This is a genomic window from Streptomyces sp. NPDC007905, assembly GCF_042959345.1.
Taxonomy (GTDB): domain Bacteria; phylum Actinomycetota; class Actinomycetes; order Streptomycetales; family Streptomycetaceae; genus Streptomyces.
Genome location: NZ_JBIBKS010000006.1, coordinates 1 through 57,671 on the forward strand (window position 1 = coordinate 1; position 57,671 = coordinate 57,671).

Annotated in this window: 50 protein-coding genes (1 of these 50 running past the window's edge); 30 read left to right on the top strand and 20 right to left on the bottom strand. The window is 70.8% G+C overall.

Annotated elements, in window-relative coordinates; genetic code table 11:
- Positions 1 to 112: 112 nt before the first annotated feature.
- The 4 genes from ACFZDC_RS12275 to ACFZDC_RS12290 form a co-directional block, all read right to left on the bottom strand.
- Positions 113 to 460, bottom strand: coding sequence for a helix-turn-helix domain-containing protein (locus tag ACFZDC_RS12275; RefSeq protein ID WP_391322845.1), 348 nt, complete (start codon positions 458 to 460; stop codon positions 113 to 115).
- Positions 461 to 587: 127 nt separating this feature from the next.
- Positions 588 to 1,514: an alcohol dehydrogenase catalytic domain-containing protein gene (locus ACFZDC_RS12280; protein ID WP_391322846.1), complete on the bottom strand. Its 927-nt coding sequence runs from the start codon at positions 1,512 to 1,514 to the stop codon at positions 588 to 590.
- Positions 1,511 to 2,749, bottom strand: a complete 1,239-nt coding sequence (locus tag ACFZDC_RS12285) for an MFS transporter (RefSeq protein WP_391322848.1) — start codon at positions 2,747 to 2,749, stop codon at positions 1,511 to 1,513. Before ACFZDC_RS12285 ends, ACFZDC_RS12280 begins: the two co-directional genes overlap by 4 nt.
- A gap of 7 nt (positions 2,750 to 2,756) precedes the next feature.
- On the bottom strand, positions 2,757 to 3,437 hold the full coding sequence (locus ACFZDC_RS12290) for a prenyltransferase/squalene oxidase repeat-containing protein (RefSeq protein WP_391322850.1): 681 nt from the start codon (positions 3,435 to 3,437) through the stop codon (positions 2,757 to 2,759).
- Between the two features lie 537 nt (positions 3,438 to 3,974).
- On the opposite strand from ACFZDC_RS12290, the gene ACFZDC_RS12295 reads away from it, so the two are divergent.
- The 6 genes from ACFZDC_RS12295 (at position 3,975) to ACFZDC_RS12320 (ending at position 10,612) form a co-directional block, all read left to right on the top strand.
- Positions 3,975 to 5,195: a DUF4190 domain-containing protein gene (locus ACFZDC_RS12295; RefSeq protein ID WP_391322852.1), complete on the top strand. Its 1,221-nt coding sequence runs from the start codon at positions 3,975 to 3,977 to the stop codon at positions 5,193 to 5,195.
- A gap of 194 nt (positions 5,196 to 5,389) precedes the next feature.
- Positions 5,390 to 6,142 carry a GntR family transcriptional regulator gene (locus tag ACFZDC_RS12300; RefSeq protein WP_391322854.1) on the top strand — a complete coding sequence of 251 codons (753 nt, stop codon included), beginning with the start codon at positions 5,390 to 5,392 and terminating at the stop codon, positions 6,140 to 6,142.
- Positions 6,143 to 6,514: 372 nt separating this feature from the next.
- A complete protein-coding gene (locus tag ACFZDC_RS12305; protein ID WP_391322856.1) occupies positions 6,515 to 6,706 on the top strand; it encodes an SPOR domain-containing protein in 192 nt (63 codons plus the stop codon).
- Positions 6,707 to 6,735: 29 nt separating this feature from the next.
- Complete coding sequence (locus ACFZDC_RS12310; protein WP_391322858.1) at positions 6,736 to 7,224, top strand: NUDIX domain-containing protein; 489 nt, start codon at positions 6,736 to 6,738, stop codon at positions 7,222 to 7,224.
- A gap of 120 nt (positions 7,225 to 7,344) precedes the next feature.
- Positions 7,345 to 7,773, top strand: a complete 429-nt coding sequence (locus ACFZDC_RS12315) for an ATP-binding protein (RefSeq protein WP_391322861.1) — start codon at positions 7,345 to 7,347, stop codon at positions 7,771 to 7,773.
- Between the two features lie 250 nt (positions 7,774 to 8,023).
- A complete protein-coding gene (locus ACFZDC_RS12320) occupies positions 8,024 to 10,612 on the top strand; it encodes a SpoIIE family protein phosphatase (protein ID WP_391322863.1) in 2,589 nt (862 codons plus the stop codon).
- A 27-nt stretch (positions 10,613 to 10,639) separates the two neighbouring features.
- On the opposite strand, the gene ACFZDC_RS12325 is transcribed toward ACFZDC_RS12320, so the two are convergent.
- Positions 10,640 to 12,136 (bottom strand): hypothetical protein, encoded by a 1,497-nt coding sequence (locus ACFZDC_RS12325; protein WP_391322864.1) that lies wholly within the window; start codon positions 12,134 to 12,136, stop codon positions 10,640 to 10,642.
- Between the two features lie 188 nt (positions 12,137 to 12,324).
- Between ACFZDC_RS12325 and ACFZDC_RS12330 the strand changes: the two genes are divergently transcribed.
- On the top strand, positions 12,325 to 13,656 hold the full coding sequence (locus ACFZDC_RS12330; RefSeq protein ID WP_391322866.1) for a hypothetical protein: 1,332 nt from the start codon (positions 12,325 to 12,327) through the stop codon (positions 13,654 to 13,656).
- 55 nt (positions 13,657 to 13,711) lie between these two features.
- Here ACFZDC_RS12330 and ACFZDC_RS12335 read toward each other — a convergent pair whose 3' ends face one another.
- The 4 genes from ACFZDC_RS12335 to ACFZDC_RS12350 are packed head-to-tail and all read right to left on the bottom strand — an operon-like array spanning position 13,712 to position 17,604.
- On the bottom strand, positions 13,712 to 14,482 hold the full coding sequence (locus ACFZDC_RS12335; RefSeq protein WP_391322868.1) for a succinate dehydrogenase/fumarate reductase iron-sulfur subunit: 771 nt from the start codon (positions 14,480 to 14,482) through the stop codon (positions 13,712 to 13,714).
- Positions 14,479 to 16,449, bottom strand: coding sequence for a fumarate reductase/succinate dehydrogenase flavoprotein subunit (locus tag ACFZDC_RS12340; protein ID WP_391322870.1), 1,971 nt, complete (start codon positions 16,447 to 16,449; stop codon positions 14,479 to 14,481). The genes ACFZDC_RS12335 and ACFZDC_RS12340 overlap by 4 nt, the downstream gene beginning before the upstream one ends.
- Positions 16,450 to 16,466: 17 nt before the next feature.
- Positions 16,467 to 17,288, bottom strand: coding sequence for a hypothetical protein (locus tag ACFZDC_RS12345; protein ID WP_391322872.1), 822 nt, complete (start codon positions 17,286 to 17,288; stop codon positions 16,467 to 16,469).
- Positions 17,289 to 17,313: 25 nt separating this feature from the next.
- The gene (locus ACFZDC_RS12350) at positions 17,314 to 17,604 is read right to left on the bottom strand and encodes a hypothetical protein (RefSeq protein WP_391322874.1); all 291 of its coding nucleotides are present in this window, start codon (positions 17,602 to 17,604) and stop codon (positions 17,314 to 17,316) included.
- Between the two features lie 314 nt (positions 17,605 to 17,918).
- Here ACFZDC_RS12350 and ACFZDC_RS12355 point away from each other — a divergent pair, with 314 nt between their 5' ends.
- From ACFZDC_RS12355 to ACFZDC_RS12385, 7 genes are all read left to right on the top strand, one after another.
- Entirely contained in the window at positions 17,919 to 20,099 is a 2,181-nt protein-coding gene (locus tag ACFZDC_RS12355) for an ABC transporter substrate-binding protein (RefSeq protein ID WP_391322876.1), read from the top strand.
- 140 nt (positions 20,100 to 20,239) lie between these two features.
- Positions 20,240 to 22,147, top strand: a complete 1,908-nt coding sequence (gene typA / locus ACFZDC_RS12360) for a translational GTPase TypA (RefSeq protein ID WP_391322879.1) — start codon at positions 20,240 to 20,242, stop codon at positions 22,145 to 22,147.
- 571 nt (positions 22,148 to 22,718) lie between these two features.
- Positions 22,719 to 24,344 (top strand): ABC transporter substrate-binding protein, encoded by a 1,626-nt coding sequence (locus ACFZDC_RS12365; protein WP_391322880.1) that lies wholly within the window; start codon positions 22,719 to 22,721, stop codon positions 24,342 to 24,344.
- 145 nt (positions 24,345 to 24,489) lie between these two features.
- The gene (locus ACFZDC_RS12370) at positions 24,490 to 25,422 is read left to right on the top strand and encodes an ABC transporter permease subunit (protein WP_391322882.1); all 933 of its coding nucleotides are present in this window, start codon (positions 24,490 to 24,492) and stop codon (positions 25,420 to 25,422) included.
- Positions 25,415 to 26,365 carry an ABC transporter permease subunit gene (locus ACFZDC_RS12375; protein WP_391322884.1) on the top strand — a complete coding sequence of 317 codons (951 nt, stop codon included), beginning with the start codon at positions 25,415 to 25,417 and terminating at the stop codon, positions 26,363 to 26,365. The genes ACFZDC_RS12370 and ACFZDC_RS12375 overlap by 8 nt, the downstream gene beginning before the upstream one ends.
- Positions 26,366 to 26,376: 11 nt before the next feature.
- A complete protein-coding gene (locus ACFZDC_RS12380; RefSeq protein WP_391322886.1) occupies positions 26,377 to 27,429 on the top strand; it encodes an oligopeptide/dipeptide ABC transporter ATP-binding protein in 1,053 nt (350 codons plus the stop codon).
- A complete protein-coding gene (locus ACFZDC_RS12385; RefSeq protein ID WP_391322888.1) occupies positions 27,422 to 28,570 on the top strand; it encodes a dipeptide ABC transporter ATP-binding protein in 1,149 nt (382 codons plus the stop codon). Before ACFZDC_RS12380 ends, ACFZDC_RS12385 begins: the two co-directional genes overlap by 8 nt.
- A 111-nt stretch (positions 28,571 to 28,681) precedes the next feature.
- On the opposite strand, the gene ACFZDC_RS12390 is transcribed toward ACFZDC_RS12385, so the two are convergent.
- The 6 genes from ACFZDC_RS12390 to ACFZDC_RS12415 form a co-directional block, all read right to left on the bottom strand.
- A complete protein-coding gene (locus ACFZDC_RS12390) occupies positions 28,682 to 29,674 on the bottom strand; it encodes an oligopeptide/dipeptide ABC transporter ATP-binding protein (RefSeq protein ID WP_391322890.1) in 993 nt (330 codons plus the stop codon).
- A gap of 248 nt (positions 29,675 to 29,922) precedes the next feature.
- Positions 29,923 to 30,930, bottom strand: a complete 1,008-nt coding sequence (locus ACFZDC_RS12395; protein WP_391322892.1) for an oligopeptide/dipeptide ABC transporter ATP-binding protein — start codon at positions 30,928 to 30,930, stop codon at positions 29,923 to 29,925.
- Positions 30,927 to 31,850 carry an ABC transporter permease subunit gene (locus tag ACFZDC_RS12400; protein ID WP_391322894.1) on the bottom strand — a complete coding sequence of 308 codons (924 nt, stop codon included), beginning with the start codon at positions 31,848 to 31,850 and terminating at the stop codon, positions 30,927 to 30,929. Before ACFZDC_RS12400 ends, ACFZDC_RS12395 begins: the two co-directional genes overlap by 4 nt.
- Entirely contained in the window at positions 31,847 to 32,917 is a 1,071-nt protein-coding gene (locus tag ACFZDC_RS12405) for an ABC transporter permease subunit (protein WP_391322896.1), read from the bottom strand. Before ACFZDC_RS12405 ends, ACFZDC_RS12400 begins: the two co-directional genes overlap by 4 nt.
- 46 nt (positions 32,918 to 32,963) lie before the next feature.
- Positions 32,964 to 34,832: an ABC transporter substrate-binding protein gene (locus ACFZDC_RS12410; protein WP_391322898.1), complete on the bottom strand. Its 1,869-nt coding sequence runs from the start codon at positions 34,830 to 34,832 to the stop codon at positions 32,964 to 32,966.
- A gap of 228 nt (positions 34,833 to 35,060) precedes the next feature.
- The gene (locus ACFZDC_RS12415; RefSeq protein WP_391322900.1) at positions 35,061 to 35,801 is read right to left on the bottom strand and encodes a methyltransferase domain-containing protein; all 741 of its coding nucleotides are present in this window, start codon (positions 35,799 to 35,801) and stop codon (positions 35,061 to 35,063) included.
- A 197-nt stretch (positions 35,802 to 35,998) separates the two neighbouring features.
- Here ACFZDC_RS12415 and ACFZDC_RS12420 point away from each other — a divergent pair, with 197 nt between their 5' ends.
- From ACFZDC_RS12420 to ACFZDC_RS12440, 5 genes are read left to right on the top strand one after another with little or no spacing between them, the layout of a single operon-like run.
- Complete coding sequence (locus tag ACFZDC_RS12420; protein WP_391322902.1) at positions 35,999 to 37,627, top strand: ABC transporter substrate-binding protein; 1,629 nt, start codon at positions 35,999 to 36,001, stop codon at positions 37,625 to 37,627.
- Positions 37,628 to 37,633: 6 nt separating this feature from the next.
- Positions 37,634 to 38,557, top strand: coding sequence for an ABC transporter permease subunit (locus ACFZDC_RS12425; RefSeq protein WP_391322904.1), 924 nt, complete (start codon positions 37,634 to 37,636; stop codon positions 38,555 to 38,557).
- Positions 38,550 to 39,530 (top strand): ABC transporter permease subunit, encoded by a 981-nt coding sequence (locus ACFZDC_RS12430; RefSeq protein WP_391322906.1) that lies wholly within the window; start codon positions 38,550 to 38,552, stop codon positions 39,528 to 39,530. The genes ACFZDC_RS12425 and ACFZDC_RS12430 overlap by 8 nt, the downstream gene beginning before the upstream one ends.
- A 7-nt stretch (positions 39,531 to 39,537) precedes the next feature.
- Entirely contained in the window at positions 39,538 to 40,521 is a 984-nt protein-coding gene (locus ACFZDC_RS12435) for an oligopeptide/dipeptide ABC transporter ATP-binding protein (protein ID WP_391322908.1), read from the top strand.
- Positions 40,505 to 41,581 (top strand): dipeptide ABC transporter ATP-binding protein, encoded by a 1,077-nt coding sequence (locus ACFZDC_RS12440; protein WP_391322910.1) that lies wholly within the window; start codon positions 40,505 to 40,507, stop codon positions 41,579 to 41,581. The genes ACFZDC_RS12435 and ACFZDC_RS12440 overlap by 17 nt, the downstream gene beginning before the upstream one ends.
- Before the next feature lie 109 nt (positions 41,582 to 41,690).
- Here the strand turns inward: ACFZDC_RS12440 and ACFZDC_RS12445 are convergent, their stop codons facing one another.
- Positions 41,691 to 43,823, bottom strand: a complete 2,133-nt coding sequence (locus tag ACFZDC_RS12445; RefSeq protein ID WP_391322912.1) for a prolyl oligopeptidase family serine peptidase — start codon at positions 43,821 to 43,823, stop codon at positions 41,691 to 41,693.
- A gap of 202 nt (positions 43,824 to 44,025) precedes the next feature.
- Between ACFZDC_RS12445 and ACFZDC_RS12450 the strand changes: the two genes are divergently transcribed.
- From ACFZDC_RS12450 to ACFZDC_RS12485, 8 genes are all read left to right on the top strand, one after another.
- Entirely contained in the window at positions 44,026 to 44,220 is a 195-nt protein-coding gene (locus tag ACFZDC_RS12450; protein ID WP_020942059.1) for a hypothetical protein, read from the top strand.
- Positions 44,221 to 44,254: 34 nt separating this feature from the next.
- Positions 44,255 to 45,154, top strand: coding sequence for an N-acetyl-1-D-myo-inositol-2-amino-2-deoxy-alpha-D-glucopyranoside deacetylase (gene mshB, locus ACFZDC_RS12455; RefSeq protein ID WP_391322914.1), 900 nt, complete (start codon positions 44,255 to 44,257; stop codon positions 45,152 to 45,154).
- A complete protein-coding gene (locus ACFZDC_RS12460) occupies positions 45,151 to 45,567 on the top strand; it encodes a DUF6113 family protein (protein ID WP_391322916.1) in 417 nt (138 codons plus the stop codon). Before mshB ends, ACFZDC_RS12460 begins: the two co-directional genes overlap by 4 nt.
- Before the next feature lie 155 nt (positions 45,568 to 45,722).
- Complete coding sequence (locus tag ACFZDC_RS12465) at positions 45,723 to 48,026, top strand: hypothetical protein (RefSeq protein WP_391322918.1); 2,304 nt, start codon at positions 45,723 to 45,725, stop codon at positions 48,024 to 48,026.
- 134 nt (positions 48,027 to 48,160) lie between these two features.
- Positions 48,161 to 49,090 carry an ATP-binding cassette domain-containing protein gene (locus tag ACFZDC_RS12470; protein ID WP_391322920.1) on the top strand — a complete coding sequence of 310 codons (930 nt, stop codon included), beginning with the start codon at positions 48,161 to 48,163 and terminating at the stop codon, positions 49,088 to 49,090.
- Positions 49,087 to 49,827: an ABC transporter permease gene (locus ACFZDC_RS12475; RefSeq protein ID WP_391322922.1), complete on the top strand. Its 741-nt coding sequence runs from the start codon at positions 49,087 to 49,089 to the stop codon at positions 49,825 to 49,827. Before ACFZDC_RS12470 ends, ACFZDC_RS12475 begins: the two co-directional genes overlap by 4 nt.
- On the top strand, positions 49,824 to 51,017 hold the full coding sequence (locus tag ACFZDC_RS12480; protein ID WP_391322924.1) for a histidine kinase: 1,194 nt from the start codon (positions 49,824 to 49,826) through the stop codon (positions 51,015 to 51,017). Before ACFZDC_RS12475 ends, ACFZDC_RS12480 begins: the two co-directional genes overlap by 4 nt.
- Positions 51,014 to 51,628 (top strand): response regulator, encoded by a 615-nt coding sequence (locus ACFZDC_RS12485; RefSeq protein ID WP_391322926.1) that lies wholly within the window; start codon positions 51,014 to 51,016, stop codon positions 51,626 to 51,628. Before ACFZDC_RS12480 ends, ACFZDC_RS12485 begins: the two co-directional genes overlap by 4 nt.
- A gap of 4 nt (positions 51,629 to 51,632) precedes the next feature.
- On the opposite strand, the gene ACFZDC_RS12490 is transcribed toward ACFZDC_RS12485, so the two are convergent.
- Entirely contained in the window at positions 51,633 to 52,499 is an 867-nt protein-coding gene (locus tag ACFZDC_RS12490; RefSeq protein ID WP_391322928.1) for a tetratricopeptide repeat protein, read from the bottom strand.
- 38 nt (positions 52,500 to 52,537) lie between these two features.
- The gene (locus tag ACFZDC_RS12495; protein WP_391322929.1) at positions 52,538 to 53,584 is read right to left on the bottom strand and encodes a GNAT family N-acetyltransferase; all 1,047 of its coding nucleotides are present in this window, start codon (positions 53,582 to 53,584) and stop codon (positions 52,538 to 52,540) included.
- A gap of 140 nt (positions 53,585 to 53,724) precedes the next feature.
- On the opposite strand from ACFZDC_RS12495, the gene fdxA reads away from it, so the two are divergent.
- Together fdxA and ACFZDC_RS12505 are read left to right on the top strand one after the other, a co-directional pair.
- Positions 53,725 to 54,045, top strand: a complete 321-nt coding sequence (gene fdxA / locus ACFZDC_RS12500; protein ID WP_014674796.1) for a ferredoxin — start codon at positions 53,725 to 53,727, stop codon at positions 54,043 to 54,045.
- A 149-nt stretch (positions 54,046 to 54,194) separates the two neighbouring features.
- Positions 54,195 to 55,292, top strand: coding sequence for a bifunctional succinyldiaminopimelate transaminase/glutamate-prephenate aminotransferase (locus ACFZDC_RS12505; protein ID WP_391322932.1), 1,098 nt, complete (start codon positions 54,195 to 54,197; stop codon positions 55,290 to 55,292).
- 84 nt (positions 55,293 to 55,376) lie between these two features.
- Here the strand turns inward: ACFZDC_RS12505 and ACFZDC_RS12510 are convergent, their stop codons facing one another.
- On the bottom strand, positions 55,377 to 55,874 hold the full coding sequence (locus ACFZDC_RS12510; protein ID WP_391322934.1) for an ATP-binding protein: 498 nt from the start codon (positions 55,872 to 55,874) through the stop codon (positions 55,377 to 55,379).
- Positions 55,875 to 56,150: 276 nt separating this feature from the next.
- Entirely contained in the window at positions 56,151 to 57,140 is a 990-nt protein-coding gene (locus ACFZDC_RS12515; protein ID WP_391322936.1) for a heavy metal transporter, read from the bottom strand.
- 95 nt (positions 57,141 to 57,235) lie between these two features.
- Between ACFZDC_RS12515 and dapE the strand changes: the two genes are divergently transcribed.
- Positions 57,236 to 57,671 carry the beginning of a succinyl-diaminopimelate desuccinylase gene (gene dapE / locus ACFZDC_RS12520; RefSeq protein ID WP_391322938.1) on the top strand. 644 nt of this gene lie beyond the right edge of the window, so the window shows 436 of its 1,080 coding nt (coding positions 1–436); it begins with the start codon at positions 57,236 to 57,238; its stop codon lies off the right edge, out of view.

Below are 57,671 nucleotides of genomic sequence, written 5' to 3' on the forward strand. Positions count from 1 at the left end.
GACCACCCGCGCCATCCGCGACCAACCCGAACGGGCCCTCCCCATCCTGGGCATCACCTACAAGCCCGACCTCAACGGAACTTGATCAAGCCCTGGGGCCGGAGAGGTTCCCTCAGGCGGAGGCCGCGCCCGCGCCAACCGGTTCCGTCGCCGGCGCGGGACGGGTGATCTGCGTGGCGTCGAGAAGCCCGGGGAACCGGGCCTCGAGGTCGTCGCGGCGCAGGGTGATGATCCGGGTCGTGCCCCGGACCTCGGTGTGCATGACACCGGACTCGCGCAGCACCTTCAGGTGGTGCGAGAGCGTCGACTTGGCGATCGGGTAGACGAGTTGACCGCAGGAGCGGGAGCCTTCCAGGAACATCACGCGCGCGATGTCCCGGCGGATGGGGTCACTGAGCGCGTGCAGCACCCGATCCAGGGAGAACTCGGACCGGTCGGGGTGGTAGAGCGGGCTGCGCATGATGACCTCCTTCGCGTGGTCGGCACCAGGGCCGCGCCTTCCCGGCGAGTGCCTGCAGGCCCGACAGGCAGATTCAAAGTTCTACGATTATAGAAGAATCGAGGGGCCTCCTTGCCCGGATACGCGCTCACCCCCCGGGCACCAGCACAAGCTTCCCGCCGACGCTGCCCCGCAGGGAGTGCGCAAGTGCCTCGTCGGCCTGCGTCAGCGGGTAGCGGGCGGCCACAGGCAGCTCGAACGGGGCTGTGCCGATCAGGGCGAGGGTGCTCGCCAGCTCCAGCGGGAGATGCTCCAGGAAGGGGACCCCGCGCGCGTGGGCCGCGGGGTCCGGGACGATCGTGACCCGGCGGGTGGCGCCCGCGACGAGCCGGACAGCCGTCTCGGTGGGCTCCGGGCCGCCCGCGCAGTCGACCGAGGCATGGAACGGCGCGTGTTCCACAAGGCGTTGCGACAACCCCTCACCGTGCGCAACCGGGGTCGCCCCCGCGGCGCGCACCAGGCTGTGGCGGGAGGGCGACGCGGTGCCGACTACCTCGCCCGCGCCCAGCAGCAGGGCGAGTTGCACCACGGCCAGGCCCACGCCGCCGGAGGCGCCCTGCACCAGCAGCCGTTCCCCGGGCCGCAGCCCCACTCGGCGCAGGGCCGAGTATGCGGTGCCGGCGGCCACCGGCAGGACGGCGGCCTGTTCGTCGGGGAAGCGGTCGGGGCAGAGGGTGAGTTCGTCGGCCTCCTGCGAGGCCGCCACGGCTTCGTACTCCCGGAACGCGCCGGGCCGACCGTGCCGGATGACACGGTCGCCGGCCCGGAAGCGATGCACTCCGGCGCCGACCTCCACGACTACGCCCGCCGCCTCGACGCCGAGGCAGCCGCCGGGCAGGTCCATCGGGACGTGCTCGCGGACTTCGCCGGAGAGGATCTTCCAGTCGATCGGGTTGATCCCGATCGCGGTGTGCTGGACGACCACCTGGCCGGGCCCGGCGACGGGATCGGGCACCTCGGCCGGGTACAGGACCCCGGGGTCCCCGTACCGGTCGAAGAGGACGGCGGTGCTCACGCGTTCGCCTCCCGCTTGCCGAAGGCGCCGGCTGCCGCGTACACGCAGAGCGAGACCAGATAGGCGGCGACGGTGAACCCGGCCACCCCAAAGAACCCTGTGACGTCGCCGAGGAGCACCCCTCCGACGGCGCCGCCGACGGTGGTGCCCACGTACATCGCGGAGTTGGAGAGCGAGGAGACGGTGCCTCGGGCGGTTTCGGTCTGCGACTGCAGGATGCTCATGAAGACCGGGAAGACGCACCCGCCGACCATCATCACCAGTGCCAGCAGCGTCAGCGCGACCGCCAGGTTCGGGGCGAGCGGGACCAGACAGTACAGGACGGCCATGGTCAGCACACCGGTCAGCAGGGACCGGTACAGGCCCAGGCGTGCGACCAGGCGGCTGCCGAACAGGGAGCCGATCACGTTGCCCGCGCCCACCGCCATCATCGCGGTGCCGATGGAGGCGACGTTCAGCCCGAAGTCCTTGGTGAACCAGGATCCGAAGAAGGAGATCGCCTCGAAGTTGCCGGTCTGGAAGACGAGGTAGCCCAGCAGGTACCAGCGCAACCGGCCGGTTCCCAGCACCGTTTTGTACGTGCCGAGGATGGCCGTCGCTCCGCCGGCCGCGCCGGGTCGGCCGGGCACCGAGGGGAGGAGGCGGGCGAGCAGCAGCCACAGCGCCACCGAGAGACCGCCGATGGCCCAGAAGGGCAGGTGCCAGGAGCCTGCGGCGAGCCAGCTGCCGAGCGGGATGCCGGCGAACTGCGCGATCGACAGCCCTGCAGTGGCGAAGCCCATGGTCCGGACGATCTCCTGGGGTTTCACCAGCACCGGGATGGACGCCCAGATCTGCGGGGAGACGAACGCGGCGCTCACACCAGCGAGAAACCGGAAGAGGATCATCGTCCAGAACCCCTGCGCGCATCCGCACAGCGCGGTCATGACGATGAACCCGGTCAACCCGGTCAGCAGCACCTGGCGCCGGTCCCGCCCGTCCGAGATCGGCCCCGCGATCAGGGCGAAGACGGCGTAGCCCAAGGCGTAGGCGCTGACCATCCAGCCCGAGACGTCGGGGGTGACGTCGAAGGCCCGGGTCAGCGTCGGCAGCAGGGGAGCGACGAGGAAGGTGTCCGTCCCGATGACGAACATCGTGGCGAACGCGAGGAAGGCGACGGTCCGCGAGGAGCGGGCGGCCGGAGGCTGCGTCGGCGTCACGCCGACGGTGGAGGAATTGGGTGAGGTAGTGGTCATGCCATCATCACCGCCCAGGAGCGATTGAGCTTCCCTTCGAGCATGTGTAGTGCCTGTATTGCGATGAATCCTTCGTCGGTGGTCTCCGAGGGGGCGCCGGGTACGCGGGAGAACCCTCCGTCGACGCTCTGGCAGCCGGTGATGCAACCGGACGCAGGCCGCGGTGTCGGTCTTCTGCAGGCCGCGCAGCCACCGCACGGTCTCGTCGGAGTGCGGCGGGCGCAGGCCGAGCGCGATCAGGGCCGCCGGTCGCACGGAAGGCGGCGAAGGTGTCGGACGGGGAGCCGGGCCGGTTGCCGTAGCCGCCGTCCTGATTGCGGCAGGCGAGCAGGTAGGCCACCAGGTCGTCTTCCCGCTCGGGGCGGGCGCCCAGGGCGACGAGTGTCAGGGTGGCGAGGTGGGAGTGCCAGGTGTCGCAGGGGAAGCCGGGTGTGATGCCGAACCCGTGCCGATCGGGTGGGGTGCGCCGGTGACGTCGAGCAGCTCGCGGAAGCCCGGCAGGTCCGGCTCCGTGAACTCCTTGAGCGGGCCGAGAAGTTGGCGTGCCAGTTCGGTGTCGTCCGGTCGGAAAGTGCGGTCGGGGGGTGATCACATCGGTGGAGTCCCGGCCGAGCACGGCCAGGACGTGGGCCTCTTCGTCCAAGACGTGTTCCCGGACGAAGGTGCGGAGCGAAGGAGGACTGGTCACGGGGTTCCTTTTGGATCCGGAGCACGTGGGTCGGGCACCCGTTCCCCCAGATTCGTTGTTCGTAGAAATTCGAAGTATGGGGAGCGTAGCAGACGTCGCAGTGCAATGACGCTGACACGAAAGGGAGTTGGGGTGAACGGCGGCGTCAGGGGCCCGACGGGGCCTGGCGGGGGCCGCCTGGGGTGGAGATCACCCCCGCACTGAAACCGCCGACGGGCACATCGTCGGCGACGGCGGAGTCAGCGGCGACGACCGCGCGCGCGGCCCCCGTCTCCCGTCCGCGAGGAAAGCCGGCAACGGCAAGACGCCGGCCGCCGAGAAGACCGTGCCCTCGGGGACTGCCGCGCCCACCGTGCGGTGAGCCCGTTCACCTCCCCCCGTACGGCGGCGCTCCCCATCCGGCTTTCCGCCCGGGCTTCCGCCCTCATTCCGCCCCGACTCGGGCCCCGCTTACCATGCGCCCAGTCGTACGTCAGTCCAGCCCCCGGCGCTCGCCGGTTCCGCGTTGCCGCCGCCCGACCCAGGAGCACGCTACCGGTGTCCATACCCCCACCCGGCCCCCACCAGCCACAAGAGCCGTACCAGGCACCCCGGCAGTACCCGCAGGGGCCGTACGGACCGCCGGTGTACCCGCAGGGTCCGCAGACCCCTTACGAGCCGTACCAGCCGTGGACGCAGGGGTACAGCCCCCACAACCAGCCCGCGCCGGTCAACGGTCTCGCCATCACCTCCCTGGTGCTCGGCGTGCTGTGCTGCCTGCCGGGTGTGGGGCTGGTGCTCGGTCTGGTGGCGTTCGGGCAGATCCGCCGGCGGGGCGAGCGCGGCGCGGGACTGGCGGTCGGCGGCTCGGTGCTGTCCGGGATCGGGCTCGCGCTGTGGGCACTCGTGCTCGCCACGGGCGGCGCCTCGGACTTCTGGGAGGGCTTGAAGGAGGGCGCGCGCGACGGCGCGAGCATCTCGCTGGTCAAGGGCGAGTGCTTCGACGCGCCCGGCGGGAGGCTCAGCGGGGAGACGTACGACCTCGACGAGGTGCCCTGCTCGGGCGAGCACGACGGCGAGGTGTTCGCCTCGTTCCGGCTGAAGGGCGGGGCCTACCCCGGTGCCGCCTCGGTCGGCGGCCCCGCGGACGAGCGCTGCTACGGTCTCCAGGACGCCTACGCGATGGACAACTGGGCCGTGCCCGACGACGTCGACGTGTACTACCTCACGCCCACCGAGGACAGTTGGTCGGCCGGGGACCGGGAGGTCACCTGTGTGTTCGGCAATGTGACCGAGGGCGGCGACCTCACCGGCTCGCTGCGCAACGACGAGACTGTCCTCGACGCCGACCAGGTCGCGTATCTGAAGGCCGCTCATGTCCTCAACGCGGCTCTCGCCACCGCCCCGGACACGGAGTACGTCGAGGACGACCTGCCGGGGCACAAGGAGTGGGCGGGCCGGATGACGGCCGCGCTGGCCGAGCAGGCCCGGTTGCTGCGCGGCCACGAGTGGCCCGCCGGCGCCCGCAAGCCGGTCGCGGCCCTGGGGGCCGACCTGGACGGGGCACGCGCCGAGTGGGCGAAGGCCGCGAAGGCGAAGGACGCGGACGCCTTCTACGAGCACTACGACGTCGGCCTCGAACTGCTCGACCCGAGGGAGGCGGTCCCCATGCGCAAGGCCCTGGGCCTGGCGACCTCCCCGCCCGCCGACGACCGCGGCGCGGGTGGCGACGGCGGCACGGATGACACCGGCGGCAGCGGGAGCGGCATGGCGGTGTGATGCAAGAGGGGTGTGCACCCCAAAAGTGTGATCACGGCGAGGTGTGGCCGGGGCCGTAGCGGGGAGAAAGCGCCTGGGTAAAGCCCACCCCGGCCCCATGTCATCACATCGAGTGATTCTCTGGCCTTTGCTTGCACGGCACAACCCACGGTTGCCAGGCTGTTGCTGTCTGTACAACCTGATGGGAGCGGCCAGTGACTTTCGGTGAGCAGCCGGCGTACTTGCGTGTCGCGGGTGATCTCCGCAAGAAGATCGTCGACGGTTCACTGCCGCCCCACACCCGGCTGCCCTCCCAAGCCCGCATTCGCGAGGAGTACGGCGTCTCCGACACGGTCGCGCTGGAGGCCCGCAAGGTGCTCATGGCCGAGGGGCTGGTCGAGGGCCGCTCCGGATCGGGGACCTATGTGCGCGAGCGGCCGGTGCCCCGGCCCGTGGCCCGCTCCGGGTTCCGTCCGTCCGGTGGCGCCACGGCCTTCCGGCAGGAACAGGCCGACGCCTCGGTGCGCGGCACCTGGGAGTCCAGCAGCGAGCAGGCCGAGGCCGGCGCCGCCGTCGCCGAGCGGCTCGCCATCGAGCCGGGCGAACGGGTCATGCGCACCAAGTACCTGTTCCGGGAGGCGGGCGAGCCGATGATGCTCTCCACCTCCTGGGAACCCCTCGCCGTCACCGGCCGCACGCCCGTGATGCTGCCCGAGGAGGGCCCGCTCGGCGGCATGGGCGTCGTCGAGCGCATGCGGGCGATCGACGTCATCGTGGACAACGTCACCGAGGAGGTCGGCGCCCGCCCCGGCCTCGCCGAGGAACTGCATGTCTTGGGCGGCGTCCCCGGGCATGTGGTCATCGTCGTCCAGCGCACCTACTACGCCTCGGGCCGCCCGGTGGAGACCGCCGATGTCGTCATCCCGGCCGACCGCTACCGGGTCGCGTACCACCTGCCCGTGAAGTAGCGCACACCCCGGTACGCCGAGCGGGCGGGCGCTCGCGCCGCACGACCGGTGCCCAACCCCGGGCGGTCCGCTGCAATCCGGCCGTGTTCCCAGGTGGTCCCGGTTCTGCCCGGTGTGCCCCCGTCCCACGACATGGGCGCGTGGGACGGCGCGTTCGGCACCGTGCGCCCCCCGCGTTCTGGCTGGTTGCGTACCTCTTTGTGAAAAGGCGTATTCGCTCCGTGAAGGCAGGGCGTACGCTCGGGCATATGCGGATTGCGGTTTCCTCAGGCGGGGCACGGCGGGGACCCGAGGCGGGACGGGGGTCCCCCCGCGCGAGCGCAGTGGAACATGGGGGAGGGCGGGGCGGTGCGAGAAGGAACGGTGGGGGCGATGAGTGAGGGCACGGTCTCCCTGCCCTGGATCGTGATACGGCAGGACGACAACGGCAATCGCTACCGCGTGGGACGGTACGCGACCCGGGCCGAGGCCCAGAAGATCGCCGACAGCCTCGACGGCCCCGGCCACAGACAGCTCTACTGGGTCGAGCGCATCGGCCAGAACGGGGACGGCGCCCACAACTGACCCTCGGCGCCCTCACGTAGGCTCCGCCCATGACCGAACGGATCGTGGTGGTGGGGGCCGCTCTGCTCGACGCCGGCCGGCTGCTCGCCGCCCGCCGCAGCGCGCCTGCCGAGCTGGCCGGCCGCTGGGAGCTGCCCGGCGGCAAGGTCGAGACCGGCGAGCGGCCCGAGGACGCCCTGGTGCGCGAACTGCGCGAGGAACTCGGCATCGACGCCGAGCCGGTCGAGCGGGTGCCGGGGGAGTGGCCCCTGAGGTCCCCGTACGTCCTGCAGGTGTGGACCGCCCGCCTGCGCCCCGGCTCCGCCGCCCCCCAGGCCCTCCAGGACCACGACGAACTGCGCTGGCTGACCCCCGACCGGATCTGGGAGGTCGACTGGCTCGACCAAGATGTCCCGGCGGTCCGGGAAGTGGCTGCCCGATCGGGTGCGCGGCACAGCCCCGCAAGGGGCGCGGGGAACCGCGCGATCGACCGAGACGGACCCGCGGCCGCACGACACCCGCACCACCCGGGCTCTTAGACGGGCGGCTCCCCCCGCGGAGTGCGCCGTACGCCGTTCGTGCCACAGTGCGCCCTCCCACGCGGTAATGCCTCCCGGATACCGGGTATGTCCCCATTAACCCCATGAAACCGGACATGGGTGGGCTTGCTGGCCTGGGAAGTGATCGGCGTGATCGACACCGAAGGCGACTGCGCCGAGTGGACCTTTCCCGCGGAACCGGGAGCCGTGCGCAGCGCCCGCGCCGCGGTCCGCGGCCAGTTGCACGGCTGGCACCTCGACTGCCTCGCCGACCTCGCCGCGCTGCTGGTCAGCGAGTTGGTGACGAACTCCCTGCGGTACGCCCCCGGCCCCATCGGTGTACGGCTCGTACGCGCCGTCGGCATCGACGGCGCCCTGCTGGTCGAGGTCTCCGACCCGCTCCCGGACCCGCCGCGCGAACGCGTCGCCCAGGCCGAGGACGAGAACGGCCGCGGCCTGCAACTGGTCGCGGGCTCCTCGCTCCGCTGGGGCACCCGGACCGGCGGCACCGGAAAGACCGTCTGGTTCGAACTGGCGGTGCCCGGGTGAACCCGGTGTACATCCCCTCGCGCGCCGTCCACCGTGCGGTCCGGGTCCGCGATGGGGGCGACGGCGGGTGGTTCGAGGGCGTGTTCCCTGGTTAGAAGACAGGAAGTGTTGTCGCAGCCCGGTCCGAAAAACGCCTGGACCGAGCTGTGATCGTGAACACCGTGTCGTGCGGCGCCGTAGTGCTGGATACTGCGGGCAGCCGCCCCCGGTGACCGGTGCCGGGCGCGGTGAGCTGGAGGGGACGGTTCGCGTGAGCGAGATACCAGCGAAGGCCACGGAGTCCGAGGACCCGTCGGACGGCGCGAGGGGCCAGGCCGCGGAGGCTGCCGCGGCACCCGGCGACGCCCTGTGGCAGAGCAGCCCGCCCGGCTCGATGTACGACTACATCAAGGTCGCCTCCTTCGCCATCAACCCCGGTGGACTGGTGGACCAGTGGAGCCTGCGCGCCGAGCAGCTCTTCGGTATCCCCGCCGAACGCGCCGTCGGCATGGACCCCATCGAGGCCTTCGTCGACCCCGATCTCCGCGAGCGCGGCCAGCGCAAGATGGCCGAGATCCTCGACGGGCGGGAATGGACCGGGGTGGTTCCCTTCCGGATGCCCGACACGCCGGACGGGAGGCGCGGCGACGAGGGGCTCGCCGAGGTCTACGTCATGCCCACCCGGACCGCCGAGGGCGACAAGGCCGCCGTCTGTATCGTCGTGGACGTCCGCACCCTGCGCAGCATCGAGACCGACCTCGCCGCCTCGCAGGCGATATTCGGTCAATCCCCGTTCGGCTTCCTGCTGATCGACACCGACCTCAGAGTGCGCCGCGCCAACATGCGCTTCGCCTCCATCTTCGGCGGAACCCCGGACGACCACCGCGGCAAGGGAGTTCACGACTATCTGCCGCGCGGTGAGGCCGAGCGGGTTTCGGCCACCCTGCGCCGGGTGCTGGACAGCGGCGACTCCATCACCGACATGCATGTCACGGGCTTCGTCCCCGGCTCCGAGGAGCGCCGGCACTGGTCCGTCAACCTCTACCGTGTGCAGAGCGGCAGCGGCCGGCCCATCGGTATCGCCTGGCTCGGCACCGACATCACCGCCCGTCGCGCCGCCGCCCGCGAGGCGGCGGCCGCCCGGCGCAACCTCGCCCTGCTCAACGAGGCCGGCGCCCGCATAGGGAACTCCCTGGACCTGGAGACCACCGCGCGCGAACTCCTCGACGTGGTCGTGCCGGGCTTCTGCGACCTCGCCACCGTCGACCTGTACCAGGGCCTGCTCATCGGTGACGAGACCCCGCCCGGCCTCGCCGACGGCAGCGCGGAACTGCGCCGGGTCGCCTTCGCGAGTGCCGTTTCGGACGCGCCCTTCAGCGGCTCGGGAGAGTCCGTCGCGGTCGGCGCGGTCCACCACTTCCCGTTCAACTCGCCCTGCGCGGACGCCCTGCGCACCGCCCGGCCGCGGCACGTACCCGCTGAGGACGGCGGCCTCGTGCAGTCCACGCTGGCCGTGCCGATGGTAGCCCACGACACCGTCGTAGGACTTGCCCAGTTCTCCCGCACCAAGGGCAGCGAGCCGTTCGGCGACCGCGACCGGGCCCTCGCGGTCGAACTGGCGGCACGGGCCGCCGTCTGCATCGACAACGCCCGGCTGTACCGCCGTGAACACGAACGCGCCCTGATACTGCAACGGTCCCTGCTCCCGCCCGGCGATCCCGAGGCCTCCGGGCTGGACATCGCCTGCCGCTACCTGCCCGGCAACGCGGCCACCGAGGTCGGCGGCGACTGGTTCGACGTCATCGAACTCCCGGGCCACCGCACGGCGTTGGTGGTGGGGGACGTCATGGGGCGGGGGCTGCGCGCGGCGGTGGCGATGGGTGAACTCCGTACGGCGGTCCGCACGCTGGCGTTGCTCGACCTCGAACCTGCCGAAGTGCTCTCCGCGCTGGACGAGATCGCCCGTGGCCTCGGCACCCCCGGCGGCGTCCAGCAGGCCACCCGCGCGGCCCGCCAGCCGCGCGACGCCGACCTCTCCGAGGTCTACCTGGCGACCTGTGTGTACGCCGTCTACGACTCCGTCACCAGGCGCTGTACGTTCGCCAACGCCGGCCATCTGCCCCCGGTGCTGGTGGAACCCGGCGAGGCGGCCCTCATGCTCGACGTCCCGCCGGGGATGCCGCTGGGCGTGGGCGGCGAGCCCTTCGAGGAGGTCGAGGTCGAACTCCCGGAGGGTGCCCTGCTCGCCCTCTACACGGACGGCCTGGTCGAATCCCGCGACCACCCGCTGGACGAGGGCCTCCAGGCGTTCGTAGGGGCCCTCACGGACCCCACCCGTCCCCTGGAGGACGTCTGCGACCACGTCCTCAGCACCCTCGACACCCACCACGGCGAGGACGACATCGCCCTGCTGATGGCCCGTGTCCAGGGCCTGCCCGCCGATTCCGTCGGCGACTGGACGCTGCCGCGCGAGCCGCGCAGTGTGGGGCGGGCGCGTGAGTACGCCCGTGCGCAGCTGGTCAGCTGGGATCTGGAGCCCCTGGTCGACACGACGGAGCTGCTGGTCAGCGAACTGGTCACCAACGCGCTGCGGTACGGGGAGGGCGAGATAAGGCTGAGACTGCTGCTGGACCGCACGCTGGTCTGCGAGGTCTGGGACGCCGGCCTCGTCCAGCCGCGGCGCCGGCGCGCCCGTGACACGGACGAGGGGGGCCGGGGCCTGCAACTGGTCGGCCTGCTCAGCGCGGCCTGGGGCTCCCGCCGTACGCCGCGCGGCAAGACGGTCTGGTTCGAACTCCCGCTCCCCGGCGGCGAGACCGGCCTGACGGACCCGGCGGAGGCACTCCTCAGCCTCTTCTGAACAACCGGCCGCCCGGACGACAGGGACCTAGCGAAGGCGGCGCCGTCCTCGTGTTTCCGGGCCGCCGAAGCTCACCGGCGGGCCCGCGTCCGGTTCCTCGGTCAGCAGGATTCCGCCGAGGACGGCGCCGGACAACCCGGCGGCGTGGCCGGCCGTTTCGGCGTAGGGGTTTCCGTGGACCCGCACATCCCGTTCGGCCAGTTCACGGGCCTGTCCGGCCAGTACGTCCGCCTCGGCGTCACGGCCGGCGCCCGAGCCCAGTGCCCGTACCGCCTGCGCCAGCCGTGCCCGCGCGTGCGCACCCACCGCACCGCGGTGCACGGCGACGAAGTCCTGCGCCCCGCCGACCGCGCTGCGCGCCACCAGCAGCGCGGCCGCCTCCACCACTCCGCTGCGCCCCACCTCCAGCCGCTCCACGGCCCGTGCGATGCGCCGCAGTGCGTCCAACGGGTCGTACGGCCCACCGATCAGCTCCGCGCGTACGGCGGCCAGCACGCCGTCGGCATGGGCGAGCCGGGCATGCAGCTCGCCCGTGGCCAGGGGCGTTCGCCCACCGTCCTTCCGCGCCTCGGCGATCTCCGCCTCCCCGCCGGTCAGCGCGGTCGGCACCAGACCGGCCGCCTCCCGCAGCTCCGCCGCGAGCCGCTCGACCCCGCCCACGAGAACCCCCGCCTGGATCACACCGCCCTCGGCGGCGCGCAGATGCCGGGCCGCCCGCGCCCCGTCACCCGAATCGGCGGCCTGACGTGCGTCGTTGAGCTGTGAGGTGGCGAACACCAGCCGGTCCTTGGCCTGTTCGACGTATCCGGTGACGGGGGTGCCCGCCGAGGGCGCGTACCGCTCGTGCAGCCCCGCCGCCGTGGCCTGGGCCGCCGCCGTGCGTGCGGTCAGCTCCCGGAACCGTCGCTCGGCGACCTCCAGTGCCTCGCCCACCCCCTGCTCCAGCCCCCGCAGCCGGTCCAGCTCCGCCGCCTCGGCGTCCAGCCGCCGCCCCGCCTCCGCGCACCGCCCGATCACCCCCACCAGCGCCTGCCGCCTGGCACCCTCGTCCCCCGGAACGCCCTCCTCGTACCGCCGCCATATCGCGAACGCGGCCGAAAGCTCGGTCCGCGCGGCCCGCAGGGCATGCGCGAACGGTTCGACCGCTGCTGCCCCGAACAGCTCCTGGGCGAAGGAGAGTTCCTCCTCACTGCCGCGCGCACAGTCGTCGGCCAGCACCAGCGCGGCCCGGGCCTGCCGTTCGGTCTCGCGCGAGGTGGGCACGGGCGGTGCCGCCGACACCACGCCCGGCGTCGTCCGGGTCCGGGCCCGCCGGGTGCGCCGCAGGTACCCGTACCCCGCCAGTGCCCCGGCAGCGCCGAGGACGGCGAGGGGCAGCACGAGGTCGGTCGCGGACGTCTCGTCCTGATGCGGCGCGGCGGCACTCGCGGCGGGCACCGCCGGGGAGACGGGAACCGGATCACCGTCACCGGCCGTCATCACCGGCAACACCAGCCACCCGACCCCGACGAGCGCACCCACCACGGCATGCACCACCCGCACGCGTATGTGCGATGGGGGTCCCCCCTGTTCGGGCGAAGCCGACTTGGGGGAGGCACGCCGGGGCCGGCCCCGGATCAGGGAGGACGTCACATTTTGGAGGGTATGGGCAGGTAGGCGGCTCCGCGAGTGGGGCGGATACGGCTGGGGGAACAGAGGGACAGGGGGGCGCGATGGACACGGAACGAGACGACCGGCGACCGGAGCCGGAGCAGCGGACGCCACCCGATCCGGCACCGGCCACCACAGAGACCGCCTCCCGGCGGCCGGCCGCCCCCCGCGAGGGCGAGAACCCTCCACCGGGGCTTCTCACACCCGCTGAGGGCGAGAACCCGCCGCCGGGGCATCCCGTACCTGCTGAGGGCGAGAACCCGCCGCCGGGGCATCCCGTACCCGCCGACGGCGAGCACCGCCCATCGGAGCCACCCGCGCCCGACGGCGAACGGCGCACGGCGGGCGCCGGTGGGAAAGCGAAAGGCGACGGCGGAGCCGGGCCGAGACGCCCCCGACGCCGCCGCGCCTTCATCGCCGCCGCACTGCTCCTCCTGCTCCTGCCCCTCCTCGGCGCGGAAACGGCCCTCCGCCTCACCTACACCGGCGACCCCGCACCAGGCACCCGCACGCGCCACAGGGACGCCCTCTGGCTGGGCCACGCCTGGGTCGACGGCCGCAAGACCGACGCGGACGTGACCGCCCTCGCCCGCCGCCTGGAAGGCACCGGCATCCGCGACCTGTACGTCCACGCCGGCCCCTTGGAGCACGACGGAACCCTCCCGAAGTCGGCCTACAGCAGGGCAGGTTGGCTGATACCGGCCCTGCACCGCGCAGCACCGGGCGTCCGCGTCCAGGCCTGGCTCGGCGACAAGCTGGCCAGTGAGAGCCCCGACGGGCTGCACCTGGACCGCGCCGCCACCCGCACGGCCGTCGTCGCCGCCACTCGCCGGATCCTCGCCACCGGCTTCGAGGGCGCCCACTTCGACCTGGAGCCCCTCCACTCCGGCGACCGCGACTACCTCTCCCTCCTGGACGACCTGCGCGCCCTCACCCACGCGCACCACGCCCTGCTGTCCGTCGCGGCCCACCAGATCGACCCGCTGCCCGCGTTCCACTCCTTCTGGGGCGCGACCACCGGCCACCCCAAGTGGTGGTCGCAGGCCTACTTCGGGCAGGTCGCCCGCCGCGTGGACCAGATCGCCGTCATGTCGTACGACACCATGCAGCCGTTGCAGAGCCTGTACGGCGGTTACGTGGCCCAGCAGACCGGCCTGGCGCTGGAGGTCACCCCGGAGACCACCGACCTCCTGATGGGCCTGCCCTTCTACCACGAGAACCGCTTCGGCCACTGGGCCCACGCGGAGACCGTCCCGGCCGCCGTGCGCGGCGTCCGCCTGGGCCTGTCCCGCACCGACGCCGACCGCACCCGCTTCGGCGTCGCCCTGTACGTGGACTTCGCGGCGACGGAGGGCGACTGGAGCGCCTACCGCAAGGACTGGGCACAGCGGTAGTGCCCGGGGGGCGTTCAGATGCTCGCCCAGCGCTGCGGCCGTACCCCCGCGCCGTCTACGAAGACCGCCGTCTGATCTTCGAGCCCAGCCACACCAGCGGATCGTACTTGCGGTCGACGGCCTTCTCCTTCAAGGGGATCAGCGCGTTGTCCGTGATCCTGATGCCCTCGGGGCAGACCTCCGTGCAGCACTTGGTGATGTTGCAGTAGCCGAGGCCGTGCTCGTCCTGGGCGGTGCGCTTGCGGTCCAGGCCGGTCTCGTCGGCCGCGTCCAGCGGATGCATGTCCAGCTCGGCCACCCGCATCAGGAAGCGCGGGCCCGCGAACGCCGGCTTGTTCTCCTCGTGGTCGCGGACCACATGGCAGGTGTCCTGGCACAGGAAGCACTCGATGCACTTGCGGAACTCCTGGGAGCGGTCCACGTCCTCCTGCATCATCCGGTACTCGCCGGGACCGAGTCCGGCCGGCGGCACGAACGCCGGGACCTCCCTGGCCTTCTGGTAGTTGAAGCCGACGTCGGTCACCAGGTCGCGGATCACCGGGAACGCGCGCAGGGGTGTGACGGTGATGATCTCCTCGCGGTCGAACACCGACATGCGGGTCATGCACAACAGCCGCGGCCGTCCGTTGATCTCCGCCGAGCACGAACCGCACTTGCCCGCCTTGCAGTTCCAGCGCACGGCGAGGTCGGGCGCCTGGGTCGCCTGGAGCCGGTGGACGATGTCCAGCACCACCTCGCCGTCGTTGACCTCGACCTCGAAGTCCTCCAGGCCACCGCCCTGCGCATCACCCCGCCACACCTTGAAGCGGGCCTCGTAGCTGCTCACTCGTACAGCTCCTCTTCGGCGAGGTACTTGACCAGCTCCTCCTTCTCGAAGAGGGCGAGCAGGTCCGGGCGGATGGGGTCGGTGGTCTCCCGGGTGAGGCGGATCTGTCCCCGGGCGGGGTCGGTCGCCACAAGGCCCCCGGTGGGGTCGGCGAGGGTGCACAGGAGGTTCACGTTGCGCCAGCCGCGGTCCATCGTCGGATGGTCCTCGCGGGTGTGCCCGCCGCGCGACTCGGTGCGCTCCAGCGCGGCCCGCGCCACGCACTCGCTGACCAGCAGCATGTTCCTGAGGTCCAGGGCGAGATGCCAGCCCGGGTTGAACTGGCGGTGTCCCTCGACTCCGGCCCGGCGGGCGCGTACCCGCAGCTCGGCCAGCTTGTGCAGGGCCTGCTCCATCTCGCCCTCGCGGCGGATGATGCCGACCAGGTCGTTCATGGTCTGCTGGAGTTCCTGGTGCAGGGTGTAGGGGTTCTCCGGCGGTCCCTCCTCGCCCTCCGTCTCCGCGGAGAAGGGCCGCAGGGCTTCCGCGGCGGCCGTGTTGACCTGGGCGTCGTCGACCGACGGGCGCCGGTGCGCCAGCCCCTGCGCGTACTCGGCCGCGTGCCAGCCCGCCCGGCGCCCGAACACCAGCAGGTCGGAGAGCGAGTTGCCGCCGAGCCGGTTGGAGCCGTGCATGCCGCCCGCGACCTCACCGGCCGCGTACAGCCCGGGCACCCCGCGTGCGGCGGCCGTGTCGGACTCGACGGCGATGCCGCCCATCACGTAGTGGCAGGTGGGTCCGACCTCCATCGCCTCCGCCGTGATGTCGACGTCCGCCAGCTCCTTGAACTGGTGGTACATGGAGGGCAGCCGGCGCCGGATGACCTCCGCCGGCATCCGGGTCGACACGTCCAGGAAGACCCCGCCGTGCGGTGAGCCGCGGCCGGCCTTCACCTCGGAGTTGATCGCCCGGGCCACCTCGTCGCGCGGGAGCAGCTCCGGGGGCCGCCGGTTGCTGTCCGGGTCGTCGTACCACCGGTCGGCCTCCTCCTCCGACTCCGCGTACTTCTCCTTGAAGACGTCCGGGATGTAGTCGAACATGAACCGCTTGTCCTCGGAGTTCCTGAGCACCCCGCCGTCACCGCGGACCGACTCGGTGACGAGGATGCCCTTCACCGACGGCGGCCAGACCATGCCGGTCGGGTGGAACTGCACGAACTCCATGTTCAGCAGGGGCGCGCCCGCGAGCAGCGCCAGCGCGTGCCCGTCGCCGGTGTACTCCCAGGAGTTCGAGGTGACCTTGAAGGACTTGCCGATCCCGCCGGTCGCCACGACCACGGCAGGAGCCTCGAGGACGAAGAAACGGCCGGTCTCGCGGTCGTAGGCGAAGACGCCGGAGACCCTGCCCCGGCCTTCGGCCGAGGGGACCCCCCGCTCGCTTCGCTCGCCGTCCTTGAGGATCCGCGTGACCGTGCACTCCTGGAAGACCTTCAGCCGGGACTCGTAGTCCCCGGTCTCCTTCATGTCCTCCTGCTGGAGCGCGACGATCTTCTGCTGGAGGGTCCGGATCAGCTCGAGGCCCGTACGGTCGCCGACGTGCGCGAGCCGCGGGTACTCGTGGCCACCGAAGTTGCGCTGCGAGATCCGGCCGTCCTTCGTACGGTCGAACAGCGCGCCCCAGGTCTCCAGCTCCCACACCCGGTCCGGGGCCTCCTGCGCGTGCAGCTCGGCCATCCGCCACTGGTTGAGGAACTTGCCGCCGCGCAGCGTGTCGCGGAAGTGGACCTGCCAGTTGTCGTGCTCGTTGGCGTTGGCCATGGCCGCCGCGATACCGCCCTCGGCCATCACGGTGTGCGCCTTGCCGAACAGCGACTTGCAGATCACCGCCGTACGGGCGCCCCGCTCACGCGCCTCGATCGCGGCCCGCAGCCCTGCGCCGCCCGCGCCGACCACGACGACGTCCCACTCCTGCCGGTCCACCACGGACATCAGAAAGCCCCACTCATCTAGAAGAACCGCGGATCGTCGAAGACGCCGGACGCGACCAGGTACACGTAGAAGTCGGCGAGTGCCACGCTCACCAGGGACGCCCAGGCGAGCAGCATGTGCCGGGCGTTCAGCCTCCCGGCGAACTGCCATGCCCGGTAGCGCACGGGATGCTTGGAGAAGTGCTTGAGCTTGCCGCCGACGATGTGCCTGCAGGAGTGGCAGGAGATCGTGTACGCCCAGATCAGCACGATGTTGACCAGGAAGACGAGGGTGCCGAGGCCCATGTGGCCCCAGTGGTAGTGCGTGTCTCGGAAGGACAGCACGGTGTCGTAGGTCAGCACGCCGGCCACCAGCAGGGCGGCGTAGAAGAAGTACCGGTGGACGTTCTGCAGGACGAGCGGGAAACGGGTCTCGCCGGTGTACTTGCGGTGCGGCTCGGCCACCGCGCACGCGGGCGGGGACGCCCAGAAGCTGCGGTAGTACGCCTTGCGGTAGTAGTAGCAGGTCAGCCGGAAGCCGAGCGGGAAGATCAGGATGATGATCGCGGGGGAGAGGGCCCACCAGCTGCCGAACAGGTCGGCGTTCGGGCCCGCGTGCATGGTCCGGCAGTTCTCCGCCAGGCACGGCGAGTAGAAGGGGGAGACGTACGGCGCCGCGTAGTAGTGCGCGTTCGCGAAGGCCCGCCACGTCGAGTAGACGACGAAGGCGAACAGGCCGGCCGCGGTGGCGGCGGGCGCCAGCCACCAGCGGTCGGTCCGCAGATGCGGTGCGGCGATCGCGGCGCGTGTACCGGTGCGTACACCGCCGCTGTTCTGTTGAGGTTCCGTACCAGTGGCCAACGGAGGACTCCGGTCGGGTCGGGGTTCAGGGGGCGTGCCGGTCGCGGGCGCCCAGACCCTCGTCGTCCGAGTCCGTCCACAGGCTGATGTCGTACGGCGTGTCGGAGATGGTGACGAGGTCGGGCCGCTTCGCGGCGGCCGGGCTGCTGGCCGCTTCCCGCAGCAGCGAGAGGCTCTCGCGCAGATGGTCGGCGTCCATCCGGACCCGGCGCATCTCCAGGCCCCCGCTGCCGAATTGCTTCTCCAGGCGCCCGAGCGACCGGTACAGGTCGTCGAGGCTGCGCTGGACGGATGTCAGTTCGTCGTGCACGGACATGACGTGCCCTCACTTCCACGGGTCCTGCGGGCCCTGGGCGGCAACGTTCAGGCGCCTTGGAGTGTTGCGCGTCACACCTGGTGCTGTGAAGAGATGTGCACCGATTGGCCGAGGGTGTACGGATGCACTTTCGGTGTGTTGCGCCGCACGGGTGGGCTTACCGTCCGTCGTCGCCGTGTCGCCCGCTGTTGCCGGATCCTTTCCTCTTCAGTGGGTGCATAGATCTGATCAGCTCCATATACCGCCAAAAGTGATCAGCCTCGTATGCCGACATATGTGAGCATAAAGCCCGCGGCTTCCCGGAGGTAGCAGAGATGTCCCACGACGGCGTCGGCCTGCGCACAGTCCTGCGCTCGGCCGCCTTCCTCACCGCGGGCACCCTCGCGGTCCCCCTCCTCGCCGGCTGCGGCTCCGACGACGACACCAGCCGCCCCCTGGCGGGGCAGGACATCGCCCTCGTCGCCCGTGACAAGGTCGCCGAGGGGGGCACCCTGAAGTGGGCCGTGGACGCCGTACCGGAGACCCTGAACACCTTCCAGGCCGACGCCGACGCCGGCACCACCCGCATCGCCCAGGCCGTGCTGCCGTCGATGTTCCGCCTCGACGCCACCGGGCGCCCGGTGGCCAACCCCGCCTATCTGGAGTCCGCCAAGGTCATCGAGACCGAGCCGCGCCAGGTCGTGCTGTACAAGCTGAACCAGCAGGCCGTCTGGAGCGACGGGCGGGAGATCGGCGCCGCCGACTTCGTCGCCCAGTGGCGCGCCCTGTCCGGCAGGAACAGCTCCTACTGGACCGCCCGCAACGCAGGCTACGACCGCATCGCCAAGATCGAGCGCGGCGCCAGCGACCTCCAGGTCCGGGTCACCTTCTCCCGCCCCTACGCCGACTGGAAGTCGCTGTTCTCGCCGCTGTACCCGAAGGACGTCATGGGCACCCCGGACGCCTTCAACGACGGCGCCCGGCGCAAGCTGAAGGTCACGGCCGGACCCTTCAAGGTCGAGAAGGTCGACACCGCCCAGAAGGACGTCGTCCTCACCCGCAACCCGCGCTGGTGGGGCAAGCCCGCGAAGCTGAACGAGATCGTGCTGCACGCCGTGGCCCGCGACAAGCGCGCCGCGGCGCTCGCCGACGGCACCGTGGACCTCGCCGAGATCGACGCGGGCGAGGCCGAGCGGATCAACCTCGCCTCCCGCCGGAAGGGCACCGGAACCCCGCTGCAGGGCACGGGCAAGACCTCGGCGAAGAAGCTGCGCTCGTGGGCGCTCGCCCACGGCTTCGACTCCGACGAGGTCAAGGACGGCAAGAAGAAGCTGCGCAAGGCCGTCACCCGGTACCTGGAGCAGCAGCAGGAGCTGCGTGCCTTCGACGTCCGCAAGTCGCTGGAGCCCGCCTACACCCAGCTCGCCCTCAACGGCGCCGCCGGTCCCCTCGCCGACGAGCGGGTCCGCCGGGCCGTCGCCCGCGCGCTCGACCGCGACGAGCTGGCCAAGCTCGTGCTGACCCCGCTGGGCCTGCCCGCCGTCCCGGTCGGCAGCCACCTCGCCCTGTCCGGGCAGGCCGCCTACGCCGACAACAGCGGCTCACTCGGGGGCCAGGACACCAAGGAGGCGCAGGCGCTGCTCGCGGACGCCGGCTGGGTGGCCGGGGGACCGGTGAAGGAGCAGAAGAAGGCCGAGAAGGCGGCCGGTGGCGAGCGCGACAAGAGCGATCGGGAGAAGAAGTCCGACGGCGGCCACGACGGCGAGTACATCGTCGGCGAGGACGACAAGGGCAAGCACCACGAGTCGGCCGAGGAGAAGCGGGACAAGGGCGACGAGGGCGGCAAGCACCTCGCCCAGGACGGCAAGCAGTACACCGGCAACGGCGGCGCGCCCGGTGCGTACGCCCCGCAGGGCACCGCGGCCCCGGCCGGCGCCGTGACCGGCCCGCTCGCCAAGGACGGCAAGGCGCTCGCCCTGCGCTTCGTGCTCCCCTCGGGGACGGGCTCGGAGACCCTGAACACGGTGGCGCTGCGGATCTCCGCGATGCTGGACAAGGTCGGCATCCGCACGACGATCACCAAGGTCTCGGACGAGAGCTACTTCAAGGACCACATCGCCTCCGGCGACTACGACCTCGCCCTCTACTCCTGGCCCTCCTCCGCCTTCCCGGCGACCGACGCCCGGCCGATCTACGCCAAGCCGGTGCCGGCCGCCGACGGCTCGGTGAACGTCGAGCAGAACTTCACCCGGGTCGGCACCGACCAGGTCGACCAGCTCTTCGACCAGGCGGCGGCGACACTGGACGAGGACGAGGAGCGTGACCTCATCCGCAAGGCGGACTCCCGTATCTGGGCCGCGGCCGGTTCCATTCCGCTCTATCAGCGGCCCCAGCTGGTCGGTGCGCGGAAGGACCTGGTCAACGCGGGGGCGTTCGGATTCCAGACGCCGGTCTACGAGGACATGGGCTTCCTGAAGAAGGGGGCGAAGGTCTCGCCGAGCCCGTCCGGCAACTGATCGGCGTCGGCCCTGCGGAGACCGGACCCCGCAGGGCCACGTACCATGGGGTGAGGCCGTGGCGTGTCAAGCCCGGCAGGCCCGCGTCACACGGACGTACGCAGCAGGGCCTTCTCACCACTCTGGGAGTACGCCGCAATATGGCCACGCGCCACGACATCCGCAACGTCGCCATCGTCGCCCACGTCGACCACGGGAAGACGACCCTCGTCGACGCCATGCTGAAGCAGGCCGGTGCCTTCGCCGCGCACGCCGCCGAGTCGCTCGACGACCGCATGATGGACTCGAACGACCTGGAGCGTGAGAAGGGCATCACGATCCTGGCCAAGAACACGGCCGTGAAGTACCACCCGAAGGATGGCGGCGAGGTCGTCACCATCAACATCATCGACACCCCGGGCCACGCCGACTTCGGCGGCGAGGTCGAGCGTGGACTGTCGATGGTGGACGCGGTCGTGCTGCTGGTCGACGCCTCCGAGGGCCCGCTGCCGCAGACCCGTTTCGTGCTGCGCAAGGCGTTGCAGGCCCGCCTGCCCGTCATCCTGTGCATCAACAAGACGGACCGCCCCGACTCGCGCATCGACGAGGTCGTGAACGAGGCGTACGACCTCTTCCTCGACCTCGACGCCGACGAGGACCAGATCGAGTTCCCCATCGTCTACGCGTGCGCACGCGACGGTGTGGCCTCGCTGACGAAGCCGGAGGACGGCACCGTCCCGGCCGACAGTGACAGCCTGGAGCCGTTCTTCTCCACGATCTTGTCGCACGTCCCGGCTCCGGAGTACGACACGGAGGCCCCGCTCCAGGCGCACGTCACCAACCTCGACGCCGACAACTTCCTCGGCCGTATCGCGCTGCTCCGCGTCGAGCAGGGCGAGCTGCGCAAGGGCCAGACCGTCACGTGGATCAAGCGCGACGGCACGATGTCCAACGTGCGCATCACCGAGCTGCTGATGACCGAGGCGCTCACCCGCAAGCCCGCCGAGAAGGCCGGCCCCGGTGACATCTGCGCGGTGGCCGGTATCCCGGACATCATGATCGGTGAGACCCTCGCCGACACCGAGAACCCGATTCCGCTGCCCCTGATCACGGTCGACGAGCCGGCGATCTCCATGACCATCGGTACGAACACCTCGCCGCTGGTCGGCCGCGGCGGCACCGGCAAGGGCGCCGACAACAAGGCCGCGGTCAAGGACCGCAAGGTCACCGCCCGCCAGGTCAAGGACCGCCTCGACCGCGAGCTGGTCGGTAACGTCTCGCTCCGCGTGCTCGACACCGAGCGGCCGGACGCCTGGGAGGTCCAGGGCCGTGGTGAGCTGGCGCTCGCCATCCTGGTCGAGCAGATGCGCCGCGAGGGCTTCGAGCTGACCATCGGCAAGCCGCAGGTCGTCACCAAGCTCGTCGACGGCAAGGTCTACGAGCCGGTCGAGCGCATGACGATCGACGTGCCCGAGGAGCACATGGGCGCGGTCACGCAGCTTATGGGCGTCCGCAAGGGCCGGATGGACAACATGTCCAACCACGGCTCCGGCTGGGTCCGCATGGAGTTCGTCGTCCCGTCCCGCGGTCTCATCGGCTTCCGTACCGAGTTCCTGACCGGTACGCGAGGCACCGGCATCGCCCACTCCATCCACGAGGGCCACGAGCCGTGGTTCGGTGTGCTGACGACCCGTAACAACGGCTCGTTGGTCGCCGACCGCGCCGGTGCCGTCACCGCCTTCGCGATGACGAACCTGCAGGAGCGCGGCGTGCTGTTCGTGGAGCCGGGCACCGAGGTGTACGAGGGCATGATCGTCGGTGAGAACTCCCGCTCCGACGACATGGACGTGAACATCACCAAGGAGAAGAAGCTCACGAACATGCGGTCGTCGTCGGCCGACTCGTTCGAGGCGATCGTGCCGCCGCGCAAGCTGTCGCTGGAGCAGTCGCTGGAGTTCTGCCGTGACGACGAGTGCGTCGAGGTGACCCCGGAGGCGGTCCGCATCCGCAAGGTGAACCTGGACGCCCGTGAGCGCGCCCGCGCCGCCAGCCGGGCCAAGCACGGCTGAGTCACGTCCGACGCACGAGGGCCCGCCCGGCATCACGCCGGGCGGGCCCTCGTGCGTCCGGGGGAGGGGGAGGCAGGATAGAGGGTTTTCCCTAGAAACAGATGTCGGGTTCCTCACTCGGCCCGAGAGCTCCCCGCCGTTCGTTAAAGTGACCAGATATCTACGGCTTACCGGGCTCTCGCGCCGGTCTGTCCAGCACCATGGCGTCGACACAGCTTGCTCCGCCGTTCGGTGCAACTCATTTTTCCGGCCCTCCCGTCCGCATTCCGGACGATGCTGCCCGATACTTGTGTAACAAGTCCGTTTCGCATGGATCTTTCGGCAAACCCTTTGTCCGGATTTTGGAAGAACTACGCGCCAGGTGTGATCGAACCGAGACCTTGAAGGTGTGGTTCGCTCCGGTTCGTATGGCAGATAGTTAGGCGCGTAGAGCTCGGATCAACGGGTCACGCGCTGCTGGCGGCGCCGACTCACGAGCGCGGGGGCACGTGACCATTTCAGGCACCGGTGACGGTGATGCGTCCTGTGCCCCTCCATGTGGTGAACCAATGGACTCATGAGGAGGAGCCCCATGCGTGGTGCCAAGAGCGCCAAGTGGGTTGCGATAGCCGCGGTTGTGGCGCTGGGTGCGACGGCCTGTGGCGGTGGCGGTGGCGGCAAGGGCAGCGGCAGCAAGGCCGCGGTCGACCCGAACGGCAAGTTCTCCGTCGAGGTCGGTGAGCCCCAGAACCCGCTGCAGCCGGCGAACACCATGGAGTCCAACGGCAGCATCGTCATCAAGTCGCTCTTCTCGGGTCTCGTCGACTACGACGAGAGCGGCAAGATCGTCAACGTCAACGCCCAGTCCATCGACTCCAAGGACAACAAGACCTTCACGGTCAAGCTGAAGCAGGGCTGGAAGTTCCACGACGGCACCCCGGTGACCGCCGACTCCTACGTCAAGGCGTGGAACTGGGCCGCGAACCCGGCCAACAAGCAGACCAACAGCTTCTGGTTCTCGGACATCCAGGGCTACGACGAGGTCGCCCCGGCCAAGGGCAAGTCCAAGGCCGACAAGCTGTCCGGCCTGAAGGTCGTCGACGACAACACCTTCACGATCACGCTGACCAAGCCGATTCCGTACTTCGTCTACAAGCTCGGCTACGAGGTCTTCGACCCGCTGCCGGAGTCCTTCTACAAGGACCCGAAGGCCGCCGGGGAGCACCCGATCGGCAACGGTCCCTACAAGTTCGTCAGCTGGCAGCACAAGAAGCAGATCGAGGTTGTCAAGTTCGACGGCTACAAGGGCCCCAACGCCGCCAAGAACGGTGGTGTGCTCTTCAAGAACTACACCAGCCTGGAGACGGCGTACGAGGACCTCAAGTCCGGCAACGTCGACGTCCTGCGCCAGATCGCGCCGAAGGACCTGCCCGTCTACAAGACGGACCTCGGCGACCGCGCGGTGGACAGGGCCTACTCGGCGATCCAGACGATCGCCGTCGCCTTCTACACCAAGCAGTGGAAGGGCATCGACCCGAAGGTCCTGCAGGGCCTGTCGATGGCGATCGACCGCAACACGATCACCAAGACCGTGCTCCAGGGCACCCGTGAGCCCGCCACCGGCTGGGTCGCCAAGGGTGTTCTCGGCTACCAGCCGAACGGGGCCGGCGACGTCACCACGTACAACCCGGCGAAGGCCAAGCAGCTCATCAAGGCGGGCGGCGGCGTTCCCGGCAACGCCATCTCCATCCAGTACAACGCGGACGGCGGCCACAAGGAGTGGGTGGAGGCGGTCTGCAACTCCATCACCAACGCCACCGGCGTGAAGTGCTCGGGCGACTCGAAGGCCGACTTCCAGGCCGACCTGAACGCCCGTGACGCTCACCAGGTCAAGTCCCTGTACCGCTCGGGCTGGGTGCTGGACTACCCGTTCAACGCCAACTTCATCCGCGACCTGTTCGGCAGCAAGTCGGACGGCAACCAGGGTGGCTTCTCCAACAAGACGATCGACAAGGAGATCGCCGCCGCGGACAGCGCCAAGACGCTGGACGAGTCGGAGCGGAAGTACCAGGCGATCGAGAAGCAGCTCCCGAACTACATGCCGAGCATTCCGCTCTGGTACTACAAGGTCAACGCGGGCTACTCGGAGAAGGTCACCGGCGTCAAGTACGCCCAGGACGGCGACCCGATCCTGACCGGCGTTCAGGTCAAGAAGTAATCACACACAGCCCGTTTGTCCCGGGGTGCGGTGCTCCCGCACCCCGGGGGACGGCGGTGGCTGGGGGGCCCTTTCCCCGCGCATCAACCAATGGTGCGCGGGGAAAGGGCCCGTCGGCTGCTGCCGTGACCGACATGGAGGCACGATGGGGCGCTACGTCGCACGACGACTGCTCCAGATGATCCCGGTGTTCATCGGGACGACCCTGCTGATCTTCCTCATGGTGTACGCCCTGCCCGGTGACCCCGTACGCGGGCTGTTCGGCGACAAGGGCGGCAGCCCGCAGGTGATCGCCCAGCTGAGACATCAGTACGGACTGGACCAGCCGATCCTGGTTCAGTACTGGCATTACATGAAGAACATGGTGCTGCACGCCGACTTCGGCACGCAGATCGCCAGCGGCCGGCCCGTCACGGACGTGCTCGGTGACGCGTTCCCCGTCACCCTCCGTCTGGGCGCCCTGGCCTTCGTCATCGAGTTCGTCCTGGGCATCGCCCTGGGCATCGTCGCGGGCCTGCGCTCCGGGCGCGCCACGGACAACGTGATCCTGCTGGTCACCCTGCTGCTGATCTCGGTCCCGGTGTTCGTCCTCGGCTACATCCTCAAGGTCGTCTTCGCGTTCAACCTGAACTGGTTGCCACCGAACGTCAATGACTCGACGAACATCAATGAGTTGTTGATGCCGGCCATTGTGCTGGCGACCGCGTCACTGGCGTATGTGACCCGGCTCACCCGTACGTCGATCGCCGAGAACCTCCGCGCCGACTACATCCGCACGGCCATCGCCAAGGGTCTGCCGAAGCGCCGTGTGGTGGGTGTCCACCTCATGCGCAACTCGCTGATCCCGGTGATCACCTACCTGGGTACCGACATCGGTGCGCTGATGGGCGGTGCCGTCGTCACCGAGGGGCTGTTCAACATCCAGGGTGTGGGTGGCACGATCGCCCAGTCGATCGTGCGCCGCGAAGGCACCACGCTCGTCGGCCTGGTGACCATCCTCGTCATCGTGTACCTCCTCGCCAACCTGCTCGTCGACCTGCTCTACGCGGTCCTTGACCCGAGGATTCGCTATGCCTGACGTGACCAAGACGGCCCCTGAGGCCGCTGCCGAGGAAGCGGCCGTCGCGGCGGCCGGCGGCCCCCTGCCCGACGCCAAGCCGGAGAAGGCCCGCAGCCTGTGGGGCGACGCCTGGCAGGACCTGCGCCGCAGCTGGATCTTCCTCGTCTCCGCGGTGCTGATCGTCATCCTGCTGCTGATCACCTTCTTCCCCGGGTGGTTCGCCGGCGCCGACCCGAACAAGGGCGACCTGGCCAAGCACTTCCTTCAGCACCCCAAGCTGGGCAACCTGTTCTCCGCGGACTGGCTGGGCTACGACCAGCAGGGCCGCAGCGTCTACACCCGTGTCATCTACGGCACCCGGGCCTCCGTCGCCGTCGGCTTCGGCACCACGGTCGCGGTGACGGTCGTGGGCGGTCTGGTCGGCATGATCGCCGGGTACTTCGGCGGCATTGTCGACTCGGTGCTGTCGCGGCTGACCGACGTGTTCTTCGGTATCCCGTTCCTGCTCGGCACCATGGTCGTGCTCAACTCCTTCCAGGACCGCACGACCTGGGTCGTCATCGGAGCGCTGAGCTTCTTCGGCTGGACACAGATCGCCCGTGTGATGCGCGGCGCGGTGATCACCACCAAGCAGTCCGACTACGTGCACGCCGCCCAGGCCCTGGGCGCGAGCACTCCGCGCATCATGTTCCGGCACATCCTGCCGAACACACTGGCACCGGTGATCGTCGTCGCCACCATCTCCCTCGGCATCTACATCTCCGCCGAGGCGACGCTGTCGTACCTGGGCCTCGGCCTGAACGGCGTGTCGTGGGGCAATGACATCTCCGACGGTGGCGCCCAGATCCGGGTGGCGCAGTGGATCATGCTGTACCCGTCGATCATGCTCGTCATCACGGTGCTGGCGTTCATCATGCTCGGTGAGGCGGTCCGCAACGCCCTCGACCCGAAGATGCGCTGAGGGAGGCGTACGTGACCATCATCGAAGAAGTCGTGCCGTCGCCCCGCGACGGCGCAACCGACGGCGGCCCACTGCTCGAAGTGCGCGACCTGCACATCGAGTTCCACACCCGCGAGGGCGTGGCCAAGGCCGTCAACGGCGTCAACTACAGTGTCAGCGCGGGCGAGACCCTCGCGGTGCTCGGTGAGTCGGGCTCCGGCAAGTCCGTCACGGCTCAGGCCATCATGGGCATCCTGGACATGCCGCCGGCACGGATCCCGCAGGGCGAGATCCTCTTCCGCGGCCAGGACATGCTCAAGATGTCCGCCGAGGAGCGCCGCAAGATCCGCGGTCGCCGGATCGCCATGATCTTCCAGGACGCGCTCAGCTCGCTGAACCCGGTGCTGTCCGTCGGCTATCAGCTCGGCGAGATGTTCCGCGTCCACCATGGCCTCTCCAAGAAGGAGGCCAAGGCCAAGGCGATCGAACTGATGGACCGGGTGAAGATTCCGGCCGCGGCGGCCCGCGTGAACGACTACCCGCACCAGTTCTCCGGCGGTATGCGCCAGCGCATCATGATCGCCATGGCGCTGGCCCTGGAGCCGGACCTGATCATCGCCGACGAGCCGACCACGGCCCTCGACGTGACGGTCCAGGCCCAGGTCATGGACCTGCTCGCGGATCTGCAGCGCGAGTACAACATGGGCCTGATCCTCATCACCCACGACCTCGGCGTCGTCGCGGACGTGGCGGACAAGATCGCCGTGATGTACGCGGGCCGGATCGTGGAGCGCGCCCCGGTGCACGAGCTGTACAAGCGCCCGGCGCACCCGTACACGCGGGGTCTGCTGGACTCGATCCCGCGCCTGGACCAGAAGGGCCAGGAGCTGTACGCGATCAAGGGTCTGCCGCCCAACCTGCTGCGCATCCCGGGCGGTTGCGCCTTCAACCCGCGCTGTCCGAAGGCCCAGGACATCTGCAGCACACAGATCCCGGACCTGCTGCCGGTGACCGAGCAGGACGGCGCGGAGCTGGCCGGCCGCGCTTCCGCCTGCCACTTCTGGAAGGAGACGATCCATGGCTGAGCTCAGCAAGAACGACGAGCCGCAGGACGCCACGCCGAACGTCTCCGAGGTGGACGTCGTCGACGCCCGCACCGAGGACGAGGCGGTCACCGCGATCGAGGCTCCGGTCGAGCGCGGTGAGCCGATCCTGCAGGTCCGCAACCTGGTGAAGCACTTCCCGCTCACCCAGGGCATCCTGTTCAAGAAGCAGATCGGCGCGGTCAAGGCCGTCGACGGCGTCTCCTTCGACCTGCACCAGGGTGAGACCCTGGGCATCGTGGGCGAGTCCGGCTGCGGCAAGTCGACGGTGGCCAAGCTCCTGATGAACCTGGAGCGGGCCACGGCCGGCGAGATCTTCTACAAGGGCCAGGACATCACCAAGCTGTCCGGGCGGGCCCTGAAGGCCGTGCGCCGCAACATCCAGATGGTGTTCCAGGACCCGTACACCTCGCTCAACCCGCGTATGACGGTGGGCGACATCATCGGCGAACCCTTCGACATCCACCCCGAGGTGGCCCCCAAGGGCGACCGGCGCCGCAAGGTGCAGGACCTCCTGGACGTCGTCGGTCTCAACCCGGAGTACATCAACCGCTACCCGCACCAGTTCTCGGGCGGTCAGCGCCAGCGCATCGGCATCGCCCGCGGCCTCGCGCTCAACCCCGAGATCATCATCTGCGACGAGCCGGTGTCGGCCCTGGACGTCTCGGTCCAGGCCCAGGTCATCAACCTGATGGAGCGACTGCAGGACGAGTTCAACCTGTCCTACATCTTCATCGCGCACGACCTGTCGATCGTCCGGCACATCTCGGACCGCGTGGGCGTGATGTATCTCGGGAAGATGGCCGAGATCGGCACCGACGAGCAGATCTACGAGCACCCGACGCACCCCTACACCCAGGCGCTGCTGTCGGCGGTCCCGGTGCCGGACCCGGAGGCCCGCGAGCACCGGGAGCGGATTATCCTCACCGGTGACGTGCCGTCCCCGGCCAACCCGCCCTCGGGCTGCCGCTTCCGCACCCGCTGCTGGAAGGCCCAGGACAAGTGCGCCGAGGAGGTCCCGCTGCTGGCGATCCCCGAGCGCTTCAAGGCCTCGGACACCCCCGCGGCCCACGAGTCGGCCTGCCACTTCGCCGAGGAGAAGAACGTGGTCCACGCGGCCTGACGCGTTCCTTGGTCCCGCCCGGTTCCCGGCGCCCTCACCGACGAGGCGCCGGGAACCGGCGTTTTGCCAGGCAACTCCCTTTCCCTCCGGTCGGGTTCGGCAGCGCCGGACCTACGTGGTCACTTGCGCGCGCGCCCAGTGGCAGGCCACCTGGGGTTCCAAAGTGGCGTCGAGGACCGCCGGGTCCTCGGTCCGGCAGGCCTGCGCGATGCCCGCCCGGTCGGCCTCGCCGTTCGCCAGGACCGGGCAGCGGGCGCGGAAGCGGCAGCCGGTGGGGATACGGGAGGGGTCCGGGGGCTCGCCGGTCAGGACGAGCGGTTCACCCCCGGCCTCCGGGAGGACCGACAGGAGGGCCTGGGTGTAGGGGTGCCGGGGTGCCGTCAGGACCTGTTCGACGTCGCCCGTCTCCACGATCCGGCCCAGGTACATCACCGCCACCCGGTCGGCGATGTTCCACGCGAGGCCCAGATCATGCGTCACCACGAGCGCGGCGAGACCCAGTTCGGCGCGCAGCCGTAGCAGCAGGCCGAGGATCTCGCCGCGTACCGAGGCGTCGAGGGAGGCCACCGGTTCGTCGGCGACGAGCAGTCGCGGCTCCAGCACCAGTGCGCCCGCGATCACCACGCGCTGCCGCTGACCGCCGGACAGCTCGTGGGGATAGCGCAGGAAGAAACGCTCCGGCGGTCGCAGCCCGGCACGGGACAGGGCGTCGGCCACCGTCGCCCGTTCGTCCCCGGCGTGCCCGTGGATCCGCAGTCCCTCAGCCACCGCGTCGTACACCGTGTGCCGGGGGTTCAGGGAGCCACTGGGATCCTGCAGGACCAGTTGTGCCTGCCGGCGATAGGCGCGCAGGGCCCGCGTCGAGTACTCCAGCGGGTGCCCGGCGAAGGAGACGTGCCCCTCCGTCGGCTTCACCAGACCCAGCAGCGCGCGGGCGAGCGTGGACTTGCCGCAGCCGGACTCACCGACCAGCGCCACGATCTCCCCGGGCCGGATGTCCAGTTCGACCCCGTCGACCGCGCGGGCGGGACCGGCACCGTGCCGGCCGGGGAAGGCCACGCGCAGACCGCGCGCGCTGAGCAGGGGCGGTTCCGGCGCCGTCATGACGTGCTCCTCACGATCCGGGGCGGCCACGAAGGCCGGAACAGGCGCGCGCGGGGCGGGCCGCCGGTTTCCCCACGGGCACGGTCGCGGGCTGTGCTCCCCGCGTTCCCGGACGCTGCCCACGGGCGTGACCGGTGGTGTCACGGCGTGCTTCCCGCCCGCTCGGGCCGTGTCGGCGGGGCCGGCCGCCGGCGCCGCCGTGTGCACGATTACGACGTCCGCGGGCCTGGCCGCCGGCATCCGCGTGTTCACGTCCATGGCGTGTTTCCGGCCGTCTTGGGTGGCGGCCCCGTCCGTTCCTCCTCCGGCGCCCCCACATGTACGCAGGCGGCCCAGCGGTCCTCCTCGGCCGTCCGCAGGGTCTGGTCGGTCGTGGTGCAGCCGGGGAGGGACACCGGGCAGCGCGGGTGGAATACGCAGCCGGAGGGGAGCTCGGCCGGGTCGGGTGGGTCGCCGGGCAGGCCGCGCGGGGCGAAGCGGGAGGAGGGGTCGCCGATGCGGGGGAACGCGGCGGACAGGGCCTGGGCGTAGGGGTGCCGGGCGTCCTCGTACACCGCGCGCGCGGGGCCCAGTTCCACCACGCGGCCCGCGTACATCACCGCCAGCCGGTCACAGGTGTCGGCGAGGACCGCCAGATCGTGGCTGATCATGATCAGCCCCAGGTTCTGCTCCCCGACGAGTTGTTCGATCAGCCGGAGAATCTGCGCCTGGACCATCACGTCCAGCGCCGTGGTCGGCTCGTCCGCGATGATCAGCCGTGGTGCGCAGGCCAGTGCCATGGCGATCATGACGCGCTGCCGCTGGCCGCCCGACAGCTCGTGCGGGTAGGCCGAGGCCCGAGCCGCCGGCAACCCCACGCGCTCCAGCAGCTCCCCGGCCCGGCGGCGCGCCGTGGCCGCGCTCGCCCGGTCGTGCAACAGGATCGGCTCGGCGATCTGCTCACCGATGCGGTGCACGGGGTTGAGCGAGTGCATGGCCCCCTGGAAGACGATCGACGCCCCGGCCCAGCGGACCGCCCGCAGCCGCCCCCACCGCATGGTGAGCACGTCATCACCGTCCAGCACGATTCGGCCGCCGACCCGGGCGCCGGCAGGCAGCAGCCGCAGCAGGGCCAGCGCGAGCGTGGACTTGCCGCATCCCGACTCGCCCGCGATGCCCAGCTTCTGCCCGGCCCCCAGCGACAGGTCCACGCCCCGCACGGCGGCCGCCCCGCCCGGATACGTCACCTCCAGGTCCCGTACCTCCAGCAACGTCAACGGGTCACCCCCAGCCTGGGATTGAGCACGGACTCCACGGCCCGTCCGCACAGGGTGAACGCCAGTGCCACACCCGCGATGGCGATGCCGGGCGGCACCAGGTACCACCAGTCGCCGGAGCTGACCGCCCCGGCCTCCCGCGCCTCCTGCAGCAGTCCGCCCCAGGACACCACCAGGGGATCGCCGAGGCCCAGGAAGGCCAGCGTCGCCTCGGCGAGAATGGAGGAGGACACCATGAGGGTGGTCTGCGCCAGCACCAGCGGCATCACGTTGGGCAGCACATGGCGGGACATGACGTGGCAGTGACCGCCGCCGAGCGCCTTCGCCCGCTCGATGTACGGCCGGGACTCCACCGCCAGCGTCTGAGCCCGCACCAGCCGGGCCGTCGTGGGCCACGAGGTGACGCCGATCGCCAGAACGACCGTACCCAGCGAACGAGGCATCACGGTGGCGAGCGCGATGGCCAGCACCAGCGTCGGCATCACCAGGAACCAGTCCGTGACCCGCATCATCACCGTCGCGTACGCGCCCCGGAAGTGCCCGGCGGTGATCCCGACCACCGCGCCGATCGCCACCGACAGCACCGCCGCCAGCAGCCCCACCAGCAGCGAGACCCGAGCCCCCCACACCAGCAGCCCCAGCAGATCTCGTCCGAACCGGTCGGTGCCCAGCGGGAACTCCCCGGTCGGGCTCTGCAGGGGCCGCCCCGGCGCGCCGGTCACGCTCGCCACGTCCGAGCCGACCGTCAGCGGCGCGGTCAGCGCAATCATCCCGAAGAGGGCCAGCGCCGCCAGGCCCACGATCCCCGCGCGGTGGGTGCGGTACTGCCGCCAGAACCGTACGGCGGCCCGTCGCCGGCGCTGCCGGGCCAGCGCCCGTGGGCCGGCCCCCGCCACCGGGGGTGTCGCTTCGGTGGTCATGTCCGGCCCACCCTCGGGTCGAGCAGCGGATAGACCAGGTCGGCCAGGGTGTTCATGACGATCACCGCCGAGGCGAAGAAGAGGAACAGGCCCTGCACGAGCGGCAGGTCGGGCACGCTGAGGGCCTGATAGAACAGACCGCCGAGGCCCGGCCAGGAGAAGACGGTCTCGACCAGGATCACCCCCGCGACCGTCCGGCCGAGGTTGACGAAGATGAGCGTCACGGTGGGCAGCAGCGCGTTGGGTACGGCGTGCCGGCGCCGCACCAGGTCCTCCCGCAGCCCCTTGGCCCGCGCGGTCGTCAGATAGTCGCTGCCCATCTCGTCGAGCAGCGCGGAACGGGCGACCAGCAGCGTCTGCCCGTACTCGACCGCGACCAGCGTGATGACCGGCAGGATCAGATGGTGGGCGACGTCGACGGCGTACGCGAAGCCCTCCTTGCCGCCGGACTCCATGCCGCCGGTGGGGAAGAGTCCTGGGACGGGGCCCATGCCCACCGCGAGGACGATGATGAGCAGCAGCCCCAGCCAGAACGAGGGCACCGAGTACAGCGTCAGCGCCACACCGGTGTGGAACCGGTCGGCGAAGCGGCCGCGCCGCCAGGCCGCACGGGTGCCGAGGACCAGGCCGAGCACCGTGTACAGGACGAACGCGGTGCCGGTGAGCAGCAGCGTGTTCGGCAGCGCCTCACCGATCTTGTCGATGACCGGGGCGCGGAACTGGTAGGAGGTGCCCAGGTCACCGGTGAGCGCCTTGCCGCAGTAGTCCGTGAACTGCTCCCACAGCGGCAGGTCGAGTCCGAACTCCTTGCGGTACTCGGCAAGTTGAGCGGCCGATAGCGGGCGGCCGCCCGTCATGGTCTTGACCGGGTCGCCGGGGATCAGCCGGAACAGGAAGAAGCCGGTGACGAGGACCGCGAGCAGCGACACGGCGGCGCCGCCCGCCTTGGCCGCCGCGTATCGCGGATACGCGGCGGTGGTGCGCGCCCGTGGTCCCCTGACCGCCGGGCCGGCGGGGACCGGACCGGCGGCCTTGTCGACCGGCGCCGACACCGGGTCAGAGGCCATGGCGGACCGCCGGCTGCCGGGCGGGTGCGGTGGGTGGGTTCATCGGCTACTCACGGTCGTCGGCGGTGGAACGGCGGCGCCTCGCGAACAGTGCTCCGGCTCCGGCGAGGACCACGACACCCACGACGACTCCGACGACGACTCCGGTGGAGCCGCCCCCGGAGGAGCCGCCGGAGTCGGCCGGGACCGCCGACCACCAGCTCCAGTAACCGTCCTGGCCGTAGATGTTGCCGGCGGCCTTGGGCATCGTCTCGATCGACTTGATCTGGTCGGTGCGATACGCCTCGACGGCGTTCGGGTACGCCATGACGTTCATGTACCCCAGGTCGTACAGCCGCGACTCCATCTGTTTGACGAGTGTGGCCCGTTTGGCGGGTTCGTACTCGGCGAGCTGCCTGGCGTACAGGTCGTCGTACCTCCTGTCGCAGATGAAGTTGTCGGTGGCGCCGGTGTCCTTCGGGGTGGCGGGCAGGGCGGCGCAGGTGTGGATGGACAGGACGAAGTCCGGGTCGGGGTTGACGGACCAACCGTCGAAGGCGAGGTCGTACTTTCCCGCGAGCCAGGGGTCGGTCACGTTGTCCAGGCAGTCGAGCGTCATGCCGATGCCGAGCCCGGCCCACCACTCCTTCAGGTACTGTCCGACGGCCTTGTCATTGGGGTCGGTGGCGTGGCACAGGACGCGGTAGTTCAGCGGCCTGCCGTCTTTGCCGGCCCGTTTGCCGTCGGCGTTCTTCTTGTAGCCCGCCTGGTCCAGGAGCCGGGCCGCCTTCGCCGGGTCGTAGGCGAGCGCCTGACTCGCGGACGGCTGCCAGAAGTACGACGAGAAGCGGGGCGGGATGTAGCCCTGACCCTCGACGGCGTGGCCCTGGAAGACCTTGTCGACCAGGACCCTGCGGTTGACCGCGAGGAACAGCGCCTGCCGCACCCGCTCGTCCAGCAGGGACGGGGCGCCGTCCCCGAACTTGTCGCCGTTCCTGGCCCGGGCGCCGGGGTTGACGGCGAGGGCGTAGAAGCGGCGGCCGGGGGCGTCGTTGACGTGGATGCCGTCCGAGCCCTTGAGTGAGGCGGCCTGGGCCGGGGTCAGGGACGGCGAGCCCGCGACGAAGGAGACCTCGCCCTTGCGCAGTGCGGCCACCGCGGCGTCCTGGTCCTTGTAGTACTTGAAGACCAGTTCGTCGAACTTGGGCGCCCCCCGCCAGAAGCCCTTGTTGGCCTTGAGCCGCACATAGCTGTCGGGCTTGTAGTCGGTGAGGACGAACGGTCCGTCGCCGACGACGGGAAACGTCTTGTCGTTGTTGAACTTCGAGAAGTCCGTGACCTTCTTCCAGACGTGCTCGGGCACGATCGGCACGTCCAGGGCGGTCATCGTGGCCTGCGGCTTCTTCAGCTGGACGACGAGTTTGGTGGGGCTCGGAGCCGTCACCTTGCGGAAGTTGGTGACGAAACTGCCGTTGGCGGTGGCGGCCGCCTCGTCGCTCATCAGCTTGTTGAACGTCCACGCGGCGTCCTCGGCGGTCACCTTCTGCCCGTCCGACCAGGTGGCGTCGGAGCGGATCGTGTACGTCCAGGTGAGCTTGTCGGCGGACGGCGCCCAGCTGGTGGCCAGGCCGGGCACCGGGTGGGCGTCACCGGGGTCGTAGTCGTTCAGGTACTCGTACGTCAGCCGCAGGATGCTCGTACTGACCAGACGCACCGCCAGGAACGGGCTCAGCGAGTCGACGCTCTGCGCGACCGCGACGGTGAGAACCTTCTTGCCCTGGGTGGCCTCCGCCCGCTGGGGCACCGGATTGAGCGGAGTCGCGAGGGCTGCCGAGAGCGTCAGAGCGATGGCGCCGGCGGCGGCGAGCCGGGGCGTACGGAGTCGTGGGCTTCTGGGGTGTGAACGTCTGCTGCCGTGCTGCTCTGGTCTGCTCATGAATCATGACCTCGCGTCATCGCTCGCACAGGGACGGCTTGTTCGGACTTCAGACCGGGTTCTGTCTGGTGACGCCAGCTGGGCTGATGAGTGTGTCTACCAGCGGCGCTCTGCGCGCGTCAACGGCGCGTGAAGCCTGCGTGGCCTGCGGAAACGGCAAGAGCAGAGGCGATTTTTCCATTATTGGTCCAGACCGGCGAAGGGGGCCTGGTGGAGTGCTGAAGCCGGTCAGCCGACGGGCTCCGCCACGGTGATGATCTCGGGGCTCTCGGACGTCAGGGGCCCGCGCTTCCAGTCGCCGTACTGCTCCGCGACGCGCAGTCCGGCCCCGGAGAGGAACCCGGGCAGGGCGTCGGCACCGAGGAACCTGAGGGTGGAGCGGCTGGTCCGGGGCCGCTCCCAGGGTCCGCCCTCGAAGGTCTCGGTGAAGGTCACCCGATCCCCGGCGAGGGGCTCCTCGACCTCGTGCCACACCCGTACGGCGTGGCCGTCCGCGTCGGTGACGTGGCGCGCGTTTTCCGGCGTCCAGGACGACCAGGCGCGGGCCGCCGGGTTCCGGGTCTCGAACACGAACCGGCCGCCGGGAGCCAGGGCGGCCCGGACGGAGCGCAGCGCGAGGCGCAACTCCTCGTCCCCCACCAGTACTTGGAAGGCGTGGCCGGTCATCACCACCAGATCGAAGTCGCCGTCCCAGGTCCGCGAGCGAAGATCGCCGAGCACCCATTCCACGGCGGGCTCGCGCCGCCGCGCCTGCACGAGCATCGCCGCGGACGGCTCCAGCCCCGTCAGCCGCCCCCGGTGCCCGTCCCCGCGCGCCCGGCCGAGCAGCCGGCCCGTACCGCAGCCCACGTCGAGCACGGAGCGGACGGACATCACCAGGTTCAGGTAGAAGTCGTCACCCGCCTCCCACGGATTGAGCGCGTCGTACAGCGAGGCGAGCGAAAGATCGGCGAATGAGGCGTCAACCACGCGCGGCAGTGTGCCACAACCTGTTGTACCGGATGAGCTGAACAACCGTCTTCTTTCCCTCTCCGGACGGTGTTCGGCCCAGGGAGCCGCCCCCATACGAGTGGGACTGTTCCGCGTACGGGTTGCCTGGAATGCGCCGAATGCGGGTTGTGGCGATATTGACCGTAACGGATCGGTGATCACGGAGGAGGCACGCCATGCGTCGAGCCACGCACGCCGGATGGGCCGTCTGTGCGACGGCGGTGGCGCTCGCCGCCACCGGCTGCGGGGGCGGCGCGGATACGAGCGGCGGGAACACCGCCGGGGTGCTCAGCTCCTCGTGGGGGGACCCGCAGAACCCGCTGGAGCCTGCCAACACCAACGAGGTGCAGGGCGGCAAGGTCCTCGACATGGTCTTCCGGGGCCTGAAGCGGTACGACCCGAAGACCGGCCAGGCGAAGGACATGCTCGCCGCGAGCATCGACACCAAGGACTCGCAGAACTTCACCATCAAGGTCAAGGACGGCTGGACCTTCTCCAACGGCGAGAAGGTGACCGCCAGGTCCTTCGTGGACGCCTGGAACTACGGGGCGAGCCTGAAGAACAACCAGAAGAACGCCTACTTCTTCGGTTACATCGACGGCTACGACAAGGTCCACCCGGACAACGGCTCGCAGAGCGCCGAAATCCTTTCCGGTCTGAAGGTCGTGGACGACCTGACCTTCACCGTCAGGCTCAACCAGAAGTTCTCCGGCTTTCCCGACACCCTCGGCTACGCGGCCTTCGACCCGCTGCCCCAGGCGTTCTTCACCGATCACGCGGCCTGGGTGCAGAAGCCGGTCGGCAACGGGCCCTACACCATCGAGTCCTACACGAAGGGCTCGCAGATGTCCCTGAAGAAGTGGGACGGCTACCCCGGCGATGACAAGGCCCGAAACGGCGGTGTGACCCTGAAGGTCTACACCGACAGCAACACCGCCTACACCGACCTGCTGGCAGGCAACCTCGATCTGGTCGACGACGTGCCCGCCGCGCAGCTGAAGAACGTCAAGAGCGACCTGGGCGACCGCTACATCAACACCCCGGCCGGCATCATCCAGACCCTCGCCTTCCCGTACTACGACAAGGCCTGGAACAAGCCGGGCGCGGAGAAGGTCCGCACGGGTCTGTCCATGGCGATCAACCGCAAGCAGATCACCGACACCATCTTCCAGAAGACCCGCACCCCCGCCACCGACTGGACCTCCCCGGTCCTCGGCACGGCCGGCGGCTTCAAGGACGGCCTGTGCGGCTCGGCCTGCGACTACAACCCGAGCCAGGCCAAGAAGCTGGTCCAGGAGGGCGGCGGGCTCCCCGGCGGCCAGGTCAAGATCACATACAACGCGGACACGGGCTCGCACAAGGAGTGGGTGGACGCCGTGTGCAACTCCATCAACAACGCGCTCGGCAACGACAGGGCCTGCGTCGGCAACCCCGTCGGCACCTTCGCCGACTTCCGCAACCAGATCGGGCAGCACAAGATGAGCGGCCCGTTCCGGGCGGGCTGGCAGATGGACTACCCGCTCATCCAGAACTTCCTGCAGCCGCTCTACTACACCAACGCCTCCTCCAACGACGGCAAGTGGTCCAACAAGAACTTCGACAAGCTCGTCGACCAGGCCAACGCCCAGACGGACACGGCCAAGTCCGTCTCCACCTTCCAGCAGGCCGAGGAGGTCGTGCGGGACAACATGGCCGCCATCCCGCTCTGGTACCAGAACGGCAGCGCGGGCTACTCCCAGCGGCTGTCCAACGTGGCGCTCAATCCCTTCAGCGTCCCCGTCTACAACGAGATCAAGGTCGGCTGAGCCGCCATGGGGCGCTATGTCGTCCGGCGGCTGCTCCAGATGATCCCGGTGTTCATCGGGGCCACCCTGCTGATCTTCCTGATGGTGGACGTGATGGGCGACCCCATCGCGGGGCTGTGCGGCGAGCGGGCGTGCGACCCGGCCACCGCCGCCCAGCTGAAGAAGGAGTTCGGCTTGGACAAGCCGGTCTGGCAGCAGTACCTCACCTACATGGGGAAGGTCTTCACCGGAGACTTCGGTACGGCGTTCAACGGCCAGCCGGTCACCGAGCTGATGGCGACGGCGTTCCCCCCGACCATCCGGCTGACGGTCGTCGCGATCCTCTTCGAGATCGTCATCGGTGTCACCCTCGGCGTGTACTCGGGCCTGCGCCGCGGCCGGCCCGTCGACACGGGCGTGCTCCTCGGCACCCTGGTCGTCATCTCCGTCCCCGTCTTCGTCACCGGCCTGCTGCTCCAGCTCCTCCTCGGTGTCCAGTGGGGATGGATCCAGCCGTCGGTCTCCCCGGAGGCCACCTTCAGCGATCTGATCGTGCCCGGCCTCGTCCTCGCCTCCGTCTCTCTCGCCTACGTCACCCGGCTGACCCGCACGTCCGTCGCGGAGAACAAGCGGTCCGACTACGTCCGTACGGCCATCGCCAAAGGCCTGCCCAGGCGCCGCGTCATCACCCGGCACCTGCTGCGCAACTCCCTCATCCCCGTCGTCACCTTCATCGGCGCCGACATCGGTGCGCTGATGGGCGGCGCCATCCTCACCGAGCGGATCTTCAACATCCACGGCGTCGGCTACCAGCTCTACCAGGGCATCGTCCGGCAGAACACACAGACCGTCGTCGGCTTCGTGACGATCCTCGTCCTCGTCTTCCTCATCGCCAACCTGCTCGTCGACCTGCTCTACGCCGTGCTCGACCCGAGGATCCGCTATGCCTGAGCGGCCGTACGAGCCCGACCGTGCCATCGCCCCCACCGGGGCGGGCGGCGCGATGGACCTGGCGGCGAGCGAGGCGGAGACGCTGGAGAGGACCCCGGGAGGACCCGAGGGGACGGGCCCTGAGGCCAAGCCCCGCTCCCTGTGGTCCGACGCCTGGCGGGACCTGCGCCGCAACCCCGTCTTCATCGTCTCCGCCCTGGTCATCCTCTTCCTGGTCTTCATCTCCCTGTGGCCCTCGGCGATCGCCTCCGGCAGCCCGCTCACGTGCGACCTGTCCAAGGCCCAGCAGGGCTCACAGCCGGGCGCCCCTTTCGGGTACGACGGCCAGGGCTGCAACGTCTACACACGGACCGTCTACGGGGCCCGTACCTCCGTCACGGTGGGCGTGTGCGCCACGCTCGGGGTCGCCGTCCTGGGGTCGGTGCTCGGCGCGCTGGCGGGCTTCTTCGGCGGCATCGGGGACTCGGTGCTGTCCCGCATCACCGACATCTTCTTCGCCATCCCGGTCGTCCTTGGCGGCCTGGTGCTCCTCTCCGTGGTGACCAGCAACACGGTCTGGCCGGTCATCGGGTTCATGGTGCTGCTCGGCTGGCCGCAGATCGCTCGCATCGCCCGCGGATCGGTCATCACCGCCCGGCAGAACGACTACGTCCAGGCCGCCCGCGCCCTCGGTGCCTCCAGCTCCCGCATCCTGCTGCGGCACATCGCCCCCAACGCCGTGGCGCCCGTGATCGTCGTGGCGACCATCGCGCTCGGCACCTACATCACGCTGGAGGCGACCCTGTCGTACCTCGGCGTCGGGCTGAAACCGCCGAACGTGTCCTGGGGCATCGACATCTCCGCCGCCTCCCCGTACATCCGCAACGCCCCGCACGCGCTGCTGTGGCCCTCGGGAGCCCTCGCCGTCACGGTCCTGGCCTTCATCATGCTCGGCGACGCGGTGCGCGACGCCCTCGACCCGAAGCTGAGGTGACGGCGCCATGCTCCTGGAAGTACGTGATCTGCACGTGGAATTCCGGACCCGGGACGGGGTCGCCCACGCCGTGAACGGGGTGTCGTACGCCGTCGACGCGGGGGAGACCCTGGCGGTGCTCGGCGAGTCGGGCTCCGGGAAGTCGGTGACCGCCCAGGCCGTGATGGGCATCCTCGACATGCCGCCGGGGAAGATCACCGGCGGCGAGATCCTCTTCCAGGGCAGGGATCTGCTGAGGCTCAAGGAGGAGGAGCGGCGGGGGATCCGGGGCGTCCGGATGGCGATGATCTTCCAGGACGCGCTGTCCTCGCTCAACCCCGTGCTGTCCGTGGGCGACCAGCTCGGCGAGATGTTCGTCGTGCACCGCGGCATGTCGAAGAAGGACGCGCGGGCCCGGGCGGTCGAGCTGATGGACCGGGTGCGCATCCCGGCCGCGGCCCAGCGGGTCCGGGACTACCCGCACCAGTTCTCCGGCGGCATGCGCCAGCGGATCATGATCGCCATGGCGATGGCACTGGAGCCGGCGCTCATCATCGCCGACGAGCCCACCACCGCCCTGGACGTCACCGTCCAGGCCCAGGTCATGGACCTGCTCGCGGAGTTGCAGCGCGAGTACCACATGGGCCTGATCCTCATCACGCACGACCTGGGTGTCGTCGCGGACGTGGCCGACCGGATCGCCGTGATGTACGCGGGGAAGATCGTCGAGTCGGCTCCCGTGCACGACATCTACAAGGGGCCCGCCCACCCCTACACCCGCGGCCTGCTGGACTCCATCCCGCGCCTGGACCAGAAGGGGCAGGAGCTGTACGCCATCAAGGGCCTGCCGCCGAACCTCATGGACATCCCGCCCGGCTGCGCCTTCCACCCCCGCTGCCCGATGGCCCGGGACGTCTGCCGCACGGACGTGCCCCCGCTCCACGAGGTCTCCGAAGTCCGCGGCAGCGCCTGCCACTTCTGGAGGGAGTGCCTGCATGACCTCGACCACTGAGCCGATCCTGGAGGTCAGCGGCCTCGTCAAGCACTACCCGCTGTACCGGGGGATCGTGTTCAAGAAGCAGGTCGGCGTGGTGAAGGCGGTCGACGGCGTCGACTTCGCGCTCGGCACGGGCGAGACCCTGGGCATCGTCGGCGAGTCGGGCTGCGGCAAGTCGACGGTGGCGAAGATTCTGTGCAACCTGGAGCGCCCGACGGCGGGCTCGATCAGGTTCAAGGGCGAGGACATCACCCACCTGTCCGGCCGGGCGCTGAAGGCCGTCCGCCGCAACATCCAGATGGTCTTCCAGGACCCGTACACCTCCCTCAACCCCCGTATGACGGTGGGCGACATCATCGGGGAGCCGTACGACATCCACCCCGAGGTGGCCCCCAAGGGCGACCGCCGCCGCAGGGTGCGGGAACTCCTGGACGTGGTCGGCCTCAATCCCGAGTACATCAACCGCTACCCGCACCAGTTCTCCGGCGGGCAGCGTCAACGCATCGGCATCGCCCGGGGATTGGCCCTGCGCCCCGAGGTGATCGTCGCGGACGAACCGGTCTCCGCCCTGGACGTCTCGGTCCAGGCCCAGGTGATCAACCTCCTGGACCGGCTCCAGTCGGAGTTCGAGCTCTCCTACGTCTTCATCGCCCACGACCTCTCGATCGTGCGGCACATCTCGGACCGGGTCGGGGTCATGTACCTGGGCCGAATCGTGGAGATCGGCAGGGACGCCGAGATCTACGACCACCCCACGCACCCCTACACCCAGGCGCTGCTCTCCGCGGTCCCCGTCCCCGACCCCGAGGCCCGCGAACACCGCGAACGGATCATCCTCGCGGGCGACGTCCCGTCCCCCACGAACATCCCCTCGGGCTGCCGCTTCCGCACCCGCTGCTGGAAGGCCCGCGAGCGCTGCGCCCGGGAGGTCCCGGCGCTGGCGGTCCCCGAGGCGTTCCGCCACACCACCGGGCCCGCGGCCCATGACTCCGCCTGCCACTTCGCGGAGGAGAAGCAGGTCGTGCCGCCGGAGGAGCCCCGGCAGCCCGCGAAGAACGGCAACGGGCCGGGATGACATGCGCACCCCGGCCCGTTTACGGCACCCGCACGGCCGTACGCTGTTCAGCCTCGCGCGTCCGTATATCGGTACCGCTTCCGTCAAGTTGCCTGTGCGTTAACGCGGTTCACAGGGGTTTGCGCGGTTGTGCCAGCGAACGCTCGAGGAAGTCCAGCTGCAGCCGCAGCAGATTCTCGGCCACGGCTTCCTGCGGGGTCATGTGGGTCACCCCGGACAGGGGCAGGACCTCGTGCGGGCGGCCCGCGGCCAGCAGGGCGGAGGACAGGCGCAGGGAGTGTGCAACGACCACGTTGTCGTCCGCCAGCCCGTGGATGATCATCATCGGGCGGTGCGGCTCGGCCGGGTCGACCAGACCCGCGTCGTCGACCAGCGAGTTGCGGCGGTAGACCTCCGGCCGCTCGTCCGGATGGCCGAGGTAGCGCTCCTGGTAGTGGGTGTCGTACAGGCGCAGGTCGGTGACGGGTGCGCCGACCACCGCCGCGTGGAAGACGTCCGGGCGGCGCAGTACTGCCAGAGCGGCCAGATATCCGCCGAAGGACCAGCCCCGGACGGCCACCCGGCCGAGATCCAGCGGGAAGTCCTGGGCCAGCGCGTGCAGCGCGTCGACCTGGTCCTGGAGCACGACGTCCGCGAGGTCGTCCCGGACCGCCTTCTCCCACGCCGGCGAGCGCCCCGGCGTGCCCCGCCCGTCGGCGACGACCACCGCGAAGCCCTGGTCGGCGAACCACTGCGAGGTCAGGTGCGCGTTGTGCGCGGCGACCACCCGCTGGCCGTGCGGCCCGCCGTAGGGGTCCAGGAGAACGGGCAGGGGAGTGTCGCCAGGGTAGTCCGTAGGCATAAGCACGGCGCACGGAATTCGGCGTGCGCCCCCATGGGTGAGCGTCACGCGGGGGGACAAACCGGGAGCTTCGGCGTACGACGTGACAGTCGCCGTTCGTTTTCCGTCACGCAGTACTTGGACATGCGCGCCCGGCCTGTCAAGCGTCGCGGACACCAGCACCGTCACACCCCCGGCGCGCACCGCCGAGTGCACCCCGGGCTCCTGCGACACGCGCTCCACGCCGAGTTCGTTGACCCGATAGACATGGACCTCGCCAGTCTCGGGGGAGTCCGCCTCCTCGCCCGCCGACGCCGAGACCAGCACGTCGTCGGCCGTCACGTCGAGTACCGCACGGATGTGCAACTGCGGCCCCGTCAAAGGCCGTTCACCGACCGCCAGTACACGCGCGCCCCCCTCGTCCGCGATCCGGACGAGCTGCCCGGACGGGCTCCAGCAGGGCACGCCGGCGAAAAGTTCCAGCCATGTTGGATCTTCATCGGCATGCACCATCCGGGTCGAACCGGAGTCCGGATCCACCGCCAGGAACACCTGGCCGCGCTGGTCCCGCGACTGCACGAGAAGCAGGGGCGCGCCCGCCTGTGACCAGTGCACACGCGCCAGATACGGATAGCGCGCCCGGTCCCAGAGGACCTCCGTGCGCTCCCCCTCGAGACCGAGCGCGAACAGGCGTACGTCCGCGTTCTCCGTCCCCGCCGCCGGGTACGCGACGTGGTGTGGCTCACGCTCCGGATGGGCGGGGTCGGAGATCCACCACCGCCGCACCGGCGTGTCGTCCACGCGCGCCACCAGCAGCCGGTCCGACTCCGGCGCCCACCAAAAGCCCCGCGAACGCGCCATCTCCTCGGCCGCGATGAACTCGGCGAGCCCATAGGTGACCTGATCCGACTCCGGGTCCGCCAGTGCCCTGTCGTCCCCGCCCTCGGCGCCCACGACCCGCAGCGCGCCCTCGGCGACGTAGGCGATGTGCCGCCCGTCGGGAGACGGGCGTGGGTCGATCACCGGTCCCGGAACAGCGAGTTCGCGCGCCGTACCGGCCCGCAGTTCGGCCGTGAAAAGCCGCCCTGACAAGGCGAAAGACGCCAACTCCAGAGCCGCGTCGGTGGCATAGCCGACGATGCCGGACCCACCCTCCCGGCTGCGTTCCCGGCGCGCCCGCTCCTCGGGGGAGAGCCGTTCCGAGGCGCCCTGCAGCAGGGCGCGCGGGTCGGCCGCCAGACGCTCGGTGCCGTCTGCCGGATCGAGGATCCACAGGGAGTTGGCCCGGTCCGTGCCGGAGTGCGAGCGCAGGAACGCGACACGCGAACCATCGGGCGCCACGGTGAACGCACGCGGCGCGCCGAGCGTGAACCGCTGGGTCCGGGCGTGCCGACGGGGGAAGGAGTCAGCCTCGGTCGTCATACCCCGACCATATTGGCCATGCGCCCCCTTGTGCGGCCGTGCGCCGAGCGATGCGCGAGCACGGATAGTTATGATCACTACCGCTGAGTGGGTATGAACCTGCTGGCATCTGCATGGATTTGCTCTAACGATCTAGAACCGAGTCACAACCCCCATAGTCCGAACCCCCCCGCGTCCCTGGGATCTTTGGAGGTGAGCCGCCGTGGCACTCTCGATTTCGGCGGTGGTGCTGCTGGCGATCATCGTCTTCTTGCTGATCAAGAAGTCGGGGCTGAAGGGCGGTCACGCGGTCATCTGCATGCTGCTCGGCTTCTATCTCGCCTCGTCGACCGTCGCGCCCACGATCAGTGAGCTGACGACGAACGTCGCCAGCATGATCGGCAGCATCAAGTTCTGACGGCCGGCCCGGGCGGACCTCGTAGGGTGGTGCCATGACGGAACTGCCCTCCCCCGACCTTCGACCGGGGGGACACCCATCGCGCTCCGCGCGCCGTCTGCTGCTGGTGCACGCGCACCCGGACGACGAGTCGATCAACAACGGCGCGACCATGGCCAGGTATGCGGCCGAGGGTGCCCACGTGGCCCTGGTCACCTGCACCCTGGGTGAGCGGGGCGAGGTCATTCCGCCCGAGCTGCGGCATCTGACCGGCGCCGCGCTGGGCGCGTACCGGCGCGGCGAGCTGGCCTCGGCCGCGCGCGAGCTGGGCGTCGAGGACGTCCGGCTGCTCGGCGGCGCCGGCCGCTACGGCGACTCCGGCATGATGGGCATTCCCGACAACGAGGACCCCGCCTGCTTCTGGCAGGCCGACCTGGACGAGGCCGCCGGGTCGCTGGCGGAGGTGATCCTCGAGATCCGCCCGCAGGTCCTCGTCACCTACGACGACAACGGGGGGTACGGCCACCCGGACCACATCCAGGCCCACCGCGTCGCCATGCACGCCGTCGAACTGGCGGCGGAGCGGGGCCACCGGATCCAGAAGGTCTACTGGAACCGCGTTCCGCGCTCCGTCGCCGAGGCCGCCTTCGCCCGCCTCCAGGACGAGCTGCCCGTCCTCCCGTTCGCCAAGAGCGCCACCGTGGCCGACGTACCGGGCGTGGTCGACGACGAGCGGATCACCACCATGATCGACGGCGGCGCGTACGCCTCCGCCAAGGCCGCCGCGATGCGCGCCCACGCCACCCAGATCGACGTGGCCGAGCCCTACTTCGCGCTCTCCAACGAACTCGCCCAGCCGCTGTTCACCACCGAGTACTACGAGCTGGTGCGCGGCGACGCGCGGCCCGGGGAGACCGACCTGTTCGCCGGCATCGTCGTCGGGGAGGCGTCATGAGCACCACCGGACGCGGCTCGATGCTCGCCCAGCCGCTGCAGCGCCCCCCGGCCGGACGGATCGCCGCCTGCCTCGGGCTGTTCGTGCTCGGCGCGATCGTCGGGCTCGCCGGGACCCTCGTCCAGGCCGCCGGGTTCCCCGGCGGCCTGCTACTCGCCCTCGCGGGCGCCGCGGGGCTCTTCCTCGGCGGGGCGTACGCGCTCGGCAGCCGGTCCGGGGCGGTCGCCCCGGTGGCCGGGTGGATCATCGCCGTCGTCCTGCTCACCGCCGGCCGCCCCGAAGGCGACTTCCTGTTCGGCGCCGGAGGCGGTTCCTACCTCTTCCTGCTCGGCGGCATGGCTCTCGCTGTGATCTGCGCCACCCTTGGCCCCGGGCGGCAACCCGGCGACGGCTCTGCCCGACTTGGCAAGTGACGTACCACTTCGCCGTGCGGCGCACGTGCGAGTCCGGTGTGGATTTCCTCGGCGGTCATGGGATATGCGCCAGACGTGGCCAGTATGGTGGTGCGCGCCGCCGAGCTGCCCGCTGAGGTCGTAACGGGCGGCGGAGCCAACCGGGAGAACCTGCCTTGAGTCGTGAAACTGACACTCCGTCCTCCGGGCCCAACGGGACCGGCGGAGCCGCATACCCCTCGGGGACGCCGCCGTACGGAACCCCCTTGGCTTCCGACGCCGGTGCGGACACGAGGCGTTCGGCCACGCAGCCGGAGGAACGCAAGACCGAGACCACGCTGACGACCCGGATCCGGATCAACATCCCCGGATCGCGGCCCATCCCGCCGGTCGTCGTGCGCAAGCCCGTCGGGGAGACCGAGGGCGCCGCAGCCGACTCGGGCGCGGAGACGCGGCCGGCTCCCGCCGCCGCGACGTCCGCCGGCACCGCCGAGGCGCCCGCCGAGCCCGCGCCGCAGGCCGACGAGAAGACCAGCGACTGGTTCGCGCCCCGCAAGTCCGGAGCCCCCAAGGGCGGTCAGGGCGGCGGCGGCACGAACGGGGCCGGGATGCCCGGCGGTTCCGCCGCACCGGCCGGACCGACCGCACCGGCCGGACCGGGCGCCCGGCCGGGCGGGCCGGGCGGGCCGGGCGCCTCCGGCGCGTCCGGTGCCGGCGGCGGCCGCCCCGGCAGTGTGGTCGGCTCCATGAGCGCGCCCGGCGGTTCCCGGCCCGGCGGTACGAAGGGCTCGGGCCTGCCCAGCGCCACCGGCGGCCCCGTGGCCCCGGGGCACGGCGGCGGCACCGGCTCCTTCGACGTGACCGAGGCGCTGGCCGCGGGCCCGCTGGGCGGCTCCCGCTCCGGCGTGCCAGGCGGCGGCGAACCCAGCCGTGACGACCTGCCGTACTTCTCCGACAACGGCCAGAGCGGCTTCGGCGGCGGCAGCGGCGCCGCCGGTGCGAGCGGCGCGAACGGCAACGGCGGCCCCAACGGGTTCAACGGGCCGAACGGCCAGGGCGGTCGCGGCCCGCAGGGCCCGGCGGGCCCGACCAGCGGCCCGGTCACCGGCGACGGACCGCTCGTGCCCCCGGCCGGTCCGAGGAGCGCGCTCAGCGACCTGGACAGGGGCCCGGGCGAGCCCTTCACCGGCCCGGGCGGCTACGGCGACACCGGCAGCCACCGCGTGCCCGGCGGCCCGCTCGGCCCCGGTGCTCTCGCCGGGCCCGGCGCGGCACCCGGTACCGGCCCCGGCGGCGGTCTCAGCGACGACACCGCGATCCTCACCCCGCAGAAGCCGGCCCCCGAACCGGGCACGCCCGGCTACCGCTCCCCGGACAACGTCTCCGGACACACCGTCACCAGCGGTATCCCGGTCGTCCCCTCCGCCGGGAACTTCCCGTTCGGCTCCGGTGGGCACCCCGACGGGCCGGTGCCGCACACGGCGCCCAAGCTGCCCGACCCGGCTCCCCAGCCCAAGGCCGGGGCCAAGCCGAAGAAGAAGGGCCGCAGCAAGCTCGTGCTGCTGTGCGTCGGTGTCTTCGTCCTCGCGGGCGGTGCCTACGGCGCCGGGCTGCTGATGAACCACACCGACGTGCCCAAGGGCACCACCGTGCTCGGCGTCGACATCGGCGGCGGCACCCGTGACGATGCCGTCAAGAAGCTCGACGACGCCTTCGGCAGCCGGGTGAACAAGCCGCTGAAGCTCTCGGTCGGCGGCAGGACCGTGTCCGTCACGCCGGACAACGCGGGCCTCCAGTTCGACTTCCAGAGCACGGTCGCCGAGGCCGCCAAGAGCGACTACGACCCGGTCTCCGTGATCGGCTCCCTCTTCGGGCAGAAGCGGGTGATCGAGCCGGCCATGCCGGTGGACGAGGAGAAGCTCCAGGCCGCGCTCCAGCAGGCGGGCGGCGGCTCGGGCTCCGTCAACGACGGCACCATCAGGTTCGAGGCCGGCAAGGCCGTGGCCGTCTACGGCAAGGCGGGCAAGGCCATCGACGCGGCCCAGTCGACCCAGGCGGTCGAACAGGCCTACCGCACCATGGTGGAGACGGACACCGCGACCCCGGTCACCGTGCCGACGACCATCAAGCAGCCGACGGTCTCCAACGCCGAGGTCGACCGGGAGATGAAGGCCTTCGCCGAGCCGGCGATGGCGGGCACCGTGACGGTGCGCACCGACGCGGCCCACTCGATCCTGATGAGCCCGCAGAAGTCGCTGTGGAAGTTCCTCCGGGTGACGGCCGTCGACGGCAAGCTGGTCGACAAGCCCGACCTGGCCGCCCTGAAGGAGCTGTACGGCCAGACGTTCGACGGGGTGCTGATCGCCCGGGCCAACGGCAAGAAGACGGCCGTCACGCCGCAGGACGTCTACGTCGCCCTCCGGCAGGTCCTGACGAGCAAGACCAACCGGGTCGCGGTCATCGACACCAACCCGAACTAGCGTGACCGCACAGGGGGCGCCCGCCGCCGGGCGCCCCCTCCGTCATGTCACCCGAACCGCATGACATCTGTCATCCGGCATCCAGGACCGCCGACACTGCCGGGTCCCGGACCCTCGCGGCCAGGATGGAGGACATGACAACAACAGCGGCACCGGCCACCACCACCCCGGTGGTCGGGTTCGACCAGGTGACCAAGACGTACGGGAACGTACGGGCCGTCGACGGGCTCTCGCTCCGGCTGCACCCGGGGGAGACCGTCGCCCTCCTCGGCCCGAACGGCGCAGGCAAGTCCACCACCCTCGACCTCCTGCTGGGGCTCAAGCACCCCGACAGCGGCACGGTCGGCGTGTTCGGCACCAGCCCGCGCGAGGCGATCGTCGCCGGGCGGGTCGGGGCCATGCTGCAGAGCGGCGGGCTGATGGACGAGGTCACCGTCGCCGAGTTGGTGAAGCTGGCCTGCTCGCTGCACCCGAGGCCGTACAAGGCCGCCGACGTGCTGGCCCGCGCGGGCATCGCGCAGATCGCCGACCGCAAGGTCAACAAGCTCTCCGGCGGCCAGGCCCAGCGGGTCCGCTTCGCCCTCGCCACCGCCGGCGACAGCGACCTGATCGTCCTGGACGAGCCGACCACCGGCATGGACGTCTCCGCCCGCCAGGCCTTCTGGGCCACCATGCGCGAGCAGGCCGACCAGGGCCGTACGGTCCTCTTCGCCACCCACTACCTCGAAGAGGCCGACGCCATCGCCGACCGCGTGCTCGTGCTGCACCGCGGCCGGCTCCTCGCCGACGGCACGGCGGCCGAGATCAAGGCCAAGGCGGGCGCCCGCCGGGTCTCCTTCGACCTGGAGGGGGAGATCGACCAGAGCGCCCTGCGCGGCCTGCCCTTCCTCACCTCCCTCGACGTGTCCGGCCAGACCGTCCGCATCCAGTCGTCCGACGCCGACGCGACCGTCCACGCCCTGTACGGCCTCGGCCTCTACCCCCGCAACCTCGAGGTCGCCGGGCTCGGCCTGGAGCAGGCCTTCGTCGCCATCACGGAGGCCGAGGAGGCCAAGCAGTCATGAATGCGTTGATCAAGCTCGAACTGACCCGCGCCCTGCGCAACCGCAAGTTCCTGTTCTTCTCGGTGCTCTACCCCTCGATCATCTTCCTGATCTTCGCGGGCAGCGCCGGTACCGATGAGAAGGTCCCCGGCAGCGGGCTGACCGTCGCGACCTACCTGATGGTCTCCATGGCCTCCTTCGGCGCGCTGACCGCCGTCCTGATGGGCAACAGCGAGCGCATCGCCAAGGAGCGCGAGAGCGGCTGGGTACGGCAGCTGCGGCTGACCCCGCTGCCCGGGCACGGCTACGTCCTCGCCAAGACCGCCGGTGCCGCCGTGGTGAGCCTGCCGTCGATCATCGTGGTGTTCCTCGTCGCGGCCGCCGTCAAGCACGTACGCCTGGACGCCTGGCAGTGGCTCGCCCTCACCGGGGTCATCTGGGCAGGCAGCCTCGTCTTCGCCGCGCTCGGCGTCGCCATCGGCTACCTCGCCTCCGGGGACGCGGTACGCCCCATCACGATGATCATCTACTTCGGTCTGTCGCTGCTCGGCGGCCTGTGGATGCCGTCGACCAACTTCCCGCAGTGGCTGCAGGACATCGCCAAGTGGCTGCCCACGCACGCGTACGCTGCGCTGGGGCGGGCGATCGAGCAGAGCCAGGCCCCGAGCGCCCAGGACATCGCCATCCTCGCCGTCTCGTTCGTCCTCTTCGCGGGCGGTGCGGCCTGGCTGTACCGGAAGGACACGCTGAAGGCGTGAGCACGATGACGGAAGACCTGAAGGCGCCCGCCGTGAAACACGTGCCCGTGGGCTGGCCGCCACGCAACCGGCGCGAGATGAAGGTCAAGGTGCTCTGGATCGGGGTCTGGCTGGTCTTCCTCAAGGCGCCGACCGAGGACCTGGTCAACGGCCACCACACCACCGGCGCCACCGCGGCGGGCGCGCTCGGCCTCGCCGCCTTCGTCGGGACCTACCTGACGCTGGTCTTCCGCAACATCGGCCGGCCGTTCTCGCCACGGATCGTCGTCACCCTGATCGCGGTCCTCGGCGTCCTGGCCCCCGTGCTGGCCTACACCCTCGGTGGCGCCTGGCTGGGTCTGTTCATCTATCTCTCGGTGGCCTGCGGGGCGACCCTGCCGTTGCGGGCGGCCTACTGGGCCATCCCGGCCGGCGCCGTCACGATGTACCTCGTCGGGCTGCACTCCGACGCGCAGGAGGCGCGTGACCTGTTCCTGCTGACCCTGCTCATCGGCTTCGCGATGACCGGCGTCGGCCAACTCGTCCGCACCACAGTCGAGTTGCGCAAGGCCCGGGCCACCGTCGCCCAGCTCGCCGCCAACGAGGAGCGGCTGCGCCTCGCCCGCGACCTGCACGACCTGCTCGGCCACTCCCTGTCCCTGATCACGCTCAAGAGCGAGCTGGCCGGCCGGATGCTGCCCGACCATCCCGACAAGGCGGCCCAGCAGGTCGCCGACATCGAGCAGGTCAGCCGGCAGGCCCTGGTCGACGTCCGCGAGGCCGTCACCGGCTACCGCCGCCCCCGCCTCGCCGCCGAACTCGCCGGATCCCAGGTGGCGCTGACCGCCGCCGGGGTGGTGGCCGAGGTGCCCGCTGAACCCGACCTCGGCGGCATCCCCGAGGAGAGCGAGTCCACCCTCGCCTGGGCGCTGCGCGAGGCGGTCACCAACATCGTCCGGCACAGCGGTGCCGACCGGTGCGTCGTGCAGCTCCTGCGCCGCCAGACCCTGGACGGCGCGATGCTCGAACTCTCCGTCGAGGACAACGGATCCGGCGGCTCGGGCAAGGACCCGGGCAACGGTCTGACCGGCCTGACCGAGCGTCTGGAGAAGGTGGGCGGCACTCTGGAGGCGGGCCGCGTCAGGCACGGTTTCCGGCTGGTCGCCCGGGTCCCTGCGGCCACTTCGGTGGACGTAGGATCCGGGGCATGACGAGCACGATCAAGGTCCTTCTCGCCGAGGACCAGTCGATGGTCCGCGAGGCGCTGGCCGCCCTGCTCGGCCTCGAGGACGACATCGAGGTCGTCGCCCAGGTCTCCCGCGGGGACGAGGTGCTGGCGGCGGTCGGCGCCCACGGCGTCGACGTGGCGCTGCTCGACATCGAGATGCCCGGCTGCACCGGCATCGAGGCGGCGGCCCAGGTGCACCGGGAGTACCCCGCGGTCAAGCTCGTCGTCCTCACCACCTTCGGCCGCCCCGGCTATCTGCGCCGCGCCATGGAGGCGGGCGCCGACGCCTTCCTCGTCAAGGACGCGCCCGCCGCCCAACTCGCCGCCGCGGTGCGCAAGGTGCTGGCCGGCGAGCGGGTCATCGATCCCACGCTCGCCGCGGCCGCGCTGGCCGAGGGCGCCAACCCGCTCACCGACCGGGAGCGCGAGGTGCTCCGCGCGGCGGCCGACGGCTCCACCAACGCGGAACTGGCCGCGGCCCTGCATCTGTCCCAGGGCACGGTCCGCAACTACCTCTCCACGGCCATCCAGAAGCTGGCGGTGCGCAACCGGGCGGAGGCCGTGCGGATCGCCCGCGAGAAGGGGTGGCTTTGAGTGCTCAGTTCAGCATCGCCCGGGCCGTTTCGGCCTGCTGCCGCACCCGTCGCGCGGCCGGTTCGTCGACGACCTCGATCAGGTGGGCGTAGGCGTCCAGCTCCGCGGCTCCCGCCACGAACTCGCCCCGCTGCACCAGCAGTTGTCCCCGTTCGTACCGCAACCGGGCCGGATGCGAGGGCAGCAGCAGGCTGAGCTCGACGGCCCGCAGAGCGACGTCCGAGCGCTCGGGCCGGGCGGCGGCCCACGCCCTGATGTTGTTCAGGATCCGCTGAACGACCTCCAGCGGCGTCGCGGGCACCAGCATGGCGGGCTGAAGCGGCGCCCCCGTGGCCCCCGCCACCAGCAGCTCGGCGTCCGCCCCGGTCAGCACCCTCCCCCCGTCGAACGGATCCGCCAGCACCTGCTCCTCCGCCGGCCCGAACCCGACCACGAAGTGTCCGGGCAGCGCGACCCCGGACACCGGCGCCCCCGCCCGGCGCGCGACCTCCATCCACACCACGGAGAGCAGGATCGGCAGCCCGCGCCGCCGCCGCAGCACCTCGTGCAGCAGCGAGGACTCCAGCCGCTGGTAGTCGGCGGGCGACCCGTGGAACTCGTAGCGCTCACCCAGCAGCCGGCACACCGCCTCCGCCCACGCGCGCGGCCCGCCCGGGCGGTACGGCAGCTGCCCGGCCAGCCGGTCCAGCTCCAGCTGGGCCACGTCGATGCCGGCCTCGTCCAGCGAGCCGTCCGAATCCGCGCCGATCAGCAGGCACAGCGCCGACAGATCGGGCCGCTCCGACCGTGCCTCCTCCGCGAACCGCCGCCGCAACTCGGCGGACCGTTCCGGCGGGGGCGGATACGGGGGCGGAAGATGAGGGTGCCGCATGCCTGGCTCATGCCCTTCCACAGGGGTTCCTACGACCGTCAGGCGCCGGATGCGTCCGGTTCCCGGTAGTGGTGGTACGCGTGGTGCGGGGCCATGCCGAGGCCGGCGTACAGCGTGCGCGCGCCCTCGTTGTCGTCCTCCACCTGCAGCCAGGCCGCCGAGGCGCCCTCCGCCAGGGCCCGCCGGGCCAGCGCGGCCATCACCTCGGTGGCCAGCCCCTGCCGGCGCCGGCCGGGGTCGACCTCGACGGCGGCGAACCCGGCCCACCGCCCGTCCACGACACACCGCCCGATGGCAGCCGCAGGCGCCTCCTCGCCCTCACCGGGGACGGTCGCGAACCACACCGACGGGCCGCCCGCACTCTCGGCTTCGCTCGAGCGGGGAAACCCGCACCCGAGCACCCGCAGGGCCACTTCGCTCACCCCCTTGCGCCGGTAGCGGGCGAGCCAGGCCTCGTCCGCCTCCCGGGACAGCACCACCCCGGAGCCCTCGGCCCGGTCCGCGACCGGTGCCAGGGCCCCGATCCACAGCTCGGCGGTCACCTCCCGCACCCAGCCGCGCCGCTCCAGCTCCGCGCACAGCAGCTCCTGCGTGCCCTCGGCGCCGGTCGCGGTCTGCACATAGGCGGGCAGGCCACGCTCGCCGTACCAGCGCCGTACCGCGTCAAGGGCCGCGTCGAGCTCAAGCCCGGGGTCACCGAGCGGCAGCACGCTGTTGGCACGCCGCGTGAACCCGCCGGCCGCCCGCAGCTCCCACTCGCCCAGCTGCTCGCTCTCCACCGGCCGCCACGCGCGCGAGGCGATGCGGGCGAGTTCCGGGTAGCTCGCCGCCGGGCCCCTGCGGCGCGCCGGAGCGGCCGGTACGACTTTCCCCGCCACCAGCGCGGATTCCGCGATCCGGACACTTTGCCCGTCCCGCCGTGTGATCATGAGCACGCCGTTGTCCCATGATGTGAGAACACCCACCGTGTCGGTGAACTTCTCCCGCGTCGCCCCAGGTTCGCTCAAGCGCCGTACGGAGACTCGTTTGCCCACGTCAGCAGCGGTGATACGGACCTCGAGGCGTCCGTGCGCCGAGATTTCCACTGGTCAGTTCACCCCTCCTGTTCGGATCATGCCCCGGAACGGAGATACTAGGGGCGGGCATCGACGACGCCGCGCTCCCGCGCGCCAGGCGGCGGAGCCTGAGGAGGCCCGCCAGCGCCCTATCGAGGAGGAACGACAGCGTGACCTACGTCATCGCGCAGCCTTGTGTCGACGTGAAGGACAAGGCGTGCATCGAGGAGTGCCCGGTCGACTGCATCTACGAGGGCCAGCGGTCCTTGTACATCCACCCGGACGAATGCGTCGACTGTGGTGCCTGTGAGCCGGTCTGCCCGGTCGAGGCGATCTTCTACGAGGACGACGTGCCGGAGGAGTGGAAGGACTACTACAAGGCGAACGTCGAGTTCTTCGACGAGCTGGGCTCTCCCGGCGGCGCGAGCAAGCTGGGGCTGATCGAGCGCGACCACCCCTTCGTCGCCGCGCTGCCGCCGCAGGGCGAGTGACCGTTCTGACGGCCTAGCGGCATCAGCGCCCCGGCGGCCCGCATCAGCACCGCCGCGGCCTGCATCAGCGCCGCCTCGGTCCCGTACGGCCCGATCGCCGCCGTACGGGACCGAGGCGTTTGCCGTACCGACGAAAGCGAGCAAGTTCCGTGTCCGCAGTCTCCGATCGTCTCCCCACCTTCCCCTGGGACAAGCTGGAGCCGTACAAGAAGACGGCCGCGGCCCACCCGGACGGAATCGTCGACCTCTCCGTCGGCACCCCGGTCGACCCGGTCCCCGAGCTGATCCAGAAGGCCCTGGTCGACGCGGCCGACTCGCCGGGCTACCCGACGGTGTGGGGCACCCCCGCGCTGCGTGACGCGATCACCGGCTGGCTGGAGCGCCGCCTGGGCGCCCGTGACGTCACCCACCGCCACGTCCTGCCGGTCGTCGGCTCCAAGGAGCTGGTCGCCTGGCTGCCGACCCAGCTGGGCCTCGGCCCCGGCGACAAGGTGGCCTACCCGCGCCTGGCCTACCCGACCTACGAGGTCGGCGCCCGCCTGGCCCGCGCCGGGTACGAGGTGTACGACGACCCGCGCGAGCTGGACCCGGCAGGCCTGAAGCTCCTCTGGCTGAACTCCCCGTCGAACCCGACCGGCGCGGTCCTGTCCAAGGACGAGCTGACCGGGATCGTCGCCTGGGCCCGCGCCCACGGCGTGCTCCTCGTGTCCGACGAGTGCTACATCGAGCTGGGCTGGGAGGCCGACCCGGTGTCGGTCCTGCACCCCGACGTCAACGGCGGCTCCTACGACGGCATCGTCGCCGTCCACTCGCTGTCCAAGCGCTCCAACCTGGCCGGCTACCGCGCCGCCTTCCTGGCGGGCGACCCGGCCGTCCTCGGCCCGCTCCTGGAGATCCGCAAGCACGGCGGCATGATGACCTCGGCGCCGACCCAGGCGGCGGTGGTGGCGGCCCTGGGCGACGACGAGCACGTCCACCTCCAGCGCGAGCGCTACACGTCCCGCCGCACGGCCCTGCGCGAAGCCCTCCTCCGGCACGGCTTCCGGATCGAACACAGCGAGGCCAGCCTCTACCTGTGGGCCACCCGGGACGAGTCCTGCTGGCAGACGGTGGCCCACCTGGCCGAGCTCGGCATCCTCGTCGCCCCGGGCGACTTCTACGGCGAGGCGGGCGAGAAGTTCGTACGAGTGGCGCTGACGGCGACGGACGAACGGGTCCGGGCGGCGGTCGAGCGCCTGACGGCGTAACCGCACCTGCCGACGCAGTCACGCACATCCCGACGGGGCCCAGGGAGGGGCTGACTCCCTGGGCCCCGTCGGCGCAAGCGGACCTCAGCCGCCCAGCGGCAGGCCCTGCGTCGGCAGGCCCTGCGTCGGCAGGCCCTGCGTCGGCAGGCCCTGCGTCGGCAGGGACGAGGTGGGCAGCCCACCCTTGGCGAGGGAGTCCGTCGGCAGTCCACCCTTCGTCGCGGTGGACGCGGTGTCCCCGAGAGCGCTTCCCGCGGCCCCGGCCGCGTCCCCCGCGGCCTTCTGCGCCGCGGGCGTCGCCTTCTTCACGGCTCCGCCGCCGGTCCTGCCCACGGCGGGCACCGCCTGCTTGACGGCCTTGCCGCCCGCGTTGCCCGCGAGACCGGTGACGTTCTGCGCCGCACCGTCGACGGTGTTGCCGACGTGCGCCCCGTCCAGGGCGGTCAGGCCGCCGAGGTTCGGGGTGGCCGCCGGCAGGTTCGTGGCCGCGCCGGCAGAGCCGGCCGCACCGACCCCGGCGGCCGCTCCCGCTGCGACGAGCAGCGCGGCACGGGCGATCCGGCGGGTCAGAGGGAGGGACATGATGCTCCATTCGACGGGAGGAAAACGGTGATGTCGTCCGAGCTCGGACGCCGTGACTACCGCTCGAAGCCGACAAAGGTTGCGGACGCCAAAGGTAAAGAATGGATAACGCATCGCATTATCGGTTGTGGATAAAAACGGGCAAACGGCACCGCTCCCCGCGCGTGCAGAATCCTTACCGCCCTTGATTTGCAAGGGCTCCCGGAACCCGGTCGAGGCCCACCGGGAAACCTGCGCACCCGGAAGCCGCACAACCCGGCCGAGTGAGACCCCGCACTACTGTCCGGTCACGATCCGGACCGCCCCCACGGACGTCTCCGCGCCCCCGGCACCCTGAGCGCCGGCCGTGTGCCACCCGCCGCCGCTCCCGGCGGTCCACTCGCGCCCCGCGTACGACACCCGCTGGATGTGCAGCGCCGAGGAGTTGGCCACGGCCCAGTGCGCCAGCTGCCAGCCCCGCTGCCGCTCGCCGCGCCCGCTCGCGTCGGTCTTCGTGCCCTCGGGCACGGGAACCGTCACGGTCCGCCCGTGCGCGGTCGCGGTGACACTCGGGGACGGCGACGGCGACGGCACCGCCGTACCGCCCACCTCCGCGCCGGTCTCCTGCAGCGCGTCCCGGCCGAAGTCCCGGACCAGGGCGGCCCGTACCGCGTCGGGCCCGGTCGCCTGGGCGGTGCCTGCCGGGCGCCCGTCACAGGTCAGCGTGCCCGCCGCGGAACCGGTCAGCGCCGCGGCCAGCAGTGTGGCGTCCGGCTCGTGCTTGGCGTACGCCTCCGGATAGCCGCTGCGCTGCACCCGCTGCGCCGCCACTGTCAGCGGCAGCTTCGAGTAGTCCGGCACCCTGGCCAGGTGCGCGTAGAAGATGCCGGCCGCGTACGCCGGGTCCATGATCTGCCGCTCGGTGCCCCAGCCCTGCGAGGGACGCTGCTGGAACAGGCCCAGGGAATCCCGGTCGCCGTGCGCGATGTTGCGCAGTTGCGACTCCTGGATGGCGGTCGCCAGCGCGATGGCCACCGCCCGCTCGGGCATGCCCCGCCCGGTGCCGACGGCGGCGATCGTCGCCGCGTTCACCGCCTGCTCGGGCGTGAACTCGTACGACGCCCCGTCACCCGTGTGGGAGACCACCTTGCAACCGCGCGCTCCCCCGCCCCCCGTGACGTACTGCACCACGAGATAGGCGGCGACGCCGCACAGGACCAGCAGGGCCGCGCCGATACGCACGAGGCGGCCGCGGCGCTTGGGGCGAATGGGGGACGGCTCTGGCACGCGTACAAGGTACTGGAGCCCCTCCCGGCCCTCGCGGCGGGCCCGGGCGGCACAGCGCACCGGGCCCGCCGAACCGGCGCGCTAGGGTCGGGAGCATGGCCGACACCTCGCTTGACCTCACGCTGGACGCCGCCGCGCTCACCGCGCAACTCGTGGACTTCCCCTCCGAGAGCGGGACCGAGAAGCCCCTCGCGGACGCGATCGAGACCGCCCTGCGCGCCCTGCCGCACCTGACGGTCGACCGCTGCGGCAACAACGTGATCGCCCGTACGAACCTGGGGCGCGCGGAGCGGGTGATCCTGGCCGGTCACATCGACACGGTGCCGATCGCGGACAACGTGCCCTCCCGGCTGGACGAGCACGGCGTGCTGTGGGGCTGCGGCACCTGCGACATGAAGTCGGGCGTGGCGGTGCAGCTGCGCATCGCGGCGACGGTCCCCGCGCCCAACCGCGACCTGACCTTCGTGTTCTACGACAACGAGGAGGTCGCCGCCGAGCTGAACGGCCTCAAGCACGTGTCCGAGGCCCACC

Bases quoted from the DNA above. Each gene is read 5' to 3' on its own strand.
- ACFZDC_RS12275 (WP_391322845.1), bottom strand. From the start codon at position 460: ATGCGCAGCCCGCTCTACCACCCCGACCGGTCCGAGTTCTCCCTGGAT.
- ACFZDC_RS12285 (WP_391322848.1), bottom strand. From the start codon at position 2,749: ATGACCACTACCTCACCCAATTCCTCCACCGTCGGCGTGACGCCGACG.
- ACFZDC_RS12305 (WP_391322856.1), top strand. From the start codon at position 6,515: ATGAGTGAGGGCACGGTCTCCCTGCCCTGGATCGTGATACGGCAGGAC.
- ACFZDC_RS12310 (WP_391322858.1), top strand. From the start codon at position 6,736: ATGACCGAACGGATCGTGGTGGTGGGGGCCGCTCTGCTCGACGCCGGC.
- ACFZDC_RS12330 (WP_391322866.1), top strand. From the start codon at position 12,325: ATGGACACGGAACGAGACGACCGGCGACCGGAGCCGGAGCAGCGGACG.
- ACFZDC_RS12340 (WP_391322870.1), bottom strand. From the start codon at position 16,449: ATGTCCGTGGTGGACCGGCAGGAGTGGGACGTCGTCGTGGTCGGCGCG.
- ACFZDC_RS12350 (WP_391322874.1), bottom strand. From the start codon at position 17,604: ATGTCCGTGCACGACGAACTGACATCCGTCCAGCGCAGCCTCGACGAC.
- ACFZDC_RS12355 (WP_391322876.1), top strand. From the start codon at position 17,919: ATGTCCCACGACGGCGTCGGCCTGCGCACAGTCCTGCGCTCGGCCGCC.
- typA (WP_391322879.1), top strand. From the start codon at position 20,240: ATGGCCACGCGCCACGACATCCGCAACGTCGCCATCGTCGCCCACGTC.
- ACFZDC_RS12365 (WP_391322880.1), top strand. From the start codon at position 22,719: ATGCGTGGTGCCAAGAGCGCCAAGTGGGTTGCGATAGCCGCGGTTGTG.
- ACFZDC_RS12370 (WP_391322882.1), top strand. From the start codon at position 24,490: ATGGGGCGCTACGTCGCACGACGACTGCTCCAGATGATCCCGGTGTTC.
- ACFZDC_RS12375 (WP_391322884.1), top strand. From the start codon at position 25,415: ATGCCTGACGTGACCAAGACGGCCCCTGAGGCCGCTGCCGAGGAAGCG.
- ACFZDC_RS12385 (WP_391322888.1), top strand. From the start codon at position 27,422: ATGGCTGAGCTCAGCAAGAACGACGAGCCGCAGGACGCCACGCCGAAC.
- ACFZDC_RS12390 (WP_391322890.1), bottom strand. From the start codon at position 29,674: ATGACGGCGCCGGAACCGCCCCTGCTCAGCGCGCGCGGTCTGCGCGTG.
- ACFZDC_RS12400 (WP_391322894.1), bottom strand. From the start codon at position 31,850: ATGACCACCGAAGCGACACCCCCGGTGGCGGGGGCCGGCCCACGGGCG.
- ACFZDC_RS12405 (WP_391322896.1), bottom strand. From the start codon at position 32,917: ATGGCCTCTGACCCGGTGTCGGCGCCGGTCGACAAGGCCGCCGGTCCG.
- ACFZDC_RS12410 (WP_391322898.1), bottom strand. From the start codon at position 34,832: ATGAGCAGACCAGAGCAGCACGGCAGCAGACGTTCACACCCCAGAAGC.
- ACFZDC_RS12420 (WP_391322902.1), top strand. From the start codon at position 35,999: ATGCGTCGAGCCACGCACGCCGGATGGGCCGTCTGTGCGACGGCGGTG.
- ACFZDC_RS12425 (WP_391322904.1), top strand. From the start codon at position 37,634: ATGGGGCGCTATGTCGTCCGGCGGCTGCTCCAGATGATCCCGGTGTTC.
- ACFZDC_RS12430 (WP_391322906.1), top strand. From the start codon at position 38,550: ATGCCTGAGCGGCCGTACGAGCCCGACCGTGCCATCGCCCCCACCGGG.
- ACFZDC_RS12435 (WP_391322908.1), top strand. From the start codon at position 39,538: ATGCTCCTGGAAGTACGTGATCTGCACGTGGAATTCCGGACCCGGGAC.
- ACFZDC_RS12440 (WP_391322910.1), top strand. From the start codon at position 40,505: ATGACCTCGACCACTGAGCCGATCCTGGAGGTCAGCGGCCTCGTCAAG.
- ACFZDC_RS12445 (WP_391322912.1), bottom strand. From the start codon at position 43,823: ATGACGACCGAGGCTGACTCCTTCCCCCGTCGGCACGCCCGGACCCAG.
- mshB (WP_391322914.1), top strand. From the start codon at position 44,255: ATGACGGAACTGCCCTCCCCCGACCTTCGACCGGGGGGACACCCATCG.
- ACFZDC_RS12460 (WP_391322916.1), top strand. From the start codon at position 45,151: ATGAGCACCACCGGACGCGGCTCGATGCTCGCCCAGCCGCTGCAGCGC.
- ACFZDC_RS12470 (WP_391322920.1), top strand. From the start codon at position 48,161: ATGACAACAACAGCGGCACCGGCCACCACCACCCCGGTGGTCGGGTTC.
- ACFZDC_RS12475 (WP_391322922.1), top strand. From the start codon at position 49,087: ATGAATGCGTTGATCAAGCTCGAACTGACCCGCGCCCTGCGCAACCGC.
- ACFZDC_RS12485 (WP_391322926.1), top strand. From the start codon at position 51,014: ATGACGAGCACGATCAAGGTCCTTCTCGCCGAGGACCAGTCGATGGTC.
- ACFZDC_RS12490 (WP_391322928.1), bottom strand. From the start codon at position 52,499: ATGCGGCACCCTCATCTTCCGCCCCCGTATCCGCCCCCGCCGGAACGG.
- ACFZDC_RS12510 (WP_391322934.1), bottom strand. From the start codon at position 55,874: ATGTCCCTCCCTCTGACCCGCCGGATCGCCCGTGCCGCGCTGCTCGTC.